Annotated in this window: 52 protein-coding genes and 1 tRNA gene (1 of these 53 only partly in view); 31 read left to right on the forward strand and 22 right to left on the reverse strand. The window is 71.5% G+C overall.

What is annotated here, in order from left to right; genetic code table 11:
- A partial coding sequence (locus tag ACIRR9_RS50245) for a TetR/AcrR family transcriptional regulator C-terminal domain-containing protein (RefSeq protein WP_403767006.1) occupies window positions 1–426 on the forward strand: 426 nt, incomplete at its 5' end.
- A 140-nt stretch (window positions 427–566) separates the two neighbouring features.
- The gene (locus ACIRR9_RS50250; protein WP_403767145.1) at window positions 567–2,678 is read left to right on the forward strand and encodes a LamG-like jellyroll fold domain-containing protein; all 2,112 of its coding nucleotides are present in this window, start codon (window positions 567–569) and stop codon (window positions 2,676–2,678) included.
- Between the two features lie 102 nt (window positions 2,679–2,780).
- Here the strand turns inward: ACIRR9_RS50250 and ACIRR9_RS50255 are convergent, their stop codons facing one another.
- Together ACIRR9_RS50255 and ACIRR9_RS50260 are read right to left on the reverse strand one after the other, a co-directional pair.
- Window positions 2,781–3,020, reverse strand: coding sequence for a helix-turn-helix domain-containing protein (locus ACIRR9_RS50255; RefSeq protein ID WP_403767009.1), 240 nt, complete (start codon window positions 3,018–3,020; stop codon window positions 2,781–2,783).
- Window positions 3,020–3,505, reverse strand: coding sequence for a DUF2975 domain-containing protein (locus tag ACIRR9_RS50260; protein WP_403767012.1), 486 nt, complete (start codon window positions 3,503–3,505; stop codon window positions 3,020–3,022). Before ACIRR9_RS50260 ends, ACIRR9_RS50255 begins: the two co-directional genes overlap by 1 nt.
- A 24-nt stretch (window positions 3,506–3,529) precedes the next feature.
- Here ACIRR9_RS50260 and ACIRR9_RS50265 point away from each other — a divergent pair, with 24 nt between their 5' ends.
- Entirely contained in the window at window positions 3,530–3,949 is a 420-nt protein-coding gene (locus ACIRR9_RS50265; RefSeq protein ID WP_403767015.1) for a transposase, read from the forward strand.
- 62 nt (window positions 3,950–4,011) lie between these two features.
- Here ACIRR9_RS50265 and ACIRR9_RS50270 read toward each other — a convergent pair whose 3' ends face one another.
- On the reverse strand, window positions 4,012–4,254 hold the full coding sequence (locus ACIRR9_RS50270) for a DUF5302 domain-containing protein (RefSeq protein ID WP_403767018.1): 243 nt from the start codon (window positions 4,252–4,254) through the stop codon (window positions 4,012–4,014).
- Between the two features lie 186 nt (window positions 4,255–4,440).
- The gene (locus ACIRR9_RS50275) at window positions 4,441–5,856 is read right to left on the reverse strand and encodes a DEAD/DEAH box helicase (RefSeq protein WP_403767021.1); all 1,416 of its coding nucleotides are present in this window, start codon (window positions 5,854–5,856) and stop codon (window positions 4,441–4,443) included.
- A 564-nt stretch (window positions 5,857–6,420) separates the two neighbouring features.
- Between ACIRR9_RS50275 and ACIRR9_RS50280 the strand changes: the two genes are divergently transcribed.
- From ACIRR9_RS50280 to ACIRR9_RS50290, 3 genes are all read left to right on the forward strand, one after another.
- Entirely contained in the window at window positions 6,421–7,098 is a 678-nt protein-coding gene (locus ACIRR9_RS50280) for a hypothetical protein (RefSeq protein WP_403767024.1), read from the forward strand.
- A 50-nt stretch (window positions 7,099–7,148) separates the two neighbouring features.
- Window positions 7,149–7,877 (forward strand): hypothetical protein, encoded by a 729-nt coding sequence (locus tag ACIRR9_RS50285; protein ID WP_403767027.1) that lies wholly within the window; start codon window positions 7,149–7,151, stop codon window positions 7,875–7,877.
- 106 nt (window positions 7,878–7,983) lie between these two features.
- Window positions 7,984–8,673 (forward strand): hypothetical protein, encoded by a 690-nt coding sequence (locus ACIRR9_RS50290; RefSeq protein ID WP_403767029.1) that lies wholly within the window; start codon window positions 7,984–7,986, stop codon window positions 8,671–8,673.
- 14 nt (window positions 8,674–8,687) lie between these two features.
- Here the strand turns inward: ACIRR9_RS50290 and ACIRR9_RS50295 are convergent, their stop codons facing one another.
- The 3 genes from ACIRR9_RS50295 to ACIRR9_RS50305 all read right to left on the reverse strand — a co-directional run bounded on the left by ACIRR9_RS50295 (window position 8,688) and on the right by ACIRR9_RS50305 (window position 9,568).
- Complete coding sequence (locus ACIRR9_RS50295) at window positions 8,688–8,873, reverse strand: hypothetical protein (protein WP_403767032.1); 186 nt, start codon at window positions 8,871–8,873, stop codon at window positions 8,688–8,690.
- A gap of 152 nt (window positions 8,874–9,025) precedes the next feature.
- Window positions 9,026–9,107 (reverse strand) — tRNA-Ile (locus tag ACIRR9_RS50300).
- Between the two features lie 32 nt (window positions 9,108–9,139).
- The gene (locus ACIRR9_RS50305) at window positions 9,140–9,568 is read right to left on the reverse strand and encodes a secondary thiamine-phosphate synthase enzyme YjbQ (protein ID WP_403767034.1); all 429 of its coding nucleotides are present in this window, start codon (window positions 9,566–9,568) and stop codon (window positions 9,140–9,142) included.
- Window positions 9,569–9,653: 85 nt separating this feature from the next.
- Here ACIRR9_RS50305 and ACIRR9_RS50310 point away from each other — a divergent pair, with 85 nt between their 5' ends.
- Window positions 9,654–10,730 carry an NAD(P)-binding domain-containing protein gene (locus tag ACIRR9_RS50310; RefSeq protein WP_403767037.1) on the forward strand — a complete coding sequence of 359 codons (1,077 nt, stop codon included), beginning with the start codon at window positions 9,654–9,656 and terminating at the stop codon, window positions 10,728–10,730.
- Between the two features lie 12 nt (window positions 10,731–10,742).
- Here ACIRR9_RS50310 and mltG read toward each other — a convergent pair whose 3' ends face one another.
- The gene (mltG, locus tag ACIRR9_RS50315) at window positions 10,743–11,621 is read right to left on the reverse strand and encodes an endolytic transglycosylase MltG (RefSeq protein ID WP_403767039.1); all 879 of its coding nucleotides are present in this window, start codon (window positions 11,619–11,621) and stop codon (window positions 10,743–10,745) included.
- 85 nt (window positions 11,622–11,706) lie between these two features.
- Window positions 11,707–13,632, reverse strand: coding sequence for an ABC transporter ATP-binding protein (locus tag ACIRR9_RS50320; RefSeq protein ID WP_403767042.1), 1,926 nt, complete (start codon window positions 13,630–13,632; stop codon window positions 11,707–11,709).
- 95 nt (window positions 13,633–13,727) lie between these two features.
- Here ACIRR9_RS50320 and ACIRR9_RS50325 point away from each other — a divergent pair, with 95 nt between their 5' ends.
- The gene (locus ACIRR9_RS50325) at window positions 13,728–14,180 is read left to right on the forward strand and encodes a MarR family winged helix-turn-helix transcriptional regulator (RefSeq protein ID WP_403767045.1); all 453 of its coding nucleotides are present in this window, start codon (window positions 13,728–13,730) and stop codon (window positions 14,178–14,180) included.
- A gap of 67 nt (window positions 14,181–14,247) precedes the next feature.
- Here ACIRR9_RS50325 and ACIRR9_RS50330 read toward each other — a convergent pair whose 3' ends face one another.
- Both ACIRR9_RS50330 and ACIRR9_RS50335 read right to left on the reverse strand, forming a co-directional pair.
- Complete coding sequence (locus ACIRR9_RS50330) at window positions 14,248–15,594, reverse strand: cation:dicarboxylate symporter family transporter (RefSeq protein WP_403767048.1); 1,347 nt, start codon at window positions 15,592–15,594, stop codon at window positions 14,248–14,250.
- A gap of 171 nt (window positions 15,595–15,765) precedes the next feature.
- Entirely contained in the window at window positions 15,766–17,361 is a 1,596-nt protein-coding gene (locus ACIRR9_RS50335; RefSeq protein ID WP_403767051.1) for a peptide-N4-asparagine amidase, read from the reverse strand.
- Window positions 17,362–17,553: 192 nt separating this feature from the next.
- On the opposite strand from ACIRR9_RS50335, the gene ACIRR9_RS50340 reads away from it, so the two are divergent.
- The 6 genes from ACIRR9_RS50340 (at window position 17,554) to ACIRR9_RS50365 (ending at window position 26,026) form a co-directional block, all read left to right on the forward strand.
- A complete protein-coding gene (locus tag ACIRR9_RS50340; RefSeq protein ID WP_403767054.1) occupies window positions 17,554–19,083 on the forward strand; it encodes a M1 family metallopeptidase in 1,530 nt (509 codons plus the stop codon).
- A gap of 215 nt (window positions 19,084–19,298) precedes the next feature.
- Window positions 19,299–21,269 (forward strand): N-acetylmuramoyl-L-alanine amidase, encoded by a 1,971-nt coding sequence (locus ACIRR9_RS50345; protein ID WP_403767057.1) that lies wholly within the window; start codon window positions 19,299–19,301, stop codon window positions 21,267–21,269.
- A gap of 192 nt (window positions 21,270–21,461) precedes the next feature.
- Window positions 21,462–23,273 carry an ABC transporter transmembrane domain-containing protein gene (locus ACIRR9_RS50350; RefSeq protein ID WP_403767059.1) on the forward strand — a complete coding sequence of 604 codons (1,812 nt, stop codon included), beginning with the start codon at window positions 21,462–21,464 and terminating at the stop codon, window positions 23,271–23,273.
- Window positions 23,270–25,051, forward strand: a complete 1,782-nt coding sequence (locus tag ACIRR9_RS50355) for an ABC transporter ATP-binding protein (protein ID WP_403767062.1) — start codon at window positions 23,270–23,272, stop codon at window positions 25,049–25,051. The genes ACIRR9_RS50350 and ACIRR9_RS50355 overlap by 4 nt, the downstream gene beginning before the upstream one ends.
- Window positions 25,052–25,243: 192 nt before the next feature.
- Complete coding sequence (locus ACIRR9_RS50360; protein WP_403767065.1) at window positions 25,244–25,714, forward strand: DUF5709 domain-containing protein; 471 nt, start codon at window positions 25,244–25,246, stop codon at window positions 25,712–25,714.
- Window positions 25,715–25,765: 51 nt separating this feature from the next.
- Window positions 25,766–26,026 carry a type B 50S ribosomal protein L31 gene (locus tag ACIRR9_RS50365; RefSeq protein ID WP_403767068.1) on the forward strand — a complete coding sequence of 87 codons (261 nt, stop codon included), beginning with the start codon at window positions 25,766–25,768 and terminating at the stop codon, window positions 26,024–26,026.
- A gap of 74 nt (window positions 26,027–26,100) precedes the next feature.
- Here the strand turns inward: ACIRR9_RS50365 and ACIRR9_RS50370 are convergent, their stop codons facing one another.
- Window positions 26,101–26,895, reverse strand: a complete 795-nt coding sequence (locus ACIRR9_RS50370; protein ID WP_365337139.1) for a metal-dependent hydrolase — start codon at window positions 26,893–26,895, stop codon at window positions 26,101–26,103.
- 145 nt (window positions 26,896–27,040) lie between these two features.
- On the opposite strand from ACIRR9_RS50370, the gene ACIRR9_RS50375 reads away from it, so the two are divergent.
- Together ACIRR9_RS50375 and ACIRR9_RS50380 are read left to right on the forward strand one after the other, a co-directional pair.
- Window positions 27,041–29,554, forward strand: a complete 2,514-nt coding sequence (locus ACIRR9_RS50375; protein ID WP_403251381.1) for a DEAD/DEAH box helicase — start codon at window positions 27,041–27,043, stop codon at window positions 29,552–29,554.
- Window positions 29,555–29,603: 49 nt separating this feature from the next.
- Window positions 29,604–30,470 carry an acyl-CoA thioesterase II gene (locus tag ACIRR9_RS50380; RefSeq protein ID WP_365337143.1) on the forward strand — a complete coding sequence of 289 codons (867 nt, stop codon included), beginning with the start codon at window positions 29,604–29,606 and terminating at the stop codon, window positions 30,468–30,470.
- A 48-nt stretch (window positions 30,471–30,518) separates the two neighbouring features.
- On the opposite strand, the gene ACIRR9_RS50385 is transcribed toward ACIRR9_RS50380, so the two are convergent.
- Together ACIRR9_RS50385 and ACIRR9_RS50390 are read right to left on the reverse strand one after the other, a co-directional pair.
- A complete protein-coding gene (locus tag ACIRR9_RS50385; protein ID WP_403767073.1) occupies window positions 30,519–31,415 on the reverse strand; it encodes a DUF6397 family protein in 897 nt (298 codons plus the stop codon).
- A gap of 126 nt (window positions 31,416–31,541) precedes the next feature.
- Window positions 31,542–31,955 (reverse strand): roadblock/LC7 domain-containing protein, encoded by a 414-nt coding sequence (locus ACIRR9_RS50390; protein WP_365337147.1) that lies wholly within the window; start codon window positions 31,953–31,955, stop codon window positions 31,542–31,544.
- Window positions 31,956–32,053: 98 nt separating this feature from the next.
- Between ACIRR9_RS50390 and ACIRR9_RS50395 the strand changes: the two genes are divergently transcribed.
- Window positions 32,054–32,482, forward strand: a complete 429-nt coding sequence (locus tag ACIRR9_RS50395; RefSeq protein ID WP_403767077.1) for a PPOX class F420-dependent oxidoreductase — start codon at window positions 32,054–32,056, stop codon at window positions 32,480–32,482.
- Between the two features lie 3 nt (window positions 32,483–32,485).
- Here ACIRR9_RS50395 and ACIRR9_RS50400 read toward each other — a convergent pair whose 3' ends face one another.
- The 5 genes from ACIRR9_RS50400 to ACIRR9_RS50420 all read right to left on the reverse strand — a co-directional run bounded on the left by ACIRR9_RS50400 (window position 32,486) and on the right by ACIRR9_RS50420 (window position 37,444).
- On the reverse strand, window positions 32,486–33,091 hold the full coding sequence (locus ACIRR9_RS50400; protein ID WP_403767080.1) for a GTP-binding protein: 606 nt from the start codon (window positions 33,089–33,091) through the stop codon (window positions 32,486–32,488).
- Window positions 33,092–33,252: 161 nt separating this feature from the next.
- Window positions 33,253–33,666 (reverse strand): DUF742 domain-containing protein, encoded by a 414-nt coding sequence (locus ACIRR9_RS50405; protein ID WP_403251386.1) that lies wholly within the window; start codon window positions 33,664–33,666, stop codon window positions 33,253–33,255.
- 17 nt (window positions 33,667–33,683) lie between these two features.
- Window positions 33,684–34,121: a roadblock/LC7 domain-containing protein gene (locus tag ACIRR9_RS50410; RefSeq protein WP_403767083.1), complete on the reverse strand. Its 438-nt coding sequence runs from the start codon at window positions 34,119–34,121 to the stop codon at window positions 33,684–33,686.
- Complete coding sequence (locus ACIRR9_RS50415; protein ID WP_403767086.1) at window positions 34,118–36,625, reverse strand: nitrate- and nitrite sensing domain-containing protein; 2,508 nt, start codon at window positions 36,623–36,625, stop codon at window positions 34,118–34,120. Before ACIRR9_RS50415 ends, ACIRR9_RS50410 begins: the two co-directional genes overlap by 4 nt.
- 45 nt (window positions 36,626–36,670) lie before the next feature.
- Window positions 36,671–37,444, reverse strand: coding sequence for an MHYT domain-containing protein (locus tag ACIRR9_RS50420; protein ID WP_123978909.1), 774 nt, complete (start codon window positions 37,442–37,444; stop codon window positions 36,671–36,673).
- A gap of 141 nt (window positions 37,445–37,585) precedes the next feature.
- On the opposite strand from ACIRR9_RS50420, the gene ACIRR9_RS50425 reads away from it, so the two are divergent.
- From ACIRR9_RS50425 to ACIRR9_RS50435, 3 genes are all read left to right on the forward strand, one after another.
- On the forward strand, window positions 37,586–38,194 hold the full coding sequence (locus ACIRR9_RS50425) for a class I SAM-dependent methyltransferase (protein ID WP_403767089.1): 609 nt from the start codon (window positions 37,586–37,588) through the stop codon (window positions 38,192–38,194).
- 260 nt (window positions 38,195–38,454) lie between these two features.
- Complete coding sequence (locus tag ACIRR9_RS50430; RefSeq protein ID WP_384555402.1) at window positions 38,455–38,742, forward strand: hypothetical protein; 288 nt, start codon at window positions 38,455–38,457, stop codon at window positions 38,740–38,742.
- Between the two features lie 135 nt (window positions 38,743–38,877).
- A complete protein-coding gene (locus ACIRR9_RS50435; RefSeq protein ID WP_403767092.1) occupies window positions 38,878–39,741 on the forward strand; it encodes a hypothetical protein in 864 nt (287 codons plus the stop codon).
- A gap of 52 nt (window positions 39,742–39,793) precedes the next feature.
- Here the strand turns inward: ACIRR9_RS50435 and ACIRR9_RS50440 are convergent, their stop codons facing one another.
- Window positions 39,794–39,976: a hypothetical protein gene (locus ACIRR9_RS50440; RefSeq protein ID WP_362324125.1), complete on the reverse strand. Its 183-nt coding sequence runs from the start codon at window positions 39,974–39,976 to the stop codon at window positions 39,794–39,796.
- 311 nt (window positions 39,977–40,287) lie between these two features.
- On the opposite strand from ACIRR9_RS50440, the gene ACIRR9_RS50445 reads away from it, so the two are divergent.
- Both ACIRR9_RS50445 and ACIRR9_RS50450 read left to right on the forward strand, forming a co-directional pair.
- Entirely contained in the window at window positions 40,288–41,556 is a 1,269-nt protein-coding gene (locus ACIRR9_RS50445) for a lipase (RefSeq protein ID WP_403767095.1), read from the forward strand.
- 167 nt (window positions 41,557–41,723) lie between these two features.
- Entirely contained in the window at window positions 41,724–43,064 is a 1,341-nt protein-coding gene (locus ACIRR9_RS50450; protein WP_403767098.1) for an esterase-like activity of phytase family protein, read from the forward strand.
- Here ACIRR9_RS50450 and ACIRR9_RS50455 read toward each other — a convergent pair whose 3' ends face one another.
- Both ACIRR9_RS50455 and xylA read right to left on the reverse strand, forming a co-directional pair.
- Window positions 43,065–43,748 (reverse strand): hypothetical protein, encoded by a 684-nt coding sequence (locus ACIRR9_RS50455; RefSeq protein ID WP_403767101.1) that lies wholly within the window; start codon window positions 43,746–43,748, stop codon window positions 43,065–43,067.
- A 183-nt stretch (window positions 43,749–43,931) separates the two neighbouring features.
- Window positions 43,932–45,098: a xylose isomerase gene (xylA, locus tag ACIRR9_RS50460; protein WP_123978903.1), complete on the reverse strand. Its 1,167-nt coding sequence runs from the start codon at window positions 45,096–45,098 to the stop codon at window positions 43,932–43,934.
- A 217-nt stretch (window positions 45,099–45,315) separates the two neighbouring features.
- On the opposite strand from xylA, the gene xylB reads away from it, so the two are divergent.
- The 9 genes from xylB to ACIRR9_RS50505 all read left to right on the forward strand — a co-directional run.
- Window positions 45,316–46,761: a xylulokinase gene (xylB, locus tag ACIRR9_RS50465; RefSeq protein WP_403767105.1), complete on the forward strand. Its 1,446-nt coding sequence runs from the start codon at window positions 45,316–45,318 to the stop codon at window positions 46,759–46,761.
- A 34-nt stretch (window positions 46,762–46,795) separates the two neighbouring features.
- Window positions 46,796–48,004 carry an ROK family protein gene (locus ACIRR9_RS50470; RefSeq protein WP_403767107.1) on the forward strand — a complete coding sequence of 403 codons (1,209 nt, stop codon included), beginning with the start codon at window positions 46,796–46,798 and terminating at the stop codon, window positions 48,002–48,004.
- A 104-nt stretch (window positions 48,005–48,108) separates the two neighbouring features.
- Window positions 48,109–48,600, forward strand: a complete 492-nt coding sequence (locus ACIRR9_RS50475) for an NUDIX hydrolase (RefSeq protein ID WP_403767110.1) — start codon at window positions 48,109–48,111, stop codon at window positions 48,598–48,600.
- Between the two features lie 167 nt (window positions 48,601–48,767).
- A complete protein-coding gene (locus tag ACIRR9_RS50480) occupies window positions 48,768–50,255 on the forward strand; it encodes an APC family permease (RefSeq protein ID WP_403767113.1) in 1,488 nt (495 codons plus the stop codon).
- Window positions 50,252–51,265 carry an acetamidase/formamidase family protein gene (locus tag ACIRR9_RS50485; RefSeq protein ID WP_403767116.1) on the forward strand — a complete coding sequence of 338 codons (1,014 nt, stop codon included), beginning with the start codon at window positions 50,252–50,254 and terminating at the stop codon, window positions 51,263–51,265. The genes ACIRR9_RS50480 and ACIRR9_RS50485 overlap by 4 nt, the downstream gene beginning before the upstream one ends.
- A 47-nt stretch (window positions 51,266–51,312) precedes the next feature.
- Window positions 51,313–51,918, forward strand: a complete 606-nt coding sequence (locus tag ACIRR9_RS50490) for an N-acetylmuramoyl-L-alanine amidase (protein ID WP_403767119.1) — start codon at window positions 51,313–51,315, stop codon at window positions 51,916–51,918.
- Window positions 51,919–51,994: 76 nt separating this feature from the next.
- A complete protein-coding gene (locus ACIRR9_RS50495; RefSeq protein WP_403767122.1) occupies window positions 51,995–53,251 on the forward strand; it encodes a GAF domain-containing protein in 1,257 nt (418 codons plus the stop codon).
- Between the two features lie 96 nt (window positions 53,252–53,347).
- Entirely contained in the window at window positions 53,348–54,871 is a 1,524-nt protein-coding gene (locus ACIRR9_RS50500; RefSeq protein ID WP_403767125.1) for an aldehyde dehydrogenase family protein, read from the forward strand.
- 1,112 nt (window positions 54,872–55,983) lie between these two features.
- Window positions 55,984–56,037, forward strand: the 5' portion of a protein-coding gene (locus ACIRR9_RS50505) for a DUF6615 family protein (RefSeq protein ID WP_403767148.1). The gene runs 867 nt beyond the window's last position; only the first 54 of its 921 coding nucleotides appear in the window; the start codon lies at window positions 55,984–55,986; the stop codon falls past the right edge of the window.

Below are 56,037 nucleotides of genomic sequence, written 5' to 3' on the forward strand. Positions count from 1 at the left end.
ACCCGCCACCCCTGGCTCGTCCAGGCGTTCGGCAGCCACCTCCTGTACGGGCCCGGCCAGGCCCGGCACAACGACCTCAGCCTCGCCATCTACGAGAAGGCGGGCTTCGCGGCCGCGGACGCGGACCGGGCGGCCGGCACCGTGTTCACCTTCGTGCTCGGCAGCGCGCTCGGCCCCGCCGCGGAGGTGTCGCTGTACCGCCGGCTCGGCCAGAACGGCGCAGGCGCCGAACAACTGATGGCCGACGCCATGACACGCGCCACCGAGACCGCCATGCACTTCCCTCGCCTGCGCGAACGCCTCGACACCGCGGCTGCCGAGCAGTACGCCGCGGCGCCCGACAACACCTTCGGGTTCGGCCTCCAGTGCGTTCTGGACGGCTTCGAGGCCCGCCTCACCGCCGACCGCGTCGGCCCACGCGAGTGACAGGTCGGCCGCGAAAACCCTTCCGCCGTTGTCGGTCGCCTCTGTTAGCTTCGTGCGCTCGTGTGATCCACGAGCCTCAAGAGCGAACAGGGGAAGGGCACTTGACCAGATCCAGCGGGACGGGCAGACGCAGACGGACGATGGTGGGGAGCTGCGCGGCGGCGCTGTTGGCCACGGCTGCCGGGACGGCACACGCGGTGGACAACCTGCCGCCGAAGCAGCCACTCGTCCAGGACCTCCGGTCGGGAGGCAAGGCCTGCGCGACCGGCGAGAACACGCCGTACGTCTCGGCGCCGCCCAGGCTCAGCGCAGTGCTGTACGACCCCGAGGAGGACAACCAGCCCTCCGAGGCCAGCCCGGTCAGCGGCGAGTTCGAAGCCTGGTGGACGGACACGGCAGGCGTGGAGCAGCGGCGCACCTACACCACCATCACCCTGACGTCGGGGCAGAGCCAGTACTGGACAATGCCGAACGACATCCCGGCGAACACCGTCATCTCCTGGCATGTCCGCGCGAACGACGGCAAGTCGACCTCCCCGTGGAGCGACGAGGGCGACGGCTCGGTCTGCTCGTTCGTGTACGACGACGTGAGTCCGGACAAGGCCACGATCACCTCTCCCGACTACCCCCAGCCCGAGGACGTCTTCTGGGTGGACGGAGTGGGCGTCTACGGCCACTTCACCGTGGACTCGCCCTCCGACGACGTGGTGTCGTACACGTACGGCTTCCTGGACGGCCCGTACGGAACGGTCTCCGCGGAGCGGCCGGGCGCGGCCGTGACCATCCCGTACCTGCCGCTCACTTCGGGACCGAAGTCGCTGACGGTCCATGCGATCGACCGGTCGGGCCGCAGCAGCGGAGAGTCGCATTACGACTTCAACGTGAAGGCCGGCCGCGCTCCCGTCGCCCGCTGGAAGCTGGACGACCCGGCGGGCTCCCGCTCGGCAGCCGCCGAGACCGGTACCGCCGCCCGTGCCGGGACCGGCGTGACCTTCGGCGGCCCGGCGCCCGCGGGCACCACGACCACCGCCACGGTCAGCCTCGACGGCAGCGGCCACGGCTTTCTCACCCCGGACGCCCCGGCGGCCGACATCCGCAGGACCTTCGCGGTGAGCGCGTGGGTACGGCCCGCCGAAACCGACCGGAACATGACCGTCGCCAGCCAGGACGCCGACGGGGCGCCCGGCTTCGGCCTGGGGCTGCGCCGTCAGGACTCCGGGCCCGCCTGGTCGTTCGCGATCGGCGGCGCACGGGTGTCCGGCGGCGCCCCCGAGACCGGCGAGTGGACCCATCTGCTGGGGCTCTACGACGCCGAGACCGGAAAGGCGCGGCTGTACGTCAACGGCCACGAGGTCGGGACCGCGGCCGACGCGACTCCCGCCGAGGCGGCGGGCGCCTTCCAGATCGGGCGCGCCCGCGGGGCTGCCGACTACCGGGACCGGTGGCACGGGGACATCGGTGACGTTCAGGTGCACGACCGGGTCGTGGTGCCGGACGAGGCGGCCGAACTGGCGTACCGCAAACCGAAACTGCTCGGCCACTGGTCGCTGGAGAACGCGACGGACGGCGTGAGCCCCGAGCAGTCGGGCGGCGCGCCACTGCGGCTCGGCACGGGGGCTTCGGTCTACCAGGGCTCCGCCGATTCCTGCATCCCGGACATCGACCCCGACTGCACCTATGTACCGCCGGCGCTCGTCGGCGAGGGGCACCTGCGTCTGGACGGCGAGAACGGGTATGCCGCTGCCGACGGGCCCGTCGTGGACACCGGGGACAGTTTCACCCTCGGCGTGGTCGTACGCCTCGCGGACTCCGACCCCGCCCACCCGATGACCGTGCTCTCGCAGGCCGGTGAGCACACCGACGCCTTCGAGGTGCGCTACGAGCCGTCCACGCACACCTGGCAACTGGTGATGCCGGAGAAGGACGAGGCTGGAACCCCCGAGAGGGTGGTGTCCCAGATCGAGGGCGCGGACGGGGGCGAGGGCCAGGGCCATCGCCTCGCCGTGGTCTACGACGACGCCACCGACACGATCAGGCTCTACCTCGACGGCTACACCAACGCCCAGGCGACCGCGACCCTCCCCGACGGCTGGCACAGCACCGGCGCCCTCCAGATCGGCCGGGCCAAGGTCGGTGACGGCTGGGGCGAGTACCTGCACGGCGACGTGGACGAGGTACAGGCATACTCCGGTGCGCTGAGGGACAGGGACATCCTCGCCCTGGGCCGGAGTACGGATCCTTGCCTGTGCTGATCCCTGCCCCCTGATCCCCGACCTCCCCGACGGCCCGCCCGAACCCAGGTTCCGGCGGGCCGTCCGGACTCGACATGCGTTCTCACGCCCGGCCGCGGTATGTCATCCGGCCACGGCCTCCGCTGCCTCCTCGGCCTCCTCGGCCTCCCAGCGCAGCAGGTCGCCCGGCTGGCACTCGAGCACCTCGCACAGGGCGGCGAGCGTCGCGAAGCGCACCGCCTTGGCGCGGCCGTTCTTGAGTACCGCCAGGTTGGCGGGTGTGATCCCCACGCGGTCCGCGAGTTCGCCCACGGACATCTTCCGCTTGGCCAGCATCACGTCGATGTCGACGGCGATCGGCATCAGATCACCTCGTCCAACTCGGCCCGCAGTTGCGCCGCTTCGACGTCGCGCGCGACGGCCTGGACGAGCAGCATCCGCAGCACGAGCACGATGAGCGCGACCCCCAGGATGGCCAGGCCGATGCCGGCCATGATGACACTGACGCCCGGGTCGTCCCGCTGGCCCGGCGCGTTGATGGCCGTGACCGCGAACCACACGAGGGCGGCCGCCACGATCGCGCCGATCACGCCGTCCACGTACCGGAAGGCGGCGTGGGAGAACACGGTTCCGCGTCGCACCATCGTCACCAGCCGCCCTACGCAGACCAGGGCGACCTGGACCGCCACCATGCCCAGGATCGTGATCACGCGCAGCGGGGTCAGCGGGAGCGACCCGTCGTCCGGCTTGGCGGCCAACGCCCACACCATCCCCGCCTGTACGAACACGGTGCCGACGAACACCACCCCGAGCACGACACGCAGCGCACCCACTGCCAGCTTTCCCATGACTCACCCTTCCATCGAGTTGCGATGGAAATCTATCGATTCTCGATAGGCTGGGCAAGAGGTGAGACCGAGGGTGGGCAGTTTCAGGTGGGAAGCGAGTCCAGGAAGCCGTACTCGGAGAAGCACAAGCGGGAAGCGATCGAGCTCGTGCGGTCGCCGGGCCGAACGGTGACCGAAGCCGCCCGGGAGCTCGGGATCGCTTCGGAGTCCGTGCGGGGCTGGTCGAAGAAGGCGCGCGCCGCCCAAGAGGCCGAAGCCGGTGCCGGGTTGTCGGGGCCGGGCGGCGGCACGACAGCACGTGCCGCCCCGGCTCCCGACCCGATCGGCCGGAACTTCACCGCCACCGGCCCCGGCGAGGTCGTCATGGCAGCCGCGCCGGGCCGCCTGGATCCCGGCTGTCCGTTCCTGTCCGCGTGGCCTGGATGGGCCCTGGATAGCCCCTGAGCATCCTTCCGTGGCACCCAGAGGCTGTGTCGCAGGGCGGCCGGAGCGCGGAACCGATCGACTCAGCCGCCGCTCTTGCGCCGGAACGACCGCTGGCTCGCAGCCGGGCCGTTCGCCCTGCGGACCTTCGACGCATCGACGTTCGCAGCGAGGTCGGCGGAGTCCGCCTGCTCACCACGCTTGCGCGCCAGGGCCTCCCGGAACTTGCGTTTCAGGTCGTAGTTGCCGTCGCTGTCGGGCACCAGAGCGGACGTCTCGGGGTCGGTCGGCTCCGAACCTTCTTCGGATACAGACTCTGCGGTCATGGCGACCTCCTGTGGTTCGGGCGATGGGAAGCCCAGCTTGTCATGCCGGGCGCTGTGCCGGACGCAGTGCCGGGCGCGGTGCCGGACGCAGTGCGGGGCGCAGTGCCGGGCGTCGGCGACATGATGGCTCCGGCTTCGGCGGGCCCCCCTCTCGGCCGGGCAGACCATGAGAGCGTTCAAAACGGCTCAGCGGCCGCGACGCACCTCGGCCGCCCTGCGGGCCTCGGCGAGCTTGCGGGCCTCGTCGGCCCTTCGTGACCTGCCGCCGGCGCCGCGGGAGGTGTCCTTGCTGGTGCCCAGGCCACGGAAGGGAGCGTTGGTGTTCTTGGGCCGGGGCGCGGCGGGCCCGCCGTCGAGCGGGATGCCGGAGGGAGCCTTGGCCCCGGTGATCCGGCTCAGCTCCGCCTCCCCCGAGCGCACCTTGGTGATCGTCGGCTCGATGCCGGCCTCTGCCATCAGCCGGCTCGTCTCGCGGCGCTGGCCCGACAGCACCAACGTGACGACGCTGCCGGACTCACCGGCTCGGGCGGTGCGGCCGGCGCGGTGCACATAGTCCTTGGGGTCGGTGGGCGGATCGACGTTGACCACAAGATCGAGGTCGTCGACGTGCAGGCCACGGGCCGCGACGTTGGTCGCCACCAGAACGGGGATCTGGCCGTTCTTGAACTGCGCGAGGGTCCGTGTGCGCTGCGGCTGGGACTTGCCGCTGTGCAGGGCCGTGGCGTGCACCCCACTGGCCCGCAGGTGCCGGGTGAGCTGGTCGACGGCGTGCTTGGTGTCCAGGAACAGCAGTACCCGGCCGTCGCGGGCGGCGATCTCCGTGGCGACGGCGTACCGGTCGGGGCCGTGGACGAGCAGAACATGGTGGTCCATCGTCGTGACCGCGCCCGCGGACGGGTCTACCGAGTGGACGACGGGGGCATGGAGGTAGCGCTGGACCAAGTGGTCGACATCGCGGTCCAGCGTGGCCGAGAACAGCATCCGCTGCCCCTCGGGGTGCACCTGGTCGAGCACCTCGGTGACTTGCGGCAGGAAGCCCATGTCGCACATCTGGTCGGCCTCGTCGAGGACGGTGATGCGCACTCGTCCCAGGCGACAGGCCTTGCGCTCGATGAGGTCGTGCAGACGGCCGGGGGTGGCTACGACGACCTCGGCCCCGTCTCGCAGCGCGGCGGCCTGCCGACCGATCGACATGCCGCCGACGACCGTGGCCATCCGCAGCCGGAGCGCGTCGGCGTACGGCGCGAGCGCCTCGGTGACCTGTTGGGCCAACTCCCGGGTGGGCACCAGGATCAGAGCGAGGGGCTGCTTCGGTTCCGCGTGCCGCCCAGCCGTCCGTGCGAGCAGCGGCAGGCCGAAGGCGAGCGTCTTGCCCGATCCGGTGCGTCCGCGCCCCAGGATGTCGCGTCCCACGAGGGCATTGGGCAGCGTGGCTGCCTGGATCGGGAAGGGCTCGCGCACACCGAGTTCGCCGAGCGTTCGCAGCACCTCGGCCGGCAGGTCCAGGTCGGCGAAGGAAGCGACCGGGGGCACCACGGGGGCAGTGGCCAGGGGCGGGGCGAGATCGTCGTCGGAGGTGCCGGGACGGTCGGGGTGATTCATGAAGAACCTTCCGCAGAGGGAACGTACCGAGGAAGGCCCGGTAGGAATGAGCAGCCGACGAACAAGGGAAACCGAACAACCGGAATCGCCAACCGTCACGAGTACACAAAGCTCCGAGGGTAACACGGAGTGGCAGCCCCGCGTCGTGGAGCCGCTCACCCCCTGCGTCGCACACCCGCCGGTCGCCCCTCTCCGGCTCAGCCGGGTGGTGATCCGGGGCTCCGGCCGAGACCTGACGGGAGCGGATCGTGGCCGAACTCGGCGAGGCCGCCGACATGCTCGCCCCCGGCCCGCAGAACGCCCCGCCCGGGCATCCCCGTACTTTCCCCGCACGCCACCGCCTCGCCCATCGGACCGGCCGGGCCGGCGGTGGCTCTTGCCCGGCAGTTGAGCGTCGGTATCGATGCGTTCCTGTCCTTGTGACCCCTCTATGGCCCCTGGGGGCTGATGAGTTGGACGCTGACCACAGCAGTGGTCGCAGCCGCCCGGTTCAGCCGAGAGAATGGAACCTCCGCACAGCGGAGTCCCTTACCGGCGAGATGATGCTCCACCCCTTGTCCAGGGATGGAGCCCGGCAAGCGTCCGCTCGGCGGTGAGGCCGGGGATGTGCAGGGCGGCAGGCAGCGCATCGCACACATCGACTCGCGCCTACGGAGCGCAGGCGGTTGCGGCGAGCTCGGTGACCTGGCGCCGGCCCTGGACTCAGGCGTGACGTACGGCTGCGGCGCGGACGGCCAGGTCTCGGGAGCCACTCGAGCCGACCTCGCCGCCGCAGCAGCAGTGGCCCTGACCGGCCAAGGGCAACCCGGAAATGCTTATGGGCCGGAAGGCAACAGCCGCGTCTACGAACTCGGGGGCACCCCCTTCACCCTCGCGGACATCGCCGCCGAGGTCTCCCGACAGTCCGGCAGACCGCTGGTCTATCAAGACCTTTCCGCCGACCAGTACGCCCAGGCCCTTGCCGCTCAGGGCGTGCCGCAGGCGTTCGCCGACCTGCTGGCCGACACCAGCCTCGCCATCGCACGCGGAGACTGGTACACGCCCCGTACCGACCTCGAACGGCTCATCGGACGACCTGCCACCCCGCCGGCCGACGTCGTGGCCGCCCAGCTCAGGGCCTTGCGACCTGAACACTCCCACGCCGGGAGGGCCCTGCGGAATCACCAAAAGACTTATGGGATATATGACGCTTTACGTCATATATCCCCTGCCAAGATGAGACACGAACCTCCGGGAAGCTGACCAACCGATCCAGCACGGCCATCGGCGCTCCGCTCGGCGCGGCCCTCGACATGGCGGGCACGGGGCTGGCCATCGCCGGCGCCGCGACCGTCGCCGGGGCGGTGGCCGCTCCGAACATCGCGTACGCGGTGCAGAACGGGGACGGCGGGGGTGGCGGGGGCGATTCCGCATCCGGGAGCGCGTCGAGCACGAAGGGCGCGGGCGCCGAGAAACTCCGCAAGGAACACCTGGGCTCGAAGAAGCAGGAGTTGCTGACCGAGGAGAACTCGTACAAGTCACTGGAGGGCGGACCGGACGACACCACGGCCGAGATCAACCCGGAGAGGAACGGAAAGAACGAGCAGGGCGAGACGAACCCGGACATCAAACTCCTGGACCGTCAGGGGAACGTCGTCGGCTACCGCGAGGTCAAGACGATCGAGAACCCCAATCAGAACGCCTTCATGAGGCAGTTGTCGAAGGCCACCCGGCAGCTCAGGGCCAAGGGGGCGAAGATCAACGAAATCTTCTTCCAGGTGCCCAAGACATCGGACGCCTATCAATGGCTGAAGGCCTGGCAGGAGCAGCCGGAACGGGACATCTCCAAGTGGCGCGGGTACACCGTCCGCATCGTGGACGACACCGGCGAGGAACTCGGCACCTATGACCTGGGGGATTCCGGCCTCCACGACCTGGGCAAGGGCGGCGGAGGCGGCGGCGGAGACGACTCCGGGTACGAGGACGCGATGCAGCAGGGGATGTTGAACAAGGCGAGGGCGATGGAGCGAGAGGGCTTCTGACCGTCCCTGCCCGGCAGGAGGCACCACACGGCACCTCCTGCCGGGGCGTTACTGTAAGTGACCGATCCTGGCAGGCGGAGACCATGCCTGGAAAGTGGAGGAAGACGTGTCCGAACCCGTCGACGTGGTGTGTTACCAGTGCAGGATCGTGCTGCCCCTCCTCGATTTCCCGGTCGGGCGAGCGGCCTGGTGGACCTTCCTGGACGAACACGCCTACCACCCCGTGGAGTTGCTGTGGGAGCATTCCGAGGCCCACGAGCGGATCGACATCGACTACATCGAAGTGGACAGCGACATCAGGAGCGACCCGCCGTTCGCCGAGTACGCGGGCGACTGGCCGGGCCGCCCGCTCGCCCTGCACCCCCGGCCGATCGCCCGCGCGGTCGCCGAGATCGTGGGGCGCGCCTTTGACGCCATGGACTCCCACAAGTGGCAGGCCGCACCGGCCGACGGGGCGGCGGGCGAACTAATCATGAGGTACATGGACTTCGCGCCCCCGCCCGGTGAACTGGTCGACGACGCCGCCGTACTCGCCCGGCTGGCCACGGTGGAGGCGGCGCTGGAGCAACTGCGGCGGGCGACCACCGAACCCCTCGGCGAGCACTTCGGCACATTCCTGAACGACGTCCTGCGCGCCCTGCCCACCACGGCGGACCTCCCCCCGGACGAACTGTGCGCCGAGAGCGGCCCCCTGGCCTCCCCCCGGCTCTGGGACACCGAGCGGGCACTACGGCTGATCCAGCACCTCGTGGCCGCCGGAATCGCGGGCCGCAAGCCGTCTCCCGACGCCGGCTGAGCCGCGGTCCTCCGTCAGGTCAGCGCGTGGGCCGAGGCACCGGGTCGCGTGTAGGCCTGTCGGGGGACGAGCGGTCCGTGACCGCCCGTGCAGACGACGACGGTTTCCACCGGTTCGCCGCAGTCACGGTGACGCACCTCCAGAGGCGGCCCCTCCGGGTCCGCCTCGTACCGGTCGCCCCACTGCTTGAGGGCGATCATCACCGCAGGCCGACACGTCCGCGCAGGTCAAAGCGATCCCAACGCACACTGACGGCCCGGAGTCGAACTCACGAGCAGCGGATTCAGCCCCGCAGCCCAAAGTCCTGAATCCGCACGCCAGAGGAGACGTTTCCGCAGTTCAGACACCTGCATGGTGGAGCGGGTGGGACTCGAACCCACGGCCGACGGATTATGAGTCCGCCGCCCCCGAGGGGCGATGCACCGAACAGCTCCGCCGAGTTGTCGCCCTATGGCCAGGGTCCGGTTCAGGAACCCCCCAGGAAGGAGAATCGCACCTTTCGCTCGGGATTGTCCCTGTTCGTGTCGACCAGGCACACCGACTGCCAAGTGCCCAGTTCCAGGCGTCCGTTGATCACCGGAAGGGTGGCGTGCGGGGGCACGATCGCCGGGAGGACGTGGTCGCGGCCGTGGCCGGGGCTGCCGTGCCGGTGCTGCCAGCGGTCGTCGGCGGGGAGCAGGGTGTGGAGCGCCGCCAGCAGGTCGTCGTCGCTGCCGGCGCCGGTCTCGATGACGGCGATACCGGCCGTGGCGTGCGGGGTGAAGATGTTCAGCAGTCCGTCGCGGCCGGCCGCGGCCTCGCGGAGGAAGGCCTCGCAGTCGCCGGTCAGGTCGACGACCCGCTCGCGGCTACCGGTGGCGACATGGAGCACTCGTGTGGTGAAGGCGTCCGACATGCCCCCATCCTCGCGCATGGGCTTGGTCGGCCGTGCGGGCGGCGGTGCCGGGAAGATCCACGGCCACCCCTCGGTTGGTAGAAGCGTGAACAACTTGCGTGAGGTCGAGGTAGTCGTCATAGGCGCTGGTCAGGCCGGTCTGTCCAGCGCCTATCACCTGCGGCGCGCCGGTTTCGTGCCGGACCGCGACTTCGTGGTCCTCGACCACTCCCCCGCCCCGGGCGGCGCCTGGCAGTTCCGGTGGCCGTCACTGACGTACGGCAAGGTGCACGGAATGCACGCGCTGCCGGGCATGGAGCTGACCGGGGCGGATCCGGCGCGGCCGTCCGCCGAGGTCATCGGCGAGTACTTCGCCGACTACGAGCGCACCTTCGACCTTCGGGTACACCGTCCCGTGGATGTCCGGGCGGTGCGCGAGGGTGAGGGCGGGCGGCTGCTCGTGGAGACCGACGCCGGGCACTGGTCGACTCGGGCGCTGATCAATGCCACCGGCACCTGGGACCGGCCGTTCTGGCCGCGCTACCCGGGCCAGGAGACCTTCCGGGGGCGGCAGTTGCACACCGCGCAGTACGCCGGGCCCGAGGAGTTCGCCGGGAAGCGGGTGGTGGTGGTCGGCGGCGGGGCCTCCGGCACCCAGCATCTGCTGGAGCTCGCCCCGTACGCGGCCGCCACCACCTGGGTCACCCGGCGGCCGCCGGTCTTCCGTGAGGGCCCCTTCGACGAGGGTGCGGGCCGGGCCGCGGTGGCGCTGGTCGAGGAGCGGGTGCGGCAGGGACTGCCGCCGAGAAGCGTGGTGTCCGTGACCGGGCTGCCGCTCAACGACGCCGTCCGGAAGGGCCTGGAGGACGGCGTCCTGGACCGGCAGCCGATGTTCGACCGCATCACCCCGGACGGGGTGGAGTGGGACGACGGCCGCCGTGTCGACGCCGATGTCATCCTCTGGGCCACCGGTTTCCGCGCGGCCCTCGATCATCTGGTGCCGCTGCGGCTGCGCGAGCCGGGCGGCGGGATCCGGGTCGAGGGGACCCGCGCGGTCGCCGATCCGCGCGTGCACCTGGTCGGGTACGGCCCCTCGGCCAGCACCATCGGTGCCAACCGGGCGGGGCGCGAGGCCGTACGGGACATCAGGCGGCTGCTGGCCGGGGAGCCCGTCGCCGCGTGACACACCGGCGGCTCAGCGGGGCGACGGGGAGGCGTGCGGCGACCGTTGCGCCTTGCTGCTCTGCACGGCGTTGAAGTCGGCGACATTGCGCTGGTGTTCGGCGTAGTCGGCGGTGAACCGGGTGTCTCCCGGCTTGACCGTGACGAAGTACAGCCAGTTGCCCGGCGTCGGGTTGAGGGCGGCTCGCATGGCGTCCTCGCCCGGGCTGTCGATCGGCGTGGGCGGCAGTCCCATGCGCTGGTAGGAGTTGTACGGGCTCTGGACGCGGGTGTCGTTCACAGTGGTGTTCAGGGTGTTGCGGTTGAGGCCGTAGTTGAGGGTGGAGTCCATCTGCAGCGGCATGCCGTTCTGCAGCCGGTTGAAGACGACCCGGGCCACCTTCCCCATGTCGGCCGCGTTCGCGGCCTCGGCCTGGACGATGCTGGCGATGGTCACCGCCTGGTAGACGTTCATCGCGTTGCGCTGGGCGCCGGCCGCGACGGGCGCCATGTCGAACTTCTGGTTGGCGGTCTCGACCATGGACCGCAGCACCGACTGCGGGGTCGAGCCCTTCGCCAGGGGATAGCTGGCCGGGAAGAGATAACCCTCCGGGTTGCCCTGGGCCTCGCCGGGCAGTTTCAGGCCCGCGGTGCCGACGGCCTGCTTGGTGCTGCCGGCGGGAAGGGCGAGGGCCTTGTCGACCGAGTCGTAGACCTGGGACGTACGCCAGCCCTCCGGGATGACCAGGACCGCGGGCCTGGTGGGCGCGCCGCGCCCCAGGAACAGCAGCGGCACCGCCACGGCGGTGCCGGCCACGACGGCGCCGGTCACTCCGAGGAGCAGCCTGCCCCGGCGCGTCAGTCGAATCGGTTTCCGTCGGATCGTCTTCCGTGGCGGAGTGTTCATCTGCATGCGCGAACGTTAGCCCGCAGATACCCATAAACCCGACATATCTTCAGTTTGTCGACGTCACGTTGGGGATTTCGGCTCGTCGGCTTCAGCTTGTCGGCGGAGTCGCGGGCTGACGCCCCCGGTCGCCCCTTCGCCGCCCCGGCCGTCGCACCGTCTCCCACCGGGCCGCCTCTCCGACCGTGGCCGGCTCCGCCGCGGACTCGACCGCGGACTCGCCCGTCGGCTCCAACCGCGCGTCGCGCCGCACCAGTTCCGCGTACCGCCCGTCGAGTTCCAGGAGCTCCTCGTGCGTGCCCCGTTCGGCCACCTGCCCGGAGTCGAGGACGACGATCTGGTCGGCGCCGCGGATCGTGGACAGCCGGTGGGCGATGGTGATGGTCGTCCGGTTGGCCGACAGCGCGTCGATGGCTTCCTGGACGGCGTGTTCGGTGCGGGTGTCCAGGGCGCTGGTCGCCTCGTCGAGGATGAGGACCGGCGGGTCGCGCAGGATGGTGCGCGCGATGGCCAGCCGCTGTTTCTCACCGCCGGAGAAGCGGTGTCCGCGCTCGCCCACGACCGTGTCGTAGCCGTCGGGCAGGGCGGCGATGTGGTCGTGTATCTGCGCCGCGCGGGCGGCCGCGTGCAGTTCCTCGTCGGTGGCGTCCGGCTTGGCGAAGCGCAGGTTGTCGGCGACCGAGGCATGGAAGAGGTACGTCTCCTGGGAGACGACCCCGACCGCGCGGGCGAGGGTGTCGAAGTCGAGGTCGCGGACGTCGACGCCGTCCAGGGTGACCCGCCCGCCGGTGACGTCGTAGAGCCGGGGAACCAGGTAGCCGAGCGTGGACTTGCCGGCGCCGGTCGGGCCCACGACGGCCAGGCTGCCGCCCGCCGGGACGGCGAGATCGATGCCGTCGAGGACGGGGCCGCCCTTGTCGTCGTACCTGAACTCGACCTTCTCGAAGCGGACCTCGCCCTTCACCCGGTCCAGGTGCACCGGCTCGTCCCGCTCGGTGATGTCGATGGGCAGGTCGAGATATTCGAAGATGCGCTGGAAGAGCGCGAGGGAGGTCTGGATCTGGACGCCGGTCGCCAGCAGGCTCACGGCCGGGCGGAACAGGCCCTGCTGGAGCGAGACGAAGGCGACGATGGTGCCGAGCGAGATCTGCGGGCCGCCCATCTGGAGGGCCACGCCGGCGGTCCAGTAGATGACGGCGGGCATCGCGGCCATCACGATGGTGATCACGGCCATCCGCCAGCGGCCGGCCATGTTCGACCTGACCTCCAGGTCGACCAGTTGCTCGGACTCCTCGGCGAAGGACGCGGTGAGCGAGTCGGCGCGGCCCATGGTGCGGCCGAGCAGGATGCCGCTGACGGAGAGAGACTCGGTGACCGTGGCGGCCATCGCGGCCATCTGCTTCTGGCGCTGGGTGGTGATCTTCTTGCGTTCGTTGCCGACCCGGCGGCTGATCCACACGAAGACCGGGAGCAGGACCAGCGAGACGATGGTGAGCCGCCAGTCGAGGGCGATCATCGCGACGATCGTGGCCACCACGCTGGTCACGTTGGAGACCAGGGAGGTGGCGGTGGAGGTGACGGTCGCCTGCATGCCGCCGATGTCATTGGCGATGCGGGACTGCACCTCGCCGGTGCGGGTGCGGGTGAAGAAGGCGAGCGACATGCGCTGCAGCCGGCCGTAGACGGCGGTGCGCAGGTCGTGCATGACGCGCTGGCCGACGGTGGTGGATATCAGCGTCTGCAGGACGCCGAAGACGCTGGTGAGGACGGCACTGAGGATCATGCCCAGCGCAAGCAGGCTGAGCAGTCCGGTGCGGCCCTGCGGGATCGCGGTGTCGAGGGTCGCCTTCAGCAGGAACGGGGTGGCGACGGACACCAGGGAGGCGGCGCCGACCAGCAGGCCGACGATCGCGAGGCGCCCGCGGTAGGGGCGGAAGAGGCTGAGGATGCGGCGCACCTGGCGGGGCTGCCCGGCCGAAGCGCCGTCGGGGGTCCAGTTGATCTCGTCTCGGGGCATGGCTCCTACGGATGGGTGTGGTGAGTACGGACTCACGGAGCATAGCTCACTGTTACCTATGCTCACAATGAACTAGGTCCTGATATTATTCCCGCATGAGCACCCCCGACTCCGACGGCCCGCTCGCCGAGCAGCTCCTACGCCTCACGCGCCGGGTGTGGCGCATCCAGAAACGCCATCTCGAGGCGCGCGATCTGGGCGTCACCCCGGCCCAGTCCCGGCTGCTGCGCACCCTCGCGCACTACGACGCGCCCCCGCGCATGGCCGACCTCGCCGAACGCCTGGAGGTGGTGCCGCGCGCGGTGACGACCCTGGTCGACGGACTGGAGGCGAGCGGCAAGGTGCGCCGGGTGGCGGATCCGACGAACCGCCGGGTGACCCGGATAGAGATCACGGACGAAGGCCGCGAGACCCTGCGCGAACTGCGGGCGGCGCGCAGGTCGGCGGCCGAGGAGATCCTCGCTCCCCTGTCGGAGGAGCAGCGGGCGGTGCTGGGCGGGCTGCTGGACACGCTGGTCGACGGGCCGGTGCCGGCGAAGCACTGCTGAGACATGACGAAGCCGCCCCCTTCCGTCCGGTTCCTGCCGGGGAGGGGAGCGGCTTCTCGTCGTACGGTCAGCTCTCGGTCACGGGTTCCCTGGCCGGCACCTCGGCCTCTTCGGTCACCACCTCGGCCTCACCGCCCAGCGTCCGCTTCGCCCGCTCGATGTCCAGGGCACCCTCCCAGCGGGACACCGCGAACACGGCGACACAGTTGCCGAGCAGGTTGGTGACGACGCGCATCGAGTCCATGATGCGGTCGACGCCGAGCAGCAGGGCGACGGCACCGGCCGGGATCGCCCCGAGCGAGGAGGCGGTCGCGGACAGGGCGAGGAACGCCGAGCCGGGGATGCCGGCCATGCCCTTGCTGGTGAGCATCAGCACCAGGACCACGGTGATCTGCTGACTCAGGCTCAGGTCGACGCCCACGGCCTGCGCGATGAACAGGGTGCCGATGGAGAGATAGAGCGAGGCGCCGTCCAGGTTGAAGGAGTACCCGGTGGGCAGCACCAGGCCGACCGCGTCGTCACGGGCGCCGGCCTTGCGCAGCTTCTGCATCACGCGCGGCAGCACGGACTCCGTGGAGGCGGTGCCCAGCGCGAGCAGCAGTTCCGCACGGATGTAGCGGACGAACTTCCAGAGGCTGAGCCCGGTCAGCGCCTTGAGCGCGACGGCGAGCAGGGCGACGAAGAGCGCGGCAGCCGCGTAGCACAGGACGATCAGCTTGGCGTAGGTCTCGATGACGCCGAGGCCGTACTGGCCGATCAGCACGGCCATCGCGCCGAAGACGGCGATCGGCGCGAGGCGCATCACGAAGCCGACGATCGCGAAGATGATCTCCTGGGCCTGCTCGATCACGGGGAGCACCTGCGGCACCTTGGTGGGGCCGAGGTGGAGCAGGGCCGCGCCCACCAGACAGGCCAGGACGAGCACCTGGAGCAGGGAGTTCTCGGCGAAGGCGCCGATGAAACTGGTGGGCAGGGCGTTGAGGACGAACTCGGCCGTCGAGGGCAGCGAGCCGCCGCCCGTCTTCGCGTCGACCGCCTTGGCGCTCAGCGTGGCCGGGTCGACATGCATCCCGGAGCCGGGCTGGACGACGTTGGCGGCGACGAGTCCGAGGAGCAGCGCGAGCGTACTGGCCGCCTCGAACCAGATCAGCGCCTTGAGCCCGATCCGCCCGAAGGCCTTCAGATCACCGGCCTTGGCGATGCCGACGACGACCACGCAGAACACCAGCGGGGAGATGATCGTCTTGATGAGCCGGGTGAAACCGTCGCCGAGCGGCTGCAGGTCCGAGGCGAAACCGGGCCACAGCCTCCCGACGACGATTCCGAGCACGAGCGCGCAGGCGACCTGCGCGAAGAGGGAGGTACGCAGTATGCGTGCGACGCGTCGCGGCAGGGACGGTACGGACTGCGGCACGGGCACTCCTAGTGGGGGGAGCATCGACTCGCGGAAGCCGAGCGGGACTTCTGCGATGCGGAAAACGGCTTCCGCGTCGATCACTCTGGAGGCCTTCTTGATCCCGTCCGAGACCACCGTGTGTCAGCCGTGTAAATCACCAGCCCAGTGATGCATCGCACACAACTCGCCTCAGCAGCCGCTGCGGTCCTCGGTCAGCACCCCCTGTTCGGTGGCCAGTGAACGGTCGTAGCAACCGCCGGACCCGTACAGCCGGTAGCGCTCGCTCGACGTGCCGACCGCGTGCCGCTGGTCGCGCGGCACACCGAGGGTGTACGTCGCGTCACCGCTGTAGGTGTCGTCGAGCCGCGACCAGCCGCCTCCGGCCCGATGGACCGACGCCCGGTCCCCTAGGGTGAGTTCGGTGCGCAGCCGGTCGTCGGTGCCGATGGTGGTGGCGCCGTTCATCGTGTACGTCCGCAGCGTGCGCGTCGCCCGGGGCACTCCACCCGCCTCCACCGTGACGTTCTGGTCGTCCGTCCAGGTGGCGTCGAGCGCGTCCGTCGTCTCGCCGTCGTTCCAGCGGTGGACGGAGGTGTTGGCCAGCGTCCGGCTGACGGTGGTGGTCACCCGGCCGTGCGAGGTGTCGACGTAGCCGGAGACGGTGAGCCGGTGCCCGGCATCCGTGTCGACCCGGTACTCCCCCGAACCCGGGTTATACACCGAGGAGTTGACGGGCTCGGTGGCCTTGGCCCCGGTGAGCTTCCCGGTGACTTGGGCGCGGTGCGCGTCCTGCCAGACCAGTACGTTCACGGGGGCGCTCCAGCCCGCCTGCCCCGCGGGCACCCCGGCGACGGAGACCTCGACCTGGTGCGGGCGGCCGTCGTCGAGCAGCCCCGCGAACGGCGTCAGGTCGAAGTCGATCGGCTTGACGTCGAAGGCGCGGGGGCCCGGAATGACGTACCAGAGGAAGGGGTCGGACCAGCCTCCGGTCCATACGTTCGGGAACGGCGAGGCGATTCCGGCCAGTTGGCCGTCGACCTTGATCTGCACCTCCCGGTAGGGCCCCTTGTCCGCCTTGCAGGAGTACGACGCCGGGTCGGCCACGGTCAGGTACCAGAACTCCTCGCAGCCGCCGCCGGATCCGGTGGCGTACACCTCGGCGACGATGCGTTCGCTGTTGCGCGGGGTGGTGAGGGCGGCGCCGCCGGCGAGGGTCAGCACCCTGTCGGGGACTGCTGCCCGGGGGCGCCCCTCGTAGAAGGTGAGCGTGACCTTGACGTCGATGACGCCGGTGTAGGTGTCGTCGACAACGTTGCCGATGAGCATCTCGACGTCCTGTGCGCTGCGGAAGGTGTCGCTGTAGCGGGTGACGTCCTTCTGCACATGCCACTCGATACCGTCCGGCGAGGGCTCGGGGGTGGAGGTGCGCAGCACTTCCACCCCGCCCACGTGCAGATAGCCGAGGCGGTCGTACTGACGGCCCTTCACCTTGCCGTCGAGCCGCAGCACCACCTTGCTCCAGCGGTCGCCGCAGCCCTGTGGGGGTGTGTACGTTCCCCTGTACGGCGTGAAGTCACCGAACTGGGCCTCGGCGAGGGTGACTTGGCAGGACTTGGCGTCCTTGGGCACGGACACCGGCGGGGCTGCGGTCACCGGGTCGTGCCAGTCGGTGCCGAACTCGGCCGGTACGTCGGCGGCCCGGGCGGCGGGGGCACCCGTGCCGAGGAGCGCGCTCGCCAGGAGGGTCACCCCGGCGAGCATGGACATGACGATCCGTCTTCTCATGGCCGGTGTTCTACGGGGAGTTGACCGCCGACCGCAATGGGGCGACCGGCCGCCCGCCCCATGACCCGAGCGGACGAACACAAGAGGTGCATATGGTGCTATAAGACGATCTTACTGCCACAGTGCTGCCATGGAGATCACGACCGCTCATGGCAGCGCAGCCCTGCGCCCAGTTCACGACGGACCCGTCCGGTGAAGCCGCCACCATCGCAGCCGGCCCCCCGGCATCGGCGCCATGTCCTCCGCGCCGCCCTCGCCCTGACGGGCGCCGTCGCGCTCACCGGCACCGGCTGTTCCGCCGGCGACCCGCACCGGGACCACGGCTCCCCCGCCCCCGGCGCCTCGGCCGGCCCCGCCCCCTCCCCCGGCGCGCCGGGGATCGGCGACCCGCTCATGCCGCTGGACGGCAACGGCGGCTACACGGTCCGCCGTTACACACTCGACTTCGACTGGCAAGCGCCCCGTACGCCGTTCGCGGCCGGTACCACCATCAGCGCCACCGCCACCCAGGCGCTGTCCCGCTTCGACCTGGACTTCGCGGGCAACACCCTGCACAAGGTCACCGTCGACGGCGCGCCGGCCACCGCCGTACGCGACGGCGACGAACTCGTCGTCACGCCCGCGAAGCCGATCCCGCGCGGCGGCACGTTCACCGTCCACGTCGCCTACACGGCCGACCCCACCCAGCGGCGGCAGCGCGCCGACGCGATCCGGGAGTACGGCTGGGTGCCCACCCCCGACGGCACGGTGGTCTGTGCCCAGCCCGACGGCGCCAAGATGATCTTCCCGGCGGACGACCATCCCAGCCTGCGGGCGCCCTTCACTTTCCACATCACGACCCCGCCGGGCCTGAGCGCGGTGGCCAACGGCCGGCTCGTCGAACGCGTCCGGCAGCCCGGCGGCCGGGTGCAGTGGACGTACGACTCCGAGGAGCCCATCGCGGCCCAGCTGGTCCAGCTGGCGGTCGGGAAGCTCACGTTCGTCGCCGGCCGGGGGCCGGGCGGGCGGGCCGTGCGGGACGTGGTGCCGGACGACCTGGTCGCGGACACCGAGGCCGAACGCTCCCTCACCCCGGAGCACCTCGCCTGGCTGGAGCAGCGGCTCGGACCGTACCCGTTCCGCAGTTACGGCGTGCTGGTCGGCGACACCGAGCTGCCGGTGGCGCTGGAGACGCAGTCGCTGTCCCTCGTGCCGAAGAACGACCTGCTGGGCGACCGCGTCGACGCCGAGCGCAATCTCGTCCACGAGCTGACCCACCACTGGACGGGTGACAGTGTCGCCGTCCGGCGGTGGTCCGACCTGTGGCTGAGTGAGGGTCACGCCCGTTTCTACGAACGGCTGTACTCCGAGGAGCACGGCGGCGTCAGCATGGAGGACGCCATGCGGGCGGCCTACGAGCAGCACGACCAGTGGCGCCACGACGACGGCGCGCCCGCCGAGCCCACCGAGCCGACGCTGTTCAAGGTGATGCGGTACGACGGCTCGGCGCTGGTGCTGTACGCCTTGCGGGAGAAGGTCGGTGACGAGACGTTCGGCCGGATCGAGCGGGCCTGGGTGACCGACAACCGGGGCCGTGCGGCCGGCACCCGGGACTTCGTCGCACTCGCCTCCAGGGTCGCCGGCAAGGATCTGACGCCGTTTCTGACCCCTTGGCTGTACGGGCCCCACACCCCGCCGATGCCGGGCCACCCCGACTGGCACGTGGACCCGGTCGAGGACTGAGCCGGCCCGGCGCGCGGCCGTCCCCTCGGACGCCGAGCCGCTGCCGCCGACCGGGTGGCCTGTGCCGGATCGCTGGGCCACCCGGTCGACGCTCGGCGCGCCGGGTCGCGTCCGGCACGGAAACGTACGAGGGGTGACGTGAAGGGCAACACCCTTGCCCCGGTTGCGACGAGTGTGGTTGGAGACCCTCAGCAAGCGGTTGGAGACCCTCTGGTATGAGAAGAACTGTCACTCCACGAGTGCCCGACAAGGTCCGCATCTGCCGCCGGACGGCTTGCCTGATCGCGACGGCCGCGCTGCTGCCACCGCTGCTGATGCTCCCGGCGTGCACTTCCGGCGACGCCGAGGACCAGCACCTGCAGAACGCCTTCACGGACGCCGCGCGCGAGTTCCATGTGCCACGCAGCGTGCTGATGAGTGTGTCCTACATGCAGTCGCGTTGGGACGCCCATCCGGGCACCCCCAGCGTGGCGGGCGGTTACGGGCCGATGCACCTGGTGGACGCCGCGCGCATGCAGGCCCCGTCGCCGGCGCCGGGCCCGGCGACACCGAACAGCGGTACGGCCGTGCCGGGCGAGGCGGGAGCGGGCGCACCCGGCGCCCACACCGTGCAGCCGGCGGACCTGGAACGCGCCGCGCGGCTGATCCGGATCCCGGCCGGACAGCTGCGGACGGACGCCGTCGCCAACGTACGCGGCGGCGCGGCGATCCTGGCCGCCACACAGCGCCGGCTCGGCAAGCCGCTCAGCGCCGACCCCGCGGACTGGTGGCAGGCGGTGGAACGTTTCCCCGGTACACCTGACATCACGTCGGCGGCGACGTACGCCAACGATGTCTTCGGCCTCATCCGCCGCGGAGCGCACCGGACCACCGCCGAAGGACAGGACGTCACCCTCCCGGCCGCCCCCGGTGTCAGGCCGCACCCCGGCCCGCAGGCCACCCCCCGGCCGAAGGACGTCGAGTGTCCTCCGGAGCTGGCCTGCGACTGGCTGGCCGCGCCGTACGTGCAGATCGACGACGACGGCGACTACGGCAACCACGACCTCGCCGACCGGCCCAGGGACCAGCGGATCGAGTACATCGTCATCCACGACACCGAGGCGAAGCTGCCGAACATGTTCCAGACCGTGCAGGATCCGACGGAGGCTTCGTGGCACTACTCGGTCCGCTCCAGCGACGGCCACGTCACCCAGCACGTCAGGACGAAGGACGAGGCCTGGCACTCGGGCAGCAAGTTCGTGAACGCCCGCTCGATCGGTATCGAACACGAGGGATTCCTCGCCCACCCCGGAACCTGGTACACGGAGCAGATGTACCGCTCCTCCGCGCGCCTGGTGCGTTACCTCGCCAAGAAGTACGGCGTCCCGCTCGACCGGCAGCACATCTTCGGCCATGACAACGTGCCGTCCCCGACCGCCGACAGCATCCCCGAGATGCACGAGGACCCCGGCCCCTACTGGGACTGGCGGCACTACTTCGACCTGCTCGGCGCACCGCTGAAGGCCACGGCGGGACCGGACAGCCCCATGGTGATGATCCTTCCGGACTACGCCACCCACAAGCCGCGGTACACGGGGTGCGACGGCCACGGCAAGCCGTGCGCGCCGCACGGGTCCAGCGCGGTCCGCCTCTACACCGAACCGGACGAGCACTCCCCGCTGATCCAGGACCCGGGCCGCAGACCGGACGGCGACGAATCCACGGAGGACGTCAGCGATCTGGGATCACGCGTCTCCACCGGCCAGACGTTCGCCGTCGCCGAGCGGCGCGGCGAGTGGACGGCGATCTGGTACCAGGGCGAGAAGGCCTGGTTCAAGAATCCCGCGGACCATCCGACGGCCGTCGGCGCGAGCGGCCGCATGGTGACGCCGAAGGAGGGCCTGGACGAGGTCCCGGTGTTCGGGCGGGCCCTCCCCGAGGAGGAGGCGTACCCGGAGGGAGTGGAGGAGGAGGACGAGGCGCCGCTCCCGTACAGCATGCGGGCGGGCCAACGGTATGTGACACAGGCCGGCGTCGGCAGTTCCTACGTCGACAGGTCGTTCTTCTCCGACGCACCGCAACCGGTGGTGGTGGGCCACGAGAAGTACTACGAGATCCAGCTCGGCCACCGGCTCGCCTACGTCCGGGCGAACGACGTGGACCTGGTGGACGCCCGCACCACCACGGGAGGCGCGCCCAGGCCATAGGCCGGCCGGGCAGCGCATATCGGCCCGTCGACTCAATCGCATGACGTTCAGCTCGTGTTGGGCAACACGCCCTGGCCGGAAGGCAGCGGATTTCGGCGGCCACCACAGAAAACCGTTTGATTTCGAGCACGCTCCGACGCGAACCTGTCACGGCTTGTCGCCACTTCCCCCGACACGAGCCGCTGGGACGCCATGCACATTCAAGATCTTCCGTATTCCGACCCTGGCGTGCCGGACGCGCGTTCGGGTCCCCGATTCCTGTGGTGGCTCGGGCGGAACCAGCTGGGCGGCCAGCTCAAGGCCCTGGCCTGGGGCCTGCTGCACTTCGTGTCCGTCTCCGCTCTCCCGTTCTGTGTGGGCCTCGCCGTACAGGCCGTCGTCGACCGCTCCGGCACCCGGCTGGCGCTGACGGGCGGTCTGCTGGTGCTGTGCGGCACGGCGATCGCCGTCGGCGACACCTTCCTGCACCGGGCCGCCGTCACCAACTGGATCACCGCGGCCGCCCGCGTCCAGCAGCTGCTCGCCCGCCAGGCCACCCGGCTGGGCTCCGCGCTGACCCGGCGGGTGGCGGCCGGCGAGGTGGTCGCCGTCTCCACCGGCGACGTCGAGAAGATCGGCTGGTTCGTCGAGGCGGTCTCCCGCTTCACCGCCGCCGCGGTGACGGTCGTCCTGGTCGGGGTCGGGCTGCTCTTCTACCAGCCGGCCCTCGGCTGGGTGGTCGCCGCCGGCCTGCCCCTGGTGGCGCTGGCCGTGCTGCCGCTGCTGCCCCGGGCGACCCGGCGCGCCGACTTCCAGCGCACGAAGGCCGGCCGGGCCACCGAGCTGGCCTCGGACACCGTCGCCGGGCTGCGGGTGCTGCGCGGCATCGGCGGCGAGGACCTCTTCCTCGACCGCTACCGCCGCGCCTCCCAGGAGGTGCGCCACGCCGCCGTGCGCAGCGCCCGGATGTGGTCGCTGATCTCCGCCATCCAGGTGCTGGTGCCCGGGCTGCTGCTGATCGTCGTTGTCTGGCACGGCGTCCAGCTCGCCCGGCAGGGCCGCGTCACCGTCGGTGAACTGGTCACCGTCTACAGCGCGGTCATGATCCTCAACTACCCCTTGCAGCACTTCACCGAGATCGCCATGGCGTACTCCTTCTCCCGTCCCTCGGCGAAGCGGGCCGCGCGGGTGCTCTCCCTGGAGCGGGCCACCGACACCGGCGGCTCGCGCGCGGACACGGTTCCGGCCGGCGACCTGTACGACCCGGCCACCGGTCTGCTGGCGCCCACGGGACGGCTGACGGCCGTGGTCTGCGGCGACCCCGACGCGGCCGGAGACCTCGCCGAGCGCCTCGGTGGCCACCCGGCCGAGGCCGGCACCTCCGTACTGCTCGGCGGGGTACCGCTCGACGAACTGCCCCTGGCCGCCGCCCGCACCGCGGTGCTTGTCCAGGACAAGGACCCGGTGCTGCTGTCCGGTTCGCTGCGCGAACTGCTCGACGTGCCGGCCTCCGGAGCCGTGCGGGCCGAGGACGCGCTGGCCGCCGCCCAGTGCACGGACGTCCTGGACGCCCTGGTCCAGGGCTCGTTGGACGTCACCGACCCGATGGACGCCCGGATCACCGAGCGGGGCCGCTCCCTGTCGGGCGGACAGCGCCAACGGCTCGCCCTGGCCCGCTCGCTGATCACCGACCCCGGGGTGCTCGTCCTGGACGAGCCCACCTCCGCCGTCGACTCCCACACCGAGGCGCGGATCGCGGAGGGCATCCGGGAGGTGCGGTCCGGCCGTACCACCGTGGTGTTCACCTCCTCGCCGCTGCTGCTCGACCGGGCCGACCGGGTCGTGCTCGTCCACGAGGGCGAGGTCGTGGCGGTCGGCGTGCACCGCGAACTGGTGCGCACCGAGCCCCGGTACCGGGCCGTGGTGACGCGGGAGACCGAGGGGGATGCGGCGCTGCCGGGTTCCCTGGACGAGGAAGTCGCGCTGCGGAGCGGCGCGCTGGAAGAGATCGAGGAGAGCGCATGATCGGCGTCGCGCCACCGGCCTACGACCCGGCGGCCCCGACGACGGCCACCACCCTGCCCGTCGGCGCCACCGCGACCGTGCGGGCCTACGTGGCCGAACTGTTCCGCCGGCACCGCCGGGCCTTCTTCCTGTTGATCGCGGTCAACGCGGTGGCCGTGGTCGCCTCGATGGCCGGCCCGTATCTGCTCGGCGGGCTCGTCGAGCGGGTCTCCGACGGTGCCCGCGAACTCCGTCTGGGGCCGACCATCGGCCTGTTCGTGCTCGCGCTCGCCGTCCAGGCCGTCTTCGTGCGCGAGGTGCGGCTGCGGGGTGCCGTGCTCGGCGAGCGGATGCTGGCCGACCTGCGCGAGGACTTCCTCGTCCGGTCGGTCGGGCTGCCGCCGGGCGTCCTGGAGCGGGCGGGCACGGGCGACCTGCTGTCCCGGATCACCACCGACATCGACCGGCTCGGCAACGCCATGCGCGAGGCCGTACCGCAGCTGTCCATCGGCATCGTGTGGGTCGTGCTGCTGCTCGGCGGGCTCGCCGTCACGGCTCCGCCGCTCGCGGCCAGCGTGCTGCTCGCCCTGCCGATCCTGGTGGTCGTCTGCCGCTGGTACTTCAAACGGGCGCCCGCCGGCTACCGCTCCGAGGCAGCCGGATACGCGTCCGTGGCCGCCGCCCTCGCGGAGTCCGTGGACGCCGGGCGCACCATCGAGGCACACCGCCTCGGTGCCCGCCGCATGGCGCTGTCCGAGCGCCGGATCAAGGAGTGGACTGCCTGGGAGCGCTACACCCTGTGGCTGCGCTCGGTGCTCTTCCCGGCCCTGAACGCCACCCACACCATGGTGCTCGGCTCGGTCCTGCTGATCGGCGGGGTCTTCGTCCTGCACGGCCGGCTCGACGTCGGTCAGCTGACCACGGGCGCGCTCATCGCCCAGATGCTCGTCGAGCCGATCAACCTGATCCTGCGCTGGTACGACGAGGTCCAGGTCGCCCAGGTGTCGCTGGCCCGGCTGGTCGGCGTGCGCGACATCGAGCCGGACGCCGGGGACGCCGCGCTGGCCCCCGCCGGCCGGGAGGTGCACGCCGACGAGGTCCGCTTCGGCTACCTGCAGGGTGTCGACGTGCTGCGCCAGGTCTCCCTGGAGGTCGCGCCCGGCACCCGGCTGGCCCTGGTCGGTCCCTCGGGCGCGGGCAAGTCCACCCTGGGCCGGCTGCTCGCCGGGATCTACGCGCCCCGGGACGGCCGGATCACCCTGGGCGGCGCGGAACTGTCCCGGATGACCGCCGAACGGGTCCGCTCCCATGTCGCCCTCGTCAACCAGGAGCACCACGTCTTCGTGGGCTCCCTGCGGGACAACCTGCTGCTCGCCAGGACCGGCGCCGAGGACGCCGAGCTGTGGGCCGCCCTGGGCGCGGTCGACGCGGACGGCTGGGCGCGCGCCCTGGAGGAGGGCCTGGACACCGAGGTCGGCTCGGGCGGGCTGGCGCTGACCCCGGCGCAGGCCCAGCAGATCGCGCTGGCCAGGCTGGTGCTGGCCGACCCGCACACGCTGGTCCTGGACGAGGCGACCTCGCTCCTGGACCCGCGCGCGGCCCGCCATCTGGAGCGGTCCCTGGCCCGGGTCCTGGACGGCCGCACCGTGGTCGCCATCGCCCACCGGCTGCACACCGCCCATGACGCGGACGTCATCGCCGTGGTCGAGAACGGCCGGATCAGCGAGCTCGGCAGCCATCACGACCTGGTGGCCGCCGACGGCGCCTACGCGGCGCTGTGGCGGTCGTGGCACGGGTGACAGGCCGCGGCACGGGGTGCGCACCGCAGGTCGGGCCCCGTGCCGTTGCGCGGGTGCGAGCAGGGGTGGAAGGCTGGAGAGCGGCACCGGTTCGGGGACCGGCCGGGAACCGTACGGTTCGCGCCGCGCACCCGTGCCGAGCGTGCCGGCGGCCCGCCCCGCGGACCGCGTCCTCACTCCCTGGAGGTAGCCGTGACCACCGCCGACGGATGGGGGGATGACGTCTACCAGCCCGACGGATCCGAGATCCGCGAGGACACGGGGCTGCTCGACGTGGAGGACACGCTGGAGTCCGACGGCGTCAGCGATCCCCTGGACCGTGGCTGGTCCCCGCCCGAGCGGCCCTGGGCGGTGGAGCACACCGGGGTGACCGCGGCCGAGCGCCGCCGGGGCGAGACCCTGGACCAGCGGCTCGCCGAGGAGCTCCCCGAGCCGGCCGTCCCCGACGGCGACGGCATCGGCGACTGTCAGGGCAGCGACGGCGAACCCCTGGACAACGAGGTCGGCGATCTGCGCTCCGGCCGGCTCGTGGCCCCGAACGAGGGAGCGCACGAGGACGACGAGAACGGCCTCGTCGCCACCGACGTCGGTATCGACGGCGCCGGGGCCTCCGCCGAGGAGGCCGCGATGCACATCGTCGACGAGGACACCGCCTACGGCTGACGCCGGTCCACCCTGCCCGACCGCCCCGACCGCCCTGTTCGAGGAGCCGCCATGCAGCAGGACAAGCAACCCGACTACCACCCGGTGGTCTTCCGTGACCGCGCCGCCGGCTACGCCTTCCTGACCCGGTCCACCGCGACCAGCGACCAGACCATCGACTGGGACGACGGCCGGACATACCCGGTCGTCGATGTGGAGATCTCCTCGGAGAGTCACCCCTTCTACACCGGCAAGGCACGCACGGTGGACTCCGAGGGCCGTGTCGCCGCCTTCGAGCGCCGCTACGGGGGTGGCTCGGGGAAGGCCGGCTGACCCCCGGAGCACGTCGGGGCCGAGGCCCCCCGGCCGTCGTCGCGCAGCACGCCGGCGGCCGGCCCGCGTCCGGGTCAGATCACGTTGAGCGCGGCCGCACAGCCTATGCCGCCCAGCACCATGAACACCGGCATGAGCACCTTCAGCTCGACCCAGCTGCCCGCGCGGAACCGCATCACCTTCGGCGGGCCCAGCGGGTACCAGCGCCTGCGGCCGATCGGGATGGGCCACAGGATCGGGCAGCCGGAGACCGTCAGCGCGTCCCCGATGTCGTGCACCAGCGCCCCCAGCACCACCGGCAGCCCCAGCCACAGGTACTGCTGGCCGGGCTGGGTGAACAGCCAGTCCGAGCCGTTGCCCGGCTTGTCCAGGATCTCCGCCAGGATCCAGGCGCTGGTCGCCGCCAGCAGCCACACCAGTACATCGCTGCTGGAGCCGCGGGCCGCCCGCCACAGCAGCCCCTCGATCGCCAGCACCATGTGCGCGAAGAGGATCGCCAGCACCGCCCAGCGCCCGCCGAGGATCGCCGCGGCCGAGCAGCCACCGCCGATCAGCGCCGCCCACACCCAGGTGTGGGTCAGTGTGCGGTGCCCGCCGTTGCGGCGCGGGTCGCCGGGCTTGCGGGTCGCCTTGTAGACGGCGTAGGAGAGCTTGTCGACGATCTCGCAGACCCAGCGCGAGAGCGGTCCGAAGGCGCGCGAGATGGTGGCGGCCTTGTGGTCGAGGTCCGGAGCGAGTGCGGCGCCGGCGCAGATCAGCGCGCCGACCAGCAGCACCGGCCAGGGCATCGGGTGCCCGGCCGCGGCGGCCGCGGCTCCGACGCCGAGCCAGGCGGCGGCTCCCGACAGTGAGTGTGCTGGTCCCATCATGGCCCTTGTCCGCCCCATTCCTCGTGTGCCGCTGTCCAGTTGACCGGGTGCGTTGACGCTCCGTCGGCGCCACAGCGTAGCGGTCGTGATCTTCCTGCTCGAAGCCGATTCCCCCCTCGGCGGGTGGGCCAGGCAAGATGGGGGCGTGACCCTCATCGATCAGCTGCCGCCGACCGCCGACCCCGACGCCCTGTACGAAGCCTTCGAGGCCTGGGCGCAGGAGCGCGGTCTCACGCTCTACCCCCACCAGGAGGAGGCGCTGATCGAGGCGGTCTCCGGGGCGAACGTGATCGTGTCGACACCGACCGGCTCCGGCAAGAGCATGATCGCCGCGGGCGCTCACTTCGCCGCGCTGGCACGGGACGAGGTCACCTTCTACACCGCCCCGATCAAGGCGCTGGTCTCGGAGAAGTTCTTCGAGCTCTGCAAGATCTTCGGCACCGAGAACGTCGGCATGCTCACCGGCGACGCCTCCGTCAACTCCGACGCCCCCGTCATCTGCTGCACCGCCGAGGTACTCGCCTCCATCGCCCTGCGCGACGGCAGGCAGGCGGACGTCGGCCAGGTCGTCATGGACGAGTTCCACTTCTACGCGGAGGGCGACCGCGGCTGGGCCTGGCAGATCCCGCTCCTCGAACTCCCCCAGGCCCAGTTCATCCTGATGTCGGCCACCCTCGGCGACGTCTCCTTCTTCGAGAAGGACCTCACCCGCCGTACCGGCCGCCCCACGTCGGTGGTCCGCTCGGCGACCCGCCCGGTGCCGCTCTCCTACGAGTACCAGTACACGCCGATGACCGAGACGCTCACCGAGCTGCTGTCGAGCAGGCAGGCGCCGGTGTACATCGTGCACTTCACACAGGCGCAGGCGGTGGAGCGGGCGCAGGCCCTGATGAGCATCAACATGTGCTCGAAGGAGGAGAAGGAGCAGATCGCCGAGCTGATCGGCAACTTCCGCTTCACCACCAAGTTCGGCCAGAACCTCTCCCGGTACGTGCGGCACGGCATCGGCGTGCACCACGCCGGCATGCTCCCCAAGTACCGGCGCCTGGTGGAGAAGCTCGCCCAGGCCGGTCTGCTGAAGGTCATCTGCGGCACCGACACCCTGGGCGTGGGCGTCAACGTGCCCATCCGCACGGTGCTGTTCACCGCCCTCACCAAGTACGACGGCAACCGGGTGCGCACCCTGCGCGCCCGTGAGTTCCACCAGATCGCCGGCCGCGCCGGCCGCGCGGGCTTCGACACTGCCGGACTGGTCGTGGCCCAGGCTCCCGAGCACGTCATCGAGAACGAGAAGGCGCTCGCGAAGGCGGGCGACGACCCGAAGAAGCGGCGCAAGGTGGTGCGCAAGAAGGCGCCGGAGGGCTTCGTCGGCTGGACGGAGACCACGTTCGAGAAGCTGATCGCGTCCGAGCCGGAGCCGCTGACCTCGCGTTTCCGGGTGACGCACACCATGCTGCTGTCGGTGATCGCCCGCCCCGGCAACGCCTTCGAGGCGATGCGCCATCTGCTGGAGGACAACCACGAGCCGCGCAAGCAGCAGCTGCGGCACATCCGCCGCGCGATCGCCATCTACCGTTCGCTGGTGGACGGCGGGATCGTCGAGAAGCTGGACACACCGGACCCCACCGGCCGTATCGTCCGCCTCACGGTCGACCTCCAGCAGGACTTCGCGCTCAACCAGCCGCTGTCCACGTTCGCCCTGGCCGCGTTCGAGCTCCTCGACCCCGAGTCGCCGTCGTACGCGCTCGACATGGTGTCCGTCGTCGAGTCCACCCTCGACGACCCGCGGCAGATCCTGGTCGCCCAGCTGAACAAGGCGAAGGGCGAGGCCGTGGCCGCGATGAAGGCGGACGGCGTCGAGTACGAGGAGCGTATGGAGCGTCTCCAGGACGTCTCCTACCCGAAGCCCCTGGAGGAGCTGCTCTTCCACGCGTACAACACGTACCGCAAGAGCCACCCGTGGGTCGGCGACCATCCGCTGTCGCCGAAGTCGGTGATCCGGGACATGTACGAGCGGGCGATGTCCTTCACGGAGCTGGTGTCCTTCTACGAGCTGGCCCGTACCGAGGGCATCGTGCTGCGCTACCTCGCCAGCGCCTACAAGGCCCTCGACCACAACATCCCGGACGACCTCAAGTCCGAGGACCTGCAGGACCTGATCGAATGGCTGGGCGAGACGGTCCGCCAGGTCGACTCCAGCCTGCTGGACGAGTGGGAGCAGCTCGCCAATCCGGAGGAGATGACCGCGGAGCAGGCCCAGGAGAAGGCCGACGAGGTCAAGCCGGTCACGGCCAACGCGCGCGCCTTCCGGGTCCTGGTCCGCAACGCGATGTTCCGGCGCGTGGAGCTGGCCGCCCTCGACCAGGTCGACGAGCTGGGCGAGATGGACGCGGAGTCCGGCTGGGACGCCGACGCCTGGGGCGAGGCCATGGACAAGTACTGGGACGAGTACGAGGACCTGGGCACCGGGCCCGACGCGCGCGGCCCCAAGCTGCTGGTGATCCAGGAGGAGCCGCAGAACGCGCTGTGGCGGGTCCGCCAGATCTTCGAGGACCCGAACGGCGACCACGACTGGGGCATCAGCGCGGAGATCGACCTGACGGCCTCGGACGCCGAGGGCCGCGCGGTCGTCCGCGTCACCGACGTCGGCCAGCTCTGACCCTGGCGAACCCGACCCGACCGGCTCCCACCACAGGAGAACCCCACCCATGACCAACCCGGCCGAGAGACTGGTCGACCTGCTCGACCTGGAGCAGATCGAGGTCAACATCTTCCGCGGCCGCAGCCCCCAGGAGTCCCTCCAGCGGGTCTTCGGCGGCCAGGTGGCGGGCCAGGCGCTGGTCGCCGCCAGCCGCACCACGGAGGGCGACCGTCCGGTGCACTCGCTGCACGCGTACTTCCTGCGCCCGGGCCGGCCGGGCGTGCCGATCGTGTACCAGGTCGAACGGGTCCGGGACGGGCGCTCGTTCACGACGCGCCGGGTCACGGCCGTGCAGCAGGGCCGCACGATCTTCAATCTGACCGCCTCCTTCCACAAGCCTGAGGTGGGAGCTTTCGAGCACCAGCTGCCGCCGGCCCGCGAGGTGCCGCACCCGGAGTCGCTGCCGACGCTCGCCGAGGAGCTCCGCAAGCATCTGGGCGAGCTGCCCGAGCAGTTGGAGCGGATGGCGCGCCGCCAGCCCTTCGACATCCGCTATGTCGACCGGCTGCGCTGGCACCCGGAGGAGATAGCGGGCGCCGAGCCGCGCAGCGCGGTGTGGATGCGCGCGGTCGGCCCGCTGGGTGACGACCCGCTGGTGCACACCTGCGCGCTGACCTACGCCAGTGACATGACCCTCCTGGACGCGGTCCGCGTGCCCGTCGAACCGCTGTGGGGACAGCGGAACTTCGACATCGCCTCACTGGACCACGCCATGTGGTTCCACCGGCCGTTCCGCGCGGACGACTGGTTCCTGTACGAGCAGGAGTCCCCCGTCGCCACGGGCGGTCTGGGCCTGGCCCGCGGGCGGGTCTACGACCTGGAGGGGCGGCTGCTGGTGTCGGTCGTCCAGGAGGGGCTGTTCCGGGCGCTCTAGCCGACGCGGTCCGGGCCCGTCAGTGGGCAGAGCGGGGGCTTCTGCCCGTCAGTGGGTGGGGCGGGGGCTTCTGCGAAGCAGCCAGCCGCGCAGGCCTCGCGGGTGTTTCGGCCGGGCGGGAGTATGCGAGGACCTCGGCTCCGCGGACACGGTGAGCTGCGGCGGTGCGGCGGGGCGGGGCGCCGGCCGAAGCGTGCGGGCTTCCGCCACTTCCCGTGCCAGGTCGTTCCGGAACCAGTCGATCTCGTCCGGGTCGTCCGCCGTCATGAGTTCCTCGGCGAGCAGCGCGGCGGGCGAGCCCGGCGCGCCGTGGGCGGGCGGGACCGGCCGGAAGGCCCGCACATACGCGCGCTCGTGCGGGTCCGTGAGGAGGTCGTCGATCTCACCGGGGTCCAGGAAGCCGGCCACCACCCCGGCCCGCTGCCACGGCCCCTCGGTCTGCCTCAGCAGGAAACCGCAGTGCCGTCCCCGCCAGTTGCGGGCCCGCTGGTCCGCTCCCGCCCTCAGCCGGTCACGCAGCTCCTCGGGGGTCCGGCCGGTGAGCAGCCGCGCGTTCTTCTCGTCGGCCGCGAACTGCCGCAGCTCCTCCGCCAGATAGAGCCAGACCACGGCCCGGTACCGGTTCGGGTACCACTTCACCGGGGTCACCAGGCCGAGTTTCGCGAAGCGGGTGAACCTGCCCGGCGGGATCTCCATGAGGGCCGCGCCCTCGCTCGTACCCACGGCTTTCACGCTCTCGCGAAGGGTTTCGGTCCGGTCCTGGAGCCGCTCGATCTCGGTCCGTGGAACACGGCGGCCTCCGCCGCCCTCGTCGGGCACTGTACGGATCCGGCCGAGGTGCACCGCTAGGTCGAACTCGCCCCGCCTGAGATCCAGTTCACGGGCCGCGCGGCTGAACGCGTAGTTGAGCGGGCGGGGTTGGGCAATGGTAGTGGTGCCGGGCATGCTCGGTCTCCCCCGTGGAGCGGGTGGCTCGCGCCGGGTGCGCTCGCCGTGGAAAAACCGTAGCCGTTTCGGCGAATCCTGTGGCGAGCCTGTGGACAACCCCGCGCCGGGGGGAGAACCCGCGCGTCAGAGGTCAGCTATGGAGGACCGCTCCGGTTGCCGGGCGTCCACGCCGAGGTGTTCGCCGACGCGGTTGACGAGCAGGGTCATCTCGTAGGCGATCTGGCCGATGTCGGCCTCCGCCGCGCTGAGCACACACAGACAACTGCCGGTTCCGGCGGCTGTGACGAACAGGACCGCGTCGTCGTACTCGATCATCGTCTGGCGGACCCGGCCCGCGCCGAAGTGGCGTCCGGAGCCCTTGGCGAGGCTGTGCAGCCCGGAGGCGACGGCGGCCAGATGCTCCGCGTCCTCCCGGCGAAGGCCCGTGCTCGCCCCCGTGACCAGTCCGTCGTTCGACAGGACCAGCGCGTGCCGTACGTGCTCCACACGCTCGGTCAGGTCGTCGAGCAGCCAGCCGAGTCCCTGGTTCTGCGCCATGTCGTAGCGTCTCCCCGTGTGCCGTCCCCTCCCCCTGGCTGGAGGATCTCCCCGCCAGCCTTCCCCACCGCCGCCGTCCGGGCAAGGAGGATGGGGACATGGCACAGAAGATGACCGACGACGAATGGCGGGCGTTCGTCTCGTACGGCACCCGCACCGGCAAGCTGTCCACCGTCAACGCAGATGGCAGCCCTCATGTGGCCCCCGTCTGGTTCCTGCTGGACGGTGACGACCTGGTCTTCAACACCGGCAGGGATACGGTGAAAGGGCGCAATCTCGTCCGTGACGGGCGTGTCGCCCTCTGCGTGGACGACGACCGGCCCCCCTTCCACTTCGTGGTGCTGAACGGGCGCGCCCGGCTTTCGGAGGAGCCGGGCGAGCTACGTGATTCGGCCACGCGGATCGCGGCTCGCTACATGGGAGAGGAGCGGGCGGAGGAGTTCGGCGCCCGCAACGGCGTCCCGGGCGAGCTGCTGGTCCGGGTCACCGTGGAGAAGGTGGTGGCGCTCAAGGACCTGACGGGCTGAAGGTCAGCCCACCGAGTCGAGAAGCCGGGCGGTGTGCATCCGCCCGGCGTACTCGACTAGCCGGATCAGCACCTCCTTGCCGGAGTCCCGGTCGCGGGCGTCGCACAGCACCACGGGCGTGCCCTGGTCCAGGTCGAGGGCGCGGCAGACGTCGAGGGCGCCGTAAGTGCGGGCGTCGGTGAAGCAGTTGACGGCGACGACGAACGGGATGTGCCGGTGCTCGAAGTAGTCGACCGCCGGGAAGCAGTCCTCCAGGCGCCGGGTGTCGGCGAGGACGACGGCGCCGAGGGCGCCTTGTGACAGCTCGTCCCAGAGGAACCAGAAGCGGTCCTGGCCCGGGGTGCCGAAGAGGTACAGGGAGAGCCCGGAGCGGATGGTGATGCGCCCGAAGTCCATGGCGACGGTGGTGGTGACCTTCTGGTCCACGCCGTCCGTGTCGTCCACCAACTGCCCGGCCTCGCTGAGCATTTCCTCGGTGCGCAGCGGCCTGATCTCACTGACGGCGCCCACCAGGGTCGTCTTGCCGACGCCGAAGCCGCCGGCGACCAATATCTTGAGCGCCATCGCCGAGGTGTCGTCGGTGGCGGACTCGGAGTGCTCGGAGACCATGATCACTTCTCTCGGGAGGGCCGACCTCGGCCGACGTCCGGACGCTCGCGGTGCTCGGGACGCGAAGCCAGCATCATGACAACGGCCGTCGCGTCGCGGATGGTTGGACCGGAACACATCTGTTGTGGCCTGCTCGCGCCCGGTTGGTTCCGAATACTCATCTACAGTGCCCGCAATCCCGCGATGACCTCGCGCAGAATCCGTTCGTCGGGGAGCTGGGCCGGTGGCACCGGGCGGCTCACGGTGACGCAGCCCAGTTCCAGCAGGTCGCCCAGCAGCACCCGGATCACACCCACGGGCAGGTCGGCACCGGCGGCGAGTTCGGCGACGGACTGCGTCTCCACCCGGCACAGATCGATCAGCGCCCGGTGTTCGGGGCCGAGCGCGGTGTCGTCGTCGCCGACGGGCGCGTTCGGGTCCAGGGTGACCAGGGCGATCAGGTCGAACCGCACCCCGGTGGGGCCGGGTTTGGTACGGCCGCCGGTCATGGCGTAGGGACGGACCAGGGGCCCGGCCTCGCTGTCGTACCACTGGCTGCCCGGCTCGTGCGGGATGCCGGTCGTGTACTCGGTCATCGGTGGCGCTCTTCCGGTCATCCGGCCGCGGGGGGCCGCGCGGTGATGCGCGGCGCCGTGTAGAGGTGCTCGCCGACGCGCTTGACCAGTCGTGCCATCTCGTAGGCGACCAGACCGATGTCGGCGGTGACGGCGGTGAGCACGGCCAGGCAGGAGCCGTCGCCGGCGGCGGCCACGAAGAGGAAGGCGTCGTCCATCTCGACCATGGTCTGGCGCACCCCGCCCGCTCCGAAGTGCCGTCCGGCGCCCTTGGCGAGGCTGTTGAAGCCGGAGGCCACGGCGGCGAGGTGCTCGGCGTCCTCGCGTTTGAGACCGGTCGAGGCGCCGACGGCGAGACCGTCGTTGGACAGCACGACGGCGTGCCGTACTTCGGTGACACGCAGCACCAAGTCGTCCAGTAGCCAGTCGAGTTCGCCGGAGCGCCGGTCTGCCCTCGGGCTCGGGTCCTGGATCATGCGCGGTCTCCTTCGGTGCTGTCGGTGCCCTCGTCGGGTTCCGGGGCGGCTCCACGGCCGGGTTGTCTGCCGCCGCCGCGCGCCCAGCCGTCGCGGTAGGCCGCCATACGGTCGCGGACGAGTTCGGGGGTGCGTTCGTCCGGCCGGCGGACGGGGGCGGGCTCCTCGGCGCGTGGATCGCGCAGTTGGGGTGCGAGGCTCGCCTGCCGCACCCGGCGTGGGAGGTCGTCGTCCGGGGACTCGGAGGTGTGCGGTGGGCGGTGCGGCCTCAAGGTGGTGACTCCGGGAGGCGGCGGCTCGGGCGCCGGGTGCGGGGACGGACGGGCGGTGACGGCGAGGGCGGGCCGGTCGGCGGAGGCGGCCTCCGGGAGCGCGGCGCCGGGCACGCGCGCGTACTCGCGTTCCGGTATCCGTCCGGTGTCGGCCGCCGGGTGGCCGGAACGTTCCGCCGGGCCGCCGTGCAGCAGGGCCTTCGGCAGCAGGACCACGGCGGTGGTGCCGCCGTAGGGGGAGGTGCGCAGGTGCACCTTGATGCCGTGGCGGGCGGCGAGCCGGCTGACCACGAACAGGCCGAGCCGGTCGCTGTCGAACAGGTCGAGGGCCTCGGACTGCTCGATGCGCCGATTGGCCTCGATGAGAGTCTCCTGGCCCATGCCGAGGCCGCGGTCCTCGACCTCGACGGCGTAGCCGTTGCCGACGGGTTCCCCGGTGACGCGCACGCGTGTGTGCGGCGGCGAGAACTGGGCCGCGTTCTCCACGATCTCGGCGAGCAGATGGGTGAGGTCGGCCACGGCCGCGCCGATGACGGCCGCCTCGGGGAGCTGTCGTACCTCCACGCGCGCGTAGTCCTCGACTTCGGACACGGCTGCCCGTACGACGTTGGTCAGGGAGACGGGCATGCGCCAGGCCCGGCCGGGCGCCGCTCCGGAGAGGATGATCAGGCTCTCCGCGTGCCGGCGCATACGGGTGGTGAGGTGGTCCAGGCGGAAGAGGTCGCTCAGTTCGTTGGGGTCGTCGGAGCGGCGTTCCATGCTGTCGAGCAGGCTCAGCTGGCGGTGGACGAGGATCTGGCTGCGGCGGGCGAGGTTGACGAAGACCCCTGAGATGCCGCTGGCGAGTTCGGCGCGTTCCACGGCGGCGCGCAGGGCGGCGCGGTGCACGGTGGCGAGGGCCTCGGCGACCTGGCCGGTCTCGTCCTCCGCGGGCGGCCCCGGCGGTGCCTCCGCACGGACGTCGATCTCCTCACCGGCCCGCAGTCTGTGCATCGCTTCGGGGAGTTTGCGGCGGGCGATCTCCAGCGCGCTGTTGCGCAGGCTCACGAGTTCGACCACGAGGGCGCGCCCGATGCGCACGGAGATGACGAGCGAGGCGGCCACGGCGAGGAGTCCGAGGATGACGGCGGCGCCGGCCGGGGTGAGCAGACCGCGCGCGAACGGGTCGGCGCGGCCGGCGACCGCGCGTGCCGTGTCGGCCTGGATGGTCCGCATACCGTCCTGCACGCGCGCGTGCGCGGTGTTCCAGGTGGCCGCCTGGGCCGCGTCGAGCCCTCTGGCTCCGGGTGCCCTCGCGAGGATCTTGTCCTCGGCGGTGCCCAGCGCGCTGTAGTCGTCGCCGGCGGCGAGGTCGTGCCAGGCGGTGCGCTGTGGACCGGGCAGGTCGGCGACGGCAGCGTCGGTGAGGACACGGCGGGTTTCGACGGCGCCGGTGAACAGCCGCAGCCGCTCGCCATCGAGGCCGCCGTTGGGCCGGGCGCCGGCCAGGACCGCGTCCTCCTGGGCCAGCGCTTCGCCCGCGCGGGAGAATTCGAGCAGTACGCGCGCGTCGGAGCCCATGTCGTCGGCCTGGATGCCGGTGAGGGCGCCGTCCACGGCGAAGGCCGTGGCGATCGTCTGCGTGTACCGCCCGTAGGCCTCGTCCCAGCGGGCGCCGCGATTCTGGACCGCCGTCCGCAGCGTGCGCAGGTGCTCGACGCCGGTGGCGAAGGTCTCCAGGCGCTGGGCGACACCGGCGGGCAGTTCCTCGCTGTCCGCGACGGTGCTGCCCTTGCCGAGTCGCAGCGCGGCCACGGCCTGGTCGGTGCGGGTGCCGAGTGCCTTGAGGTCGTCGGCCTGTTCGGCAGACGGGTCGGTCGCGTAGCGGACGGCGACGGCGCGCTCGGCCTGGAGCGCGGCCACGGCGGTGGCGACCGGGGTGCGCAATGCGGCGTCCACGCGCTGGGACTGGCGCAGCCGGGAGACGTCCTGTGCCGTGGTGACGGTGGCGTACGCCCACAGGGCGAGCAGGGACATGACCGGCACCATGAGCAGGCAGACGACCTTGGCCCGGACGGTCCGGGGGCGGATCCGCCAGCCTCCCGCGTGTACGGGTGCGCTGTCCTCCGCGGTGTCGGCGAGATCGTCGGCGGGTTCGTCGGCGGGTGGTCCGGCGTGTGCACGGCGTCCGCGCCGCGGCTGCGGGGACGCTGTCTCCGGGCCTGTTGTGGGGGTCCTACGGGGTGTACGCATGGCCTCCTCGCTCGGGAGTGGATCGGGGCCCTGGGCCGGGCCGGGTCAGCGGGTGGCGGGCGTCACGGGCCGCTGGGCCGAGGCGGACTCCTCGCGCTCTCCGGCCGTGGGCGAGAGCGCGACGAAGGCCGAGGTGAGGAACAGGTAGGACCCGAGGCCGACGGCGAGGGGGAAGATGAACTGCATCGCCGTGGCCCCGGTCAGGGGGGTGCCGGAGGGCGTGACGTGCACGCTGACCGCGAACATCCCGGTGTAGTGCATGCTGCTGACGGCCGCCCCCATGACCAGGGAGGCGATGGTGACGGCGACGGGGGACCTGATGTTGAGGGCCGCCCACAGGGCCGCGGTCGCGGCGACCACGGCGATGAGCACGGAGAGCCCGACGAGCATCGGGTCGTAGCGCACGTCGCCGTGCAGCCGGACGGCCGCCATGCCGAGGTAGTGCATGCTGGCGACGCCGAGTCCGGTGGTGAGTCCGCCGAGCAGGAGCGCCCGGTTGCGGTCACGGCTGTAGCCGACGGCGAAGACGCCGGCGCTGACCACGACCACGGCGACGAGCAGGCTGAGGATGGTCAGCGGTACGTCGTAGCGGATGTCGGTACCGCTGACGCTGAAGCCGAGCATGGCCACGAAGTGCATGGTCCAGATGCCGGTGCCGAGCGCGGAGGCGGCGGTGAGGAGCCAGTTGCGGCGCGAGCGGCCCGTGCTGCCGAGCGCGCGGACGGTGCAGCGCAGCCCCAGTGCGGCGCCTATGCAGGCCATGACGTACGACAGCACGGGGGTCAGCCAGCCGAAGGTGGCGTGGTCCAGGTGTCCCATGGCCCAGGGACGCTAGGGGGCATGGGCGCACAAAGGGGGCGCATTTCGAAAGGTGCCGCAATATGACTCAGATATGCGCCGGAACGATCGAGTCCCGCTCGAACGTGCGCGCAAGGACGTCCTCCGTGACGGTGAGAGATCATGCGTTACATGAGCGACGACCACACACATGTCCAGGAGTTCTTCACCGAGCGGGCGGCCGACTGGGACAGGAGGTTTCCGGACGACGGTCCCGCGTACGCGTCCGCCGTGACCGAGTTGGGGCTGCGCGCGGGTGATCGGGTGCTCGACGCGGGCTGCGGCACGGGACGCGCCCTGCCGCCGCTGCGTGCGGCCGTGGGGCCCTCGGGTGTGGTGCTCGGGATGGATCTGACCCCGGCGATGCTGCAGGCCGCCGTACGGGCCGGCCGGGACCGTGCCGGGTGCCTGCTGCTCGCCGACGTCGCGGCGCTGCCGGTGCGGTCGGAGTCGCTCGACGCCGTGTTCGCCGCGGGCCTGATAGCCCACCTGCCCCGGCCCGCCGAGAATCTGCGGGAGTTGGCACGCGTGGTCCGCCCCGGCGGCACGCTCGCCCTGTTCCACCCGATCGGCCGGGCCGCCCTGGCGGCCCGCCAGGGACGGCAGATCACCCCGGGCGACCTGCGTGCGGAGGGCAACCTCGGCCCACTGCTGGCCGGTTCGGGCTGGCGCATGACGTCGTACGTGGACGAGGACACCCGCTTCCTGGCTCTGGCCGTCCGCGGGCGCTAGCCGGCGACCGTCGCGGCGAAGGCCCCGGGGCTGTCGCTCATTACGTGGTGTCCGGCGCAGGGCACCGTCACGAGCATCGCCCGCGCCACGAACCGCGCCGAACTCGTCCGGCTGCGCGCCGCCATCGCCTCGCTCGACACCGAGGCGCGCCGAGGCCGGCCGAGGCGTCCCGGCGGTGCCCTCTTCTGCTGCCGGGGCTTAAACCCTACGTTCGATGGAGGAAGCCGAATGTTCGGAAGCGACAGGGGAAGGTGGCCCGCGTGTTCGACCGGATCCGCTGGTACGCAGCCAGATTTCGTGGCGCCGGGGGCGCACAGACACCGCAGCGGCGCACGCACAACTTGTTCGAGGCCGCGGCCGCCTATGTGACGGCCCGCGCGGAGGACGACCAGGACCGGATCGAGGAGGCGTCCGGCTGGGTGTCGCCGGAGGCGTTGTCGTTCGGGGTGAGCGAGCTGGCGTGCCGGGCCGTCGTCGCGCTGGCGCGAGAGCGCGACGAGTCACCGCGGACGGTGGCGCGTGACCTTCTGGGGCTGCCCGTCGTGTGAACCTTCGGTGCCGACGAGGCCGATTCGTCCCGTCCCGGTGGAAAGCTGCAGCTCCGCGTGTGCTGCCGGTCGTGACAACGGCCTTCCCGTCGCACTAGGGTGCGCGCCGTTGGACGAACGACTGGGGAGACAGTGATGGCCGATACGGGCGAGGAGGTCGTCGCCGCCGCGGACGAGGCGCTGTACGTGCTCACGGCGGTGCTGCTGACGCCGGCGAAGTTTCCGAGCGTACTGGGCGACGACTATCCGGAGGCCTGCGCGGCGCTGGAGCTGGCGCCGCGCGCCGACGGGTACGGCCTGGTGCTCGGCCAGGACGGCGAAGGGGCGCGCTGGACGGTCGTCATCGACGACGTCTCGCTGGTCGCGGTCGCGATCGCGTCCTGGGACTGCGGCATGGAGTACGACCTGTCGCCGGACGAGCGCACGGTGGTCGCCGCGCTGCCCGGCTGGCCGCTCGCTGTCGCCGTGGCGGCTCCCAACGTGCCCGCGCCGCACGACCCCGGCCCGGAGGTGGCGGACCGGACCCCGCTGACCCCACCGGACACCACCTCCTGGGGTGCGGCACAACGGCGGCTCGGCGCGGACGAGATCGCCCTCCAGTGGGCCATCTGGCGTGAACAGATCAGCGACGACCACTTCCCGGCGGCGGCACCGGCGGCGGCCGACACCTCGGAAGCCTCCGAGGAGGCCCCCGAGGCGGCCTCGGAGGGCACCGAGGCGGCCCCCAAGGGGCACGCCGGGATCCGGCGGGTCCTGGCCGAGGCATGGGCCTATGTGGAGACGCCTCCGCCGCTGGGGCGGGTCCGCTCGTCGTTCGCCCCGGGCGACGCCCGTACGCTGCGCGCCGACGGGCCCGGCTGGTCGATGGTGGCCCGCACCGACGACATGGCGTTCGTGCTTCTCGACGATGAGCCGGGCGAAGTGCTGCCCGTAGGCCGGGGTCCCGAGCTCCCCGGCCTCCTGGAGGCCCTCGACAAGATGGCCGTACGGCCCCTGTGAGTCGTCCCGGGCCGCTTCCCGCCGGTCGGGGGCGCGGCCTCGGGACGGTGGCTCAGTGGCCGATCTCCTTGCGCGTGACCCTGCGCAGCCTGCGCCGCTGCGAGGGGTCGAGGGTGAGGTACGCCGCCACCGGGACGCCCACCACGATCAGGAACGTCACCCACCAGGGCAGCCATATCAACAGGATCAGCCCGACCGCCACACCTCCCGCGGCGATCTTCGCGTTCTTCGACATCAGCGTCGCCTCCTTCGCGGCCGTTGCCGCTCTCTGATCTGAAAACGGGTGCGCGCTTCCCGCGGTTCCGGAGCGCGACCCTGAGACATCCCTGACGAGCGACCCTTACTGGCCCCCGGGTACCGGGTCGAACAGATTGTGAAGTGCTCCTGCTCTCAGCGTAGCCATTCCCGGTGGGCCTGCGGCCGGTCCCGCCGGGCCACGGTGGCCTCGCGCCCGCCGGGTCGGCGACGCGCCCCTGCGGAAAACCCCACTCGCACAGGCCGGTTGGCCGGATGGGCGGCCGCACCGGGGATTCGTACGGTCGCGGTATGAAACGAATGAGCAGGGTACTGGTGATGTCGGCCGTGTCGGTGGCGCTGATGGCGAGCACCGCGACGGCCGTGGTGGCGCAGGGAGCGGCCGCCCCCCGGGCCGCCGTTGCCGTGCCGACGACGGCGAACGTGTCGCGAGGCACGCTCGTGTCCGTCGAGCATCTGCGGACGCTGACCGCCCGCGAGGTCGCGGCGGAACTGGCGGGGGACGAGGCGGGCGCCTGGGACACCGGCGCCGTGCGCTACGGTCTGAACACCTTCCGGATCGTGTACCGCACGGTGGATCCCCATGGCCGGCCCACGACCGCCAGCGGGCTGCTGGCCTTGCCCCGCAGCGGTGAACGGCGGCTGCGCACCGTGTCCTTCACGCACGGCACGGAGCTCTTCAAGGGTGATGTCGCCTCCGTCTCGGCGGACGTCTGGGACCAGGCTCCCGCTCTGACCTATGCCTCGGCCGGGTTCGCCGCGGCGCTCCCCGACTACCTCGGTCTGGGCCTGGGGCCCGGCCCCCATCCCTGGATGGACGTGCCCTCGGAGACGACGGCCGCCCTCGACATGCTGCGCGCGTCCCGCACCGCCGTGTCGGCGCGGGGCCGTGAACTGCGGCGCGAGGTGCTGGTCACCGGGTTCTCCCAAGGGGCTTCGGCGGCACTCGGACTGGCCCGGTCGCTGCAGGAGGGGGCCGACGGATGGTTCCGGCTCCGCGCGGTGGCGCCCGTCAGCGGCGCGTACGCGTTCCGGGACGCGGAGCTTCCCGCGCTGCTGGCCGGGCGGACGGAGCCGAAGGCGAGCGTGATCTACACGGCACTGGCCCTGGTCGCCTTCGACCGCCTGCACCACCTCTACGACGCGCCGTCCCAGGTCTTCCGGGCACCGTACGACGGCACGATCGAGGGCCTGCTGGACGGCACCCACACCGGTCAGGAAGTCGTGGCCGGCACGCCGGACTCCCTCGACGGGCTGCTGACCGCCCGTGGCCGGGCGATGCTGGCGCACCCCACCGGGCGGCTGGCGGCGATCCTGCGGGTCACGGACGGCGTGTGCACCGACTGGGCGCCGAAGGCACCGGTCCGGCTCTATTTTGCCGACCGGGACGAGCAGGCCGTCAACGCGAACACGGCCCACTGCCACGCCACACTGCGCGCCCGAGGGGTCGACGCCCCAGTGGTCGACCTCGGGACCCCGGACTACGGCGGTTCCCGGCACCTGGGCTCCCAGCGGGCCGGAACCGCCGCGGTGGTGCGCTGGTTCAGCGCTCTGGGGTGACAGAACCGCTCAGCCAGGGCGGCGGAATCCGACAGTCCGCCGTCCCGAGGCCGAAAACCGGTGATCCGCCGAGTGGCAGTCGCCCTGCGTTCACCGACTGGTCGACAAGCATTCCCCCTGAGGCCCAACTCTGGCCGCTGCCAACGAACTTGCTCTCAGGAGGCTCGATGTCCCCGCATGCCGCCGACAGCCGCCGCGTCCACCGTTCCGTCGCGACGGGTCTGCCCCTGGCCCTGGCCGCCGCCCTCGTGGCGGCGGGCACCGCCACCGCCGCCCCGTCCGGCGCGGCGCGGGTCGTCCGCACGGCGACCCTCGGCGACATCCCGCTCGGCACCTTCAGCAACACGCTGCTGCCGGGCAGCGTGGACAACGACCGGGGTATCGACCTCGGCGGCATCGGCAGCGACATCTACCCGGCCGGCCGGAAGGGCGAATACTGGACGGTCACCGACCGCGGCCCCAACGGCCAGATCAAGGTCGACGGCAAGAAGCGCCGGACCTTCCCGGTGCCCGGATTCGACCCGGCGATCGTGAAGGTCCGGGTCCGCGGCGACAGCCTCGACGTGATCGACGCGATCCCGGTCACCACCTCCTCGGGCAGGGCCGTCACCGGACTGTCGAACCAGGCGGGCCGCGACGAGGCGCCGTACTCCTACGACGCCAGGACCCCGCTGTCGTACAACCCGAACGGTCTGGACATCGAGGGCATCGTGCGCGCGGCGGACGGATCCTTCTGGCTCGTCGACGAGTACGGGCCGTCGCTGGTGCACGTCTCCGCGCGCGGGAAGGTGCTCACCCGGTACGTGCCCGAGGGTCTGAACCTCACCGGCGCCGACTACCCGGTGGTGGAGGCGCTGCCGTCCGTCTTCCTGCACCGGAAGGTCAACCGCGGCTTCGAGGGCCTCGCCCTGCTGCCCGACGGGGATCTCGTGATGGCCCTGCAGAGCCCGCTGTCCCTGCCCGACGGGGACGCCGGGGACGCCTCGCGCACGACCCGTCTGCTGCGCTTCTCGCCCCGCAAGCAGGCGGTCACGGCCGAGTACGCCTACCGGTTCGACCCGGTGAACGTGGTGGACCCGAGCGAGGACGACACCTCCGAGCTGAAGATCTCGTCGATCGTGGCGGTGGGCGGCGACCGGCTGCTGGTCGAGGAGCGCACCGACAAGGCCGCGCGCCTCGAGGAGGTGAAGCTGGACCGCAGGTCGAACATCCTCGGGGGCGCCTACGACGACAACACCGTCTCGCCCTCGCTGGAGCAGTTGGACGACCCGGCCGCCGCCGGGGTGCCGGTGCTGGGCAAGCGTCTTGTGGTCGACCTGAACACGGTGACCGGGGTGCCGCTGAAGATCGAGGGCATCGCGCGCGTGGATCACGACACGCTCGCTCTGATCAACGACAACGACTTCGGGATGACGGACGGGGCGGGTGCGTTCGACGCCCAGGGCCGCCTGGTCGACAGCGGTATCGAGACGACCCTGGTGTACGTCCGGCTGCCCAAGGGGCTGTAGTCACCCCAGCAGTGAGGGCAACAGGGAGTCCAGACCGCTCGGGAACCCGCTGGGCAGTTCCGAGGGGAACTCCGAGGGGAACCCCGAGGGCAGTCCGCTCGGCAGGCTGCTGGGCAGTTCGGTCGGAAGGCTGGTCGGGAGGCTGAAGGACGGCCGGGGCGAGCCCGAGGTGCTCGGGCTGCTCGTGGTGGGCTTGTTGCCGGGTGAGCCGTCGCCGCCGGACGCCATCAGGACGATGACGACGACGGCCACGGCGGCCACCACCACGGCCAGCACGGCGAACAGCGGGCCCCTGCGCCGCCGGGGCGGCTCCGGGGGCGGCGGCGTCCAGCCGACGGCGGTGGGTGGGTCGTAGTCCCCGGGCGGGGCGCCGAAGCCGTCGTGGAGGGGCCGCTCGTGTCCGTCGTCCGGGGACGGCCCGAAGCCACCGTGCCGGGGCGGCTCGTACCCATGGCCCGAAGGCGCCCCGGAGCCCTCACCGGAAGGCGGACCGGAACCCTCGCCGGGTGGCGGTCCGGAACCCTCGCCGGGTGGCGGTCCGAATCCGCCGCCCGCGGGTGGGCCGAAGCCCCCGTCCGGCGGCGGGCCGAAACCCCTGTGCCAAGGCGGGTCGTAGCCCCCGTCCGAGGGTGGAGTGCCCCCCGGCGGGCCGGGCGGTCGGGGCGGTACGGGCGGCATGGCCATACCGCCAAGAGTCACCGCGTACCGGTCATCGCGCGAGCCCCTGGCGGGAGTTGATACGGACCCATGCCCTGGACCGCATGATTCCGGAGCATTTCCCGCAAGAACCGGCCATGCGAGTACAGGTGACGACACGCGCGCGTGAGGGCGTCCGCCGCGAAAGCGGCCCCCACGCGCGCGTGCGTGTCAGCCCCGGGCGCCCAGGAGGTGGTCCATCGCCAGCTGGTCGAGCTGCTCGAAGGCCATCCCGCGCGCGGCGACCGCGTCCGCGTCGAACTCCTCGAAGGCCGCACGGTCGGCGAGGAGCGCCTGGAGGCCGTCCGCGGCGGTCGGCTGGGCCAGCTGGTCCAGCCGGGAGGCGCGCAGGGCCTCCTGGACCTCCGGGTCCGCGCGGAAGGCGGCGGCGCGCTCCTTGAGGATCAGGTAGTTGCGCATGCAGCCGGCGGCCGACGCCCACACGCCGTCGAAGTCCTCGGTCCGCGGCGGCTTGAAGTCGAAGTGCTTCGGACCCTCGTAGCCGGCGCTCTCCAGGAGGTCGACGAGCCAGAAGGCGGCGCGCAGGTCGCCGGCGCCGAAGCGCAGGTCCTGGTCGTACTTGATGCCGGACTGGCCGTTGAGGTCGATGTGGAAGAGCTTGCCCGCCCACAGGGCCTGGGCGATACCGTGCGGGAAGTTCAGGCCCGCCATCTGCTCGTGGCCGACCTCGGGGTTGACGCCGTACAGCTCGGGGCGCTCCAGGCGCTCGATGAACGCGAGCGCGTGGCCGACGGTGGGGAGCAGGATGTCGCCGCGCGGCTCGTTCGGCTTGGGCTCGATGGCGAAGCGCAGGTCGTAGCCCTGGGAGGTGACGTACTCGCCGAGGAGGTCGAAGGCCTCCTTCATGCGGTCGAGGGCGACCCGGACGTCCTTGGCGGCGCCGGACTCGGCGCCCTCGCGGCCGCCCCAGGCGACATACGTCTTCGCGCCCAGCTCGGCGGCCAGGTCGATGTTGCGGATGGTCTTGCGGAGCGCGTAACGGCGTACCTCGCGGTCGTTCGCGGTGAACGCGCCGTCCTTGAAGACCGGGTGGGTGAAGAGGTTGGTGGTGGCCATCGGCACGGTCATGCCGGTCGCGTCGAGGGCCTGGCGGAAGCGCTTGATGTGCGATTCGCGCTCGGTGTCCGAGGACCCGAAGGGGATCAGGTCGTCGTCGTGGAACGTCACACCGTAGGCGCCCAGTTCGGACAGGCGCTGCACCGTCTCGACCGGGTCGAGGGCGCGGCGGGTGGCGTCGCCGAAGGGGTCCCTTCCCTGCCAGCCGACGGTCCACAGGCCGAAGGTGAACCTGTCCTCGGGGGTGGGCTGGAAGCTCATGCCGCGGCTCCTTGCTTGATGCCTGTGCTTGATGAATGTGCGAATGACTGTCGGGCCGACTATTTCGTCATGGCCGTTTACAAATTAGTATGCCGACGCATCCCTGGGAAGGGTCACCCTGTCCCGAAGGGATGAAATCCGGGTCGCGACACCCCGGTGAACCAGGAAAACTGCAGGTCAGGGAAACCGCGAGGCGCGGAAAAAGGGAGAGAGCCCGATGTCAGCAGCCGAGGGTCCGCTCGTCGTCGGCGTGGACACGTCCACCCAGTCCACCAAGGCGCTGGTGGTCGACGCGTCCACCGGACAGGTCGTGGCGAGCGGTCAGGCGCCGCACACCGTGTCCTCCGGGGCGGGCCGGGAGAGCGATCCGCGCCAGTGGTGGGACGCGCTGTGCGAGGCGCTGCGCCAGTGCGGGGACGCGGCACACGAGGCGGCGGCCGTGTCGATCGGCGGACAGCAGCACGGCCTGGTCACGCTGGACGGGCGGGGCGAGCCGGTGCGGCCCGCGATGCTGTGGAACGACGTCCGTTCGGCGCCCCAGGCGCAGCGGCTGATCGAGGAGCTGGGCGGCCCGAAGGCGTGGGCGGAGCGCACCGGCAGTGTGCCGGGCGCGTCGTTCACGGTCACCAAGTGGGCCTGGCTGGCGGAGCACGAGCCGGAGGCGGTCCGCGCGACCAGGGCCGTACGGCTCCCCCACGACTACCTCACCGAGCGGCTGACCGGTCAGGGCACCACCGACCGCGGCGACGCCTCCGGCACCGGCTGGTGGGCGTCGGCGACCGAGGCGTACGACGAGGAGACCCTGGCGCACGTGGGCCTGGACCCGGCGTTCCTGCCCCGGGTGGTACGGCCCGGCGAGATCGTCGGCACCGTGCGCGACAGCCACGACCTGCCGTTCTCCAAGGGCACCCTGGTGGCCCCCGGCACCGGCGACAACGCGGCGGCCGCGCTGGGCCTCGGGCTGCGCCCGGGCACCCCGGTGCTGAGCCTCGGCACCTCGGGCACGGTGTACGCCGTCTCGAAGCACCGCCCCGCCGACCCGACCGGCACGGTCGCGGGCTTCGCCGACGCGCACGGCGACTGGCTGCCGCTGGCCTGCACCCTGAACTGCACCCTCGCGGTCGACCGGGTCGCGGCCCTTCTCGGCCTGGACCGCGAGGCCATCGAGCCCGGCACCTCGGTCACCCTGCTGCCGTACCTGGACGGCGAGCGCACCCCGAATCTGCCGAACGCCTCCGGTCTGCTGCACGGCCTGCGTCACGACACCACCGCCGGCCAGCTGCTCCAGGCCGCGTACGACGGCGCCGTGCACGCGCTGCTGGGCGCGCTGGACCTGGTGCTCGACGAGGACGCCGACCGGACCACCCCGCTGCTGCTGATCGGCGGCGGCGCCCGCGGCCGTGCCTGGCAGGAGACGGTACGGCGGCTCTCGGGGCGTCCGGTGCAGGTGCCCGAGGCGAAGGAACTGGTCGCGCTGGGCGCCGCCGCGCAGGCGGCCGGGCTGCTGACCGGCGAGGATCCCGCGGCGGTGGCACGGCGCTGGAACACCGCCGCCGGGCCGGTGCTGGACGCGGTGGAGCGGGACTCCGCGACGCTGGCCAGGATCTCCGGGGTACTCTCCGACGCGGCCCCGCTGCTGGAGCGGGCGCCGGAGGACCGCTGATCAGCAGAGAACCGTCCAGAGGACTGATGGAGGCATGACCGCACCGCTGCACGAGGCCCGCCCGACGGCGACCGGCCGTGCCCTGCCGGACACCCAGCAGGGCATGCGCCGGCGCAACCTCGCGCGCGTGATGCACGCGGTCAGTGCCGAGGGCTCGCTGTCGCGGGCCGCGGTGGCTTCGCGCATCGGACTGACCAGGGCGGCGGTGTCGACCCTGGTGGACGAGCTGGTCCGCTGGGGGCTTCTGGAGGAGCTGGGCCCGGAGCGGCCCAACCGCGTCGGACGGCCGGGCTCGGCGCTCGCGGTGAGCGGGCACGGCCCGGCCGGTATCGGGGCGGAGGTCGGGGTCGACCATCTCGCCGTGTGCGCGGTGGACCTGCGGGGCGAGGTGCGCGCGCGTGCCGTGCGGCACGGCACGAACCGGGGCCGGGATCCACAGCCGGTGGTCGAGGAGCTGACGGCGCTGGTCCGGCGGGTCGTGGCGGACGCGGAACGCGACGGTCTGTGGCCGGCCGGGCTCGCGGTCGCCGTCCCCGGTCTGGTGGACCGCGACGGGCACACGGTCGTCCACGCCCCGAACCTCGACTGGCACGACACCGACCTCGGTGCGCTGCTGCCGGCCGGCCTCCCGCTGACGGTGGACAACGAGGCCAACTTCGGTGCCCTGGCCGAGCTGTGGCTCGGGGATGCCACCCCGCGCGACTTCCTGCATGTGTCCGCGGAGATCGGTATCGGCGCCGCGGTCGTCGTCGACGGCCAGCTGCTGCGCGGCAGGCGCGGTTTCGCGGGCGAGCTCGGCCATGTGCCGGTCCACCCCGACGGGCCGCGCTGTGCCTGCGGCGGACGTGGGTGCCTGGAGCAGTACGCCGGCGAGGAGGCGGTGCTGCGCGCGGCCGGCCTCGAGTCCCGCGAGGACGCCGTGGGCCTGCTCGCGCAGCAGGCGGGCGAGGACAACGAGGGAGTACGACGCGCCCTGCACGGCGCCGGAACGGCCCTGGGCATCGCCCTGACCGGCGCCGTCAATCTCCTCGACCCCGAGTCCGTCGTCCTGGGCGGCGCCCTGGCGGGCCTCGCTCCCTGGCTCCTCCCCTCCTTGGAGGCCGAGCTCGCCGACCGCACCACAGGCCCGGCCTGCCCGGTCTCCGTCTCCCGTCTGGGCCACGAGGGCCCTCTCCTGGGCGCGGCGCATTCGGTGGTCCGCGCCGTCCTGGACGATCCGGCGACGGTGGCGGAGCGGGTCTGACGACGTCGGGGCCCGCCCGGCCCTAACCACCCGGACCGGTGGTTCGGGACGAGTCCACCGCGGGGAGCCACTCCTGGGAATTCGCCGGACTCCGGGAGGTTGGCGTGGCCGAGTGGCTGCCCCGCACGGAATGGATCAGAACCCAGCCCCAAGCGCTCATCGCGTCATGCGTGTTCATGCTGGACGAACGCGATCGCGTGCTGATGCTGCGGTACGGCGCCGGTCAGCCCGCCGCGGGAACGTGGTGGCTGCCCGGCGGAATGCTCGACCACGGCGAGGACCCCTGGACGGCGGCACGGCGGGAGATGCTGGAGGAGACAGGTATCGCTCTCGGCCCGGTGCCCGCACTGCTGGGTATCGACCACCGGGCCGATGTACTGGGCACCGGGCCCGTTCTCGACTGCTTCTTCGACGGCGGGATCCTCTCGGACGACGCGACGGTCCGGCTCAGTGACGAGCACGACGACCACGCGCTGTTCTCCATGGCGGAGCTGGCCGCAACACCGTTGGCCGCACACCTTCCGTCGCTCACCGCGCTCTACTCCGCCGCCCGCTCGGGCACCTTCGCCTACCTGCGGGAAGGCAAGCCCGTGTGACACTCGCCCGGCTCCCCTTCGCTCATTCGGGTGGCCGGGTTTTCCACAGTCCTCGCCCCGTCCACGGAAGCACTCGGCACTCTTCTGCCCGACCCGCAAGCGCCGTACCGTGATTCACGCGGGGCGATCCGTCGGATCGGCGGATTCACGCACGTCGGGGGGTGGGTATGGCCGGAGAAGTGGCCACAGGACTGCGACGGGACGCGGTCGGTCTGCGGGAGGTTCTGTTCCAGAGCGTCACGGCGATGGCGCCCGCCGCCGCCGTCGCCGCGTCCATTCCCTCGGGGGCCGCCTTCGCGGGCGGCAGTCTGCCGCTGGCCGTGGTGATCGCACTGGTGGCCTGTCTGTTCACGGCCTCCTGCGTGGCCGAACTGGCGCGGGAGTTACCCGCGGCGGGCTCCGTGGCCACCTACGCGGCGCGGGGGCTGCATCCGGCCGTGGGATTCCTGGTCGGCTGGGGCTATGTGTTCGTGGAGGCGCTGGTTCCGCCGTTGCTGCTGCTCCAGCTCGGGTTCACCACGGCGGGGACCCTGCATGACGAGTGGGCCTCCTACCCTGCGGACCTGTGGTGGCCGTGGTCGCTCGCCGGCGCCGCCGTCATCGCCGTCACCGGGTATCTGGGGGTCCGTGCCTCGGCCCGTTTCGGGACGGTCCTCGGGATCTTCGAGATCGCGGTCCTCCTCGTCTTCGCCGGGTGGCTGATCGTCAGGGCGGGAAGCGCCAACACTCTCTCAGTGTTCGGTACTTCGCACACCGCGGAGGGCTACCGGGGCATCAGCGGGGTCTTCGCCGGTTCCGTCTACACCGTCCTGGCGTTCGCCGGCTTCGAGGCGGCAGCGCCGCTGGCCGAGGAGACCCGCGACCCGCGCCGGACTATGCACCGCGCGGTGCTCGGCGCGGCCCTGGGGATCGGCCTGTTCTACGTGGTGACGACCTACGCGATGACCGTGTACTTCGGGCCGGACCGGTTCGCCTCCTTCGGGGCGGCGGGCGACGCCTCCTGGGAGGGGGTCGCCCGGGCCTCCTTCGGGCTCTTCTGGATCCTGGTGTTCCTCGCGGTGGTCAACTCGACGATCGCCAACGCCAACGCCTGCGCCAACGTGTCCACGCGCACGGCCTTCGCGCTGGCCCGCATCCGGGTCCTCCCCCGCGTCCTCGCCACGCTCCATCCCCGGTACCGCTCCCCCGTCGCCGGCATCGCGGTCCAGACGGTCGTGGCGGTCGGCGCCGTGCTGGGGCTGGGCTTCGGCTACGACCCGGTGACCGCGTTCCTGCTTCTCGCCACGGTGATCGTCACGGTCGTCATCGGCGTCTACATCGTCGTCAACCTCGCCTGCGCGGGCTACTTCCTGCGCCGCGGCCGCGCATCCCTCGAACCGGTACGGCACCTCCTCCTTCCGTTGCTGGGCATCGTGGCGTTCGTGCCCGCCCTGCTCACCGCCGCAGGGCTGCCCGTCTTCGACTTCGTGACGAAGCTGACCGCCCCGGTGTCGTACGCCGGTCCGGTGGTCGGCGTCTGGATGGCCGCCGGAGTCGTCGTGCTCCTGGTGCTGATACGCCGTCACCCCGAGCGCATAGCCGAGACCGCTCGGGTCCATCTCGACGAGGACGACCCCGGCGTCACCACACCGGAGAACGGAGACCTTCCGCTATGACCGACCCCCGGATCCTCACCGTCCGGCCCGGACCGGACGACTACGCGTGGACGTTCGGCGGAGCGCCGCCGGTGGCGCGGATCGCGCCCGGCACGGTGCTCGACCTGTACACGGAGGACTGCTTCGCCGGACGGGTGCGGTCCGAGAAGGACCTGGTGTCCGAGGTGTGCGAGTTCCCGTTCCTCAACCCGCAGACCGGTCCCTTCCACATCGAGGGCGCGGAGCCGGGCGACACGGTCGCCGTGCACTTCGTGTCGATCGAACCGGCGCGGGACTGGGCCGCGTCGACCACGGTCCCCCTGTTCGGCGCGCTCACCTCGACGCACACCACGGCCACCCTCCAGCCACCGCTGCCGGAGACGGTCTGGATCTGGCAGCTGGACCGGACCCGGCGCACGGCCCTGTTCCGGGCACGCGAGGGCGGCATCGAGCTGGAACTGCCGCTGGACCCGATGCACGGCACGGTCGGGGTGGCGCCCGCGAACCTGGAGGTCCGCTCGGCCCTGGTGCCGGACGCGCACGGCGGGAACATGGACACGCCCGAGATGCGGGCCGGTGTCACCTGTTACCTCGGGGTGAACGTCGAGGGCGCGCTGCTCAGCCTCGGCGACGGGCACGCCCGGCAGGGCGAGGGCGAGACCTGCGGCGTGGCCGTCGAGTGCGCGATGAACACGGTGGTGATCGTCGAGCTCCTGAAGGGGATCGCGACTCCGTGGCCCCGGCTGGAGTCGGACACCCACATCCTCTCGACGGGTTCGGCCCGTCCGCTGGAGGACGCCTTCCGGATATCGCAGCTCGACCTGGTGCAGTGGCTGGTGCGCGACTACGGGTTCGGCGAGCTGGACGCGTACCAGTACGTGACGCAGGCGGTGGAATCGCCGTTGGCCAACGTGTGCGACACCAACTACACCTGCGTGGCCAAGATGCGCAAGGAGTGGCTGCCCGGAGGCGAGACTTACCGAGGACTGCACGCGCGGTTGCGCGAGACAGCGGCGACCCTTCGCCCCTGACCGCGCTTCCCCGTGCACCGAGCACGCTCGCGAAAGGCATCCCATCCATGGACCGGGCACGACCGCTCCCCAGCAGGCGACGGCTCCTGATGGGCGCAGCCCTCGCCGCCGTCCCGTACTCGCTGCTCCCCGCGGGCCGCGCGGGCGCGCAGACCGGAGTCGTCGACTATCCGTCGGCCGAGTGGCAGGCGGCGAGCAGGGAGAACCGCACGCCCGCCCAGCGCCCGGACCAGTACGCGATCGACCGGGTGATCATCCATGTCACGCAGCAGTCGTACGCCGGCACGCTGTCCACGTTCCAGAACCCGAAGGCGCGGGTGTCGGCGCACTATCTGGTCCGCTCGGCCGACGGCCATGTCGCGCAGTGCGTCCGGGAGTCCGATGTCGCCTGGCACGCGGGGAGCTGGGACTACAACACACGCAGCGTCGGCATCGAGCACGAGGGGTGGGTCGACAAGCCGGAGTACTTCACCGAGACGATGTACACGGAGTCGGCGCGGCTGACGGCGTCGATCTGCGACAGATACGGCATCCCTAAGGACCGCCGGCACATCATCGGCCATGTGGAGGTGCCGGGGACCGATCACACCGATCCGGGAAAGCACTGGGACTGGGTCCGCTACATGAGACTGGTGGGCCTGTCCTCGGACTGAGGGCGGTCGAAACGGTTGTCGGCACGAACACCCCGAGTGACGATGTCCCCAGTCGCATCGCCGTCGGGAGGCCGAGTTGACCGATCCATGGGTGGCCCTGGAGCCGGGGGCCGACCCTGCCGAGCGCGTCCGGGCACTGCGCCGGGCGCACGAGACGTTCACCACCGTGGGCACCGTGCCGCGCCCGGTGCGGTCGGTGGTGGCCGAGTCGTGGCGGCGCTCGGCGCGGGCCGGGGTGGGACCGGACGCCGCGGCGCGGGTGGAGCTGACGGACGGCGATCTCGGGGCCTACCGGGCCGAGCATCCGCTGGCCAGGGTGATGCCGCTGTTCCGGGAGCTGCTGGGCACGTTCGCGGCGGACGGCGAGCATCTGCTGGCGGTGTGCGACGCGGACGGCAGGCTGCTGTGGGTCGAGGGGCATCCGGCGACCCGGCGACGGGCGGACGGTATGAACTTCGTGCCGGGCGCGCGCTGGTCGGAGGCGGCCGTGGGGACGAACGCGCCGGGGACCGCGGTGGCGGTGGACCGGCCGGTGCAGGTGTTCGCGGCGGAGCACTTCATCCGCCGGGTACAGCCGTGGACGTGCGCGGCGGCGCCGGTGCACGATCCGTGGACCGGACGGGTGCTGGGTGCGGTGGACATCACCGGCGGCGACCGGCTGGCGCATCCGCACAGCCTGGGCTTCGTCCAGGCGGTGGCGCGGGCCGCCGAGTCGCAGCTGGCGCTGCTCGATCCGCCGACGCCGACCGACGAGGCGCCCGCGCTGACGGCGCTCGGCCGTGACGAGGCCGAGCTCCGGCTGGACGGCCACCGGATCAGGCTCGGCCGCCGGCACAGCGAGCTGCTGGTGCTGCTGTCCCGGCACCCGGAGGGGCTGACCGGCGACGAGCTGCTGTGCGCGCTGTACGAGGACGAGTCGGTGACCCCGGTGACGCTGCGGGCCGAACTGGCCCGGCTGCGGCGGCTGCTGGGCCCGGGGCTGCTGGCCTCGCGGCCGTACCGGCTGACCGCTCCCGTGGAGTCGGACGCGGCCGTGGTGGAGCGACGGCTGGAGGCCGGGACGGTGACGGCGGCCGTGGGGGCGTACACCGGGCCCCTGCTGCCGGGCTCGCAGGCACCCGCGGTCGTACGGCTCAGGCAGCGGCTGGCGGACGGGCTGCGGGCCGCGCTGATCGCGTGCCAGGACCCCGATCTTCTGGCTCGGTGGGCGCACGCCGCCTGGGGCGAGGACGACGTCGAGGTGTGGCGGGCGCTCGCGGCGGTACGGCCGACGGCGGTCGTACGCAGCCGGTTGGCCGCGCTGGAGTCCGAGCTGGCGGTGCCCGGACGCTGACCTGCGGCGCAACGTGGGCGCAACGTCCGCGTCGCTACCCTCCGCGCCGAGAGCTGCCCAACGGCGGGCAGCGCATCTGCAAGGAGGCAGGCCACCATGACCCGTTACACGGCGCCCGGCACCGAGGGCGCGATCGTCTCCTACCAGGCGCGCTACGACCACTTCATCGGCGGCGAGTACGTGCCGCCGGCCCGGGGGCAGTACTTCGAGAACCCGTCGCCGGTGAACGGGCAGCCGTTCACCGAGGTCGCGCGGGGCACCGCCGAGGACGTGGAGCGGGCGCTGGACGCGGCGCACGCGGCCGCGCCGGGCTGGGGCCGTACGTCGGTGACGGAACGCTCCGACATCCTCCTCAAGATCGCCGACCGGATGGAGGCCCACCTCGAACAGCTCGCGGTCGCCGAGAGCTGGGAGAACGGCAAGCCGGTGCGCGAGACGCTGGCCGCCGACATCCCTCTGGCGATCGACCACTTCCGTTACTTCGCGGGGGCGATCCGCGCGCAGGAGGGTTCGCTGGGCGAGGTCGACGACGACACGGTGGCGTACCACTTCCACGAGCCGCTCGGGGTCGTGGCCCAGATCATCCCGTGGAACTTCCCCATCCTGATGGCCACATGGAAGCTGGCGCCGGCCCTGGCCGCCGGGAACGCGGTCGTCATCAAGCCCGCCGAGCAGACCCCGGCGTCCATCCACTACTGGATGAGCCTGATCGCGGACCTGCTGCCACCCGGCGTGGTGAACATCGTCAACGGCTTCGGCGTGGAGGCGGGCAAGCCGCTGGCGTCCAGCCCCCGGGTGGCGAAGGTCGCCTTCACCGGCGAGACCACCACCGGGCGGCTGATCATGCAGTACGCCTCGGAGAACATCAAACCGGTCACCCTCGAACTCGGCGGCAAGTCCCCGAACATCTTCTTCGACGACGTCTGGGCGCACGACGACGACTTCCGCGACAAGGCCCTCGAAGGCTTCACGATGTTCGCGCTCAACCAGGGCGAGGTCTGCACCTGCCCGTCCCGGGCCCTCGTCCAGGGCGGCCACTACGCCGAGTTCCTGGAGGCGGCGGTCGCCCGTACCCGCCTCATCAAGCCCGGCCACCCGCTCGACACCGAGACGATGATCGGCGCGCAGGCCTCCAACGACCAGCTGGAGAAGATCCTCTCCTACCTGGACATCGGCCGGCAGGAGGGCGCGAAGGTCCTCACCGGCGGCGAACGCATCGAGTACGACGGAGAGTTGAAGGGCGGCTATTACGTCCAGCCGACCATCTTCGAGGGCTGCAACCGCATGCGGATCTTCCAGGAGGAGGTCTTCGGCCCGGTCGTGTCGGTGACGTCCTTCGACGACTTCGACGACGCGATCAAGATCGCCAACGACACCCTGTACGGCCTCGGGGCGGGCGTGTGGACCCGCGACATCAACACCGCGTACCGCGCGGGCCGCGCCATCCAGGCGGGCCGGGTGTGGACGAACTGCTACCACGCGTACCCGGCACACGCCGCGTTCGGCGGCTACAAGCAGTCCGGGATCGGCCGCGAGACACACAAGATGATGCTGGATCACTACCAGCAGACGAAGAACATTCTTTGTTCTTACAGCCCTCAGAAGCTTGGCTTCTTCTAGAGCCCGAAGTCGGGTTGCCTGGATGCATCATTGGGCTCCAGGCAACCCGACCCGATAGGTACCTGCTGTAATCAATTGGGTTCTTCGCGTTACCGTCTGGCATCCGAGAGAGTTCCCGCCGGACCAGTCGCGGACCAAGGACATCACCCCACGAGCCGCCCGCTCACGAGCGCAGCGACCCGCCGATACCCGTGAGCAGCGTCCGAACCGCCGGCAGCACCGGGAGAGCTCTTCCGCCTCATGGCCGTCCTGAACGAATCCGTATCGCGAGCGAAGGCTCCTCGCGGCCGGAACGGGTGTACCGATGTCCATGAGTTGCCGAAGACCACGAAGAGGACAGCAGCCAGGAACGGGCAGAGCGAGAAGTCCACCGCGAGGAAGCTCGCCCCCCGGCTCCCCACGTGAGCACGGCAGTTGTCAGTGCCGCATGCGATCCTGACCCCAGAGGCGGGCACTTCAGATGAAGGCCGTGTGGCGACGGGACGTCCGCGGAAGGATCCACGCGATCCGATGCTGATCATGCAAGGTGCCGGGCTCGAACCACTGGAGCCCTATCCAGGAAGTGATAGGCCCTGGCGCTTCCGCCATGAAGCGTGTGGGAGAGAAGTGGCACTGCGGCTGGGCAACATTGCTGCGGGCCGACTGCCAATACTACGCAGGCACGGTGCCGATTCCTCCGGAGGAGGCAGTGGCGTTGATGCGCTCGGCCGGCCTGGAACCGCTGGAGCCGTATCCGGGGCCGAGCATTCCCCTGTGCTCGGGTCCGCGCCTCGATCCCGTCGAGGCGCGCTGGTGAACCGTATCCAGCCACAACGCCGCGCACGACCAGCGCCATTCGGACGCAGACTGAAGTTCGTGCCGACCGCCCTGCACCACCTGCGAGAGGGCCGCCTCTATCCCCACACCACCAAGATGGCACGCGACATGGCCCAGGTCACGTTGTAGATGTCGCGGAGGACCGCCGCAGGCGTCGGGCTGCTGGCCCCGCACAGGCTCAGACGTGCGTTGAGACAGGTCGCGCAGTCCAACTCACGCAACGTGCGGTGTTGATCGCGCCATCATGAAAGAGTGCGACTGTGGCGATAGAGAGTCTCCGTGGCCTGTGCATGGCTATGGACACGGCAGCGATAGACACTTGGGCACGCCTCGAGTTCGGGCGGCTTCCC

The organism is Streptomyces sp. NPDC101234 (assembly GCF_044767525.1).
In the GTDB taxonomy this organism is placed as follows: Bacteria; Actinomycetota; Actinomycetes; order Streptomycetales; family Streptomycetaceae; genus Streptomyces; species Streptomyces sasae.

Bases quoted from the DNA above. Each gene is read 5' to 3' on its own strand.
- ACIRR9_RS50250 (WP_403767145.1), top strand. From the start codon at position 567: ATGGTGGGGAGCTGCGCGGCGGCGCTGTTGGCCACGGCTGCCGGGACG.
- ACIRR9_RS50255 (WP_403767009.1), bottom strand. From the start codon at position 3,020: ATGCCGATCGCCGTCGACATCGACGTGATGCTGGCCAAGCGGAAGATG.
- ACIRR9_RS50260 (WP_403767012.1), bottom strand. From the start codon at position 3,505: ATGGGAAAGCTGGCAGTGGGTGCGCTGCGTGTCGTGCTCGGGGTGGTG.
- ACIRR9_RS50265 (WP_403767015.1), top strand. From the start codon at position 3,530: ATGGAAATCTATCGATTCTCGATAGGCTGGGCAAGAGGTGAGACCGAG.
- ACIRR9_RS50270 (WP_403767018.1), bottom strand. From the start codon at position 4,254: ATGACCGCAGAGTCTGTATCCGAAGAAGGTTCGGAGCCGACCGACCCC.
- ACIRR9_RS50275 (WP_403767021.1), bottom strand. From the start codon at position 5,856: ATGAATCACCCCGACCGTCCCGGCACCTCCGACGACGATCTCGCCCCG.
- ACIRR9_RS50280 (WP_403767024.1), top strand. From the start codon at position 6,421: ATGGAGCCCGGCAAGCGTCCGCTCGGCGGTGAGGCCGGGGATGTGCAG.
- ACIRR9_RS50285 (WP_403767027.1), top strand. From the start codon at position 7,149: ATGGCGGGCACGGGGCTGGCCATCGCCGGCGCCGCGACCGTCGCCGGG.
- ACIRR9_RS50295 (WP_403767032.1), bottom strand. From the start codon at position 8,873: ATGATCGCCCTCAAGCAGTGGGGCGACCGGTACGAGGCGGACCCGGAG.
- ACIRR9_RS50305 (WP_403767034.1), bottom strand. From the start codon at position 9,568: ATGTCGGACGCCTTCACCACACGAGTGCTCCATGTCGCCACCGGTAGC.
- mltG (WP_403767039.1), bottom strand. From the start codon at position 11,621: ATGCAGATGAACACTCCGCCACGGAAGACGATCCGACGGAAACCGATT.
- ACIRR9_RS50320 (WP_403767042.1), bottom strand. From the start codon at position 13,632: ATGCCCCGAGACGAGATCAACTGGACCCCCGACGGCGCTTCGGCCGGG.
- ACIRR9_RS50325 (WP_403767045.1), top strand. From the start codon at position 13,728: ATGAGCACCCCCGACTCCGACGGCCCGCTCGCCGAGCAGCTCCTACGC.
- ACIRR9_RS50335 (WP_403767051.1), bottom strand. From the start codon at position 17,361: ATGAGAAGACGGATCGTCATGTCCATGCTCGCCGGGGTGACCCTCCTG.
- ACIRR9_RS50345 (WP_403767057.1), top strand. From the start codon at position 19,299: ATGAGAAGAACTGTCACTCCACGAGTGCCCGACAAGGTCCGCATCTGC.
- ACIRR9_RS50350 (WP_403767059.1), top strand. From the start codon at position 21,462: ATGCACATTCAAGATCTTCCGTATTCCGACCCTGGCGTGCCGGACGCG.
- ACIRR9_RS50355 (WP_403767062.1), top strand. From the start codon at position 23,270: ATGATCGGCGTCGCGCCACCGGCCTACGACCCGGCGGCCCCGACGACG.
- ACIRR9_RS50365 (WP_403767068.1), top strand. From the start codon at position 25,766: ATGCAGCAGGACAAGCAACCCGACTACCACCCGGTGGTCTTCCGTGAC.
- ACIRR9_RS50370 (WP_365337139.1), bottom strand. From the start codon at position 26,895: ATGATGGGACCAGCACACTCACTGTCGGGAGCCGCCGCCTGGCTCGGC.
- ACIRR9_RS50380 (WP_365337143.1), top strand. From the start codon at position 29,604: ATGACCAACCCGGCCGAGAGACTGGTCGACCTGCTCGACCTGGAGCAG.
- ACIRR9_RS50385 (WP_403767073.1), bottom strand. From the start codon at position 31,415: ATGCCCGGCACCACTACCATTGCCCAACCCCGCCCGCTCAACTACGCG.
- ACIRR9_RS50390 (WP_365337147.1), bottom strand. From the start codon at position 31,955: ATGGCGCAGAACCAGGGACTCGGCTGGCTGCTCGACGACCTGACCGAG.
- ACIRR9_RS50395 (WP_403767077.1), top strand. From the start codon at position 32,054: ATGGCACAGAAGATGACCGACGACGAATGGCGGGCGTTCGTCTCGTAC.
- ACIRR9_RS50400 (WP_403767080.1), bottom strand. From the start codon at position 33,091: ATGGTCTCCGAGCACTCCGAGTCCGCCACCGACGACACCTCGGCGATG.
- ACIRR9_RS50405 (WP_403251386.1), bottom strand. From the start codon at position 33,666: ATGACCGAGTACACGACCGGCATCCCGCACGAGCCGGGCAGCCAGTGG.
- ACIRR9_RS50410 (WP_403767083.1), bottom strand. From the start codon at position 34,121: ATGATCCAGGACCCGAGCCCGAGGGCAGACCGGCGCTCCGGCGAACTC.
- ACIRR9_RS50415 (WP_403767086.1), bottom strand. From the start codon at position 36,625: ATGCGTACACCCCGTAGGACCCCCACAACAGGCCCGGAGACAGCGTCC.
- ACIRR9_RS50420 (WP_123978909.1), bottom strand. From the start codon at position 37,444: ATGGGACACCTGGACCACGCCACCTTCGGCTGGCTGACCCCCGTGCTG.
- ACIRR9_RS50425 (WP_403767089.1), top strand. From the start codon at position 37,586: ATGCGTTACATGAGCGACGACCACACACATGTCCAGGAGTTCTTCACC.
- ACIRR9_RS50435 (WP_403767092.1), top strand. From the start codon at position 38,878: ATGGCCGATACGGGCGAGGAGGTCGTCGCCGCCGCGGACGAGGCGCTG.
- ACIRR9_RS50440 (WP_362324125.1), bottom strand. From the start codon at position 39,976: ATGTCGAAGAACGCGAAGATCGCCGCGGGAGGTGTGGCGGTCGGGCTG.
- ACIRR9_RS50445 (WP_403767095.1), top strand. From the start codon at position 40,288: ATGAAACGAATGAGCAGGGTACTGGTGATGTCGGCCGTGTCGGTGGCG.
- ACIRR9_RS50450 (WP_403767098.1), top strand. From the start codon at position 41,724: ATGTCCCCGCATGCCGCCGACAGCCGCCGCGTCCACCGTTCCGTCGCG.
- ACIRR9_RS50455 (WP_403767101.1), bottom strand. From the start codon at position 43,748: ATGGCCATGCCGCCCGTACCGCCCCGACCGCCCGGCCCGCCGGGGGGC.
- xylA (WP_123978903.1), bottom strand. From the start codon at position 45,098: ATGAGCTTCCAGCCCACCCCCGAGGACAGGTTCACCTTCGGCCTGTGG.
- xylB (WP_403767105.1), top strand. From the start codon at position 45,316: ATGTCAGCAGCCGAGGGTCCGCTCGTCGTCGGCGTGGACACGTCCACC.
- ACIRR9_RS50470 (WP_403767107.1), top strand. From the start codon at position 46,796: ATGACCGCACCGCTGCACGAGGCCCGCCCGACGGCGACCGGCCGTGCC.
- ACIRR9_RS50480 (WP_403767113.1), top strand. From the start codon at position 48,768: ATGGCCGGAGAAGTGGCCACAGGACTGCGACGGGACGCGGTCGGTCTG.
- ACIRR9_RS50485 (WP_403767116.1), top strand. From the start codon at position 50,252: ATGACCGACCCCCGGATCCTCACCGTCCGGCCCGGACCGGACGACTAC.
- ACIRR9_RS50490 (WP_403767119.1), top strand. From the start codon at position 51,313: ATGGACCGGGCACGACCGCTCCCCAGCAGGCGACGGCTCCTGATGGGC.
- ACIRR9_RS50500 (WP_403767125.1), top strand. From the start codon at position 53,348: ATGACCCGTTACACGGCGCCCGGCACCGAGGGCGCGATCGTCTCCTAC.